Below are 57,096 nucleotides of genomic sequence, written 5' to 3' on the forward strand. Positions count from 1 at the left end.
AAGGACGGGATTGGGACATGGGTTGCCGTCTTTTCGTGATGGAATGTGGGCCAGCGGGCTTCGCGGGCGCGTGCGCCCCTTGCCGGGGCCTGCGCATTTCCATATTGATCGCTGGGCCGCCCGATGCAATGGCGGCTTTCTGTTTCTTGGGTTCGCGGGCCCGTCCCCGCAGGAGAAGACCATGCGCAAGTTTAGCCGCCAGTCCCGCCGCGGGCGTTTCCTGCTGGCTCTGGGCCTCGGCGCGATCGTGATCAGCGCATCGGGCTGTACCCGCATCCGCACGCATCAGGGCTATCAGGTCGACAAGCTGCTGGTGGACTCCGTCCAGCCCGGCATCGACAACCGTGCCTCGGTCGAAGGCACGCTGGGCCGTCCCAGCTTCGTCGCCCAGTTCGGCGAACAGGACTGGTATTATGTGTCGCGCGACATGCGCTCGCTCGCCTTCTCCAATCCCAAGCCGGTGTCGCAGACCGTCCTGCATGTCCGGTTCGACCCGGCCGGCAATGTCGTCGCGGTCGATCGCATGGGCCTGGAGCAGGTCGCGCACATCTCGCCGACCGGCGACAAGACCCCGACGCTGGGCCGCCATCGCAGCCTGTTCGACGAGATTTTCGGCAATATCGGTGCCGTGGGGGCCATGGGCGCCGGCTCCGCCGGTGGCGCCGGTCCAGGCGGCGGCCCGAACGGCAGCTGAGGCTGGCTGCATCGCAAAGATATAGGCGCCGTCCTGTCCATCATGGACCGGGCGGCGTTTTTTTGGACGGCATGACCTGACCATCGGATCGACAGCGGTTCGACCTGCGACAGGCACAAAAAAACCGCCGTTTCCGGCGGTTTTTGCTTCCTTCCTCACCGAAGGAAAATGGTGCCCAGAAGAGGAGAGCGCCGGGCATCGAAGTTCGAGTCCTCGATCGGGACCATATTTTCTCCATCGAGATCAACGGTATCGGTGTTTGGCGATGTGAGTCCCAGAAGAGGAACCGCACCCCCGTCATGATCGTCGGGCCGATCTGGTGCGGACGAAGGGGCGTCATCGGAGCGTGATGTCATGCTCGATCTCCATGGTGACGATGTTGATGAAGTGAGGGTGGTTCGACAGCGTCAGCGGCGATCGTGGTCGCCGATGGTTAAGCGGCGATCGGTTCGGCCATCGAGACCTTGATCCGGTGGACCGTAGCAACGCCGACCCGATGCTTCCGCGCCGTTTCGTTGATGCTGACACCTCTGATCAGGGCGCGCTTGATCTTGTCGACCTTGACCGGGTCAACCGGCGGACGGCCGCCCTTCTTTCCCGATCGAGCAATGCCTGCCCGGACCCGTTCGCTGATCATCGCCCGCTCGAACTCGGCGAAGACTCCCAACATCCCGAACATGGCCCGCCCTGACGGCGTGCTGGTATCGAGGGCCTGCACATGGAGATAGAGATCGACGCCGCGTGCGGTCATGTCACCGAGCATTCCGACGAGATGCTGGAGGGATCGGCCGAGACGGCAGACCGACCACGCCGCCACCATATCGTATTCACGGCGAGCAATGCCTTTCAGGAGGGCGTCGAGACCGGGACGCTTCTCCCGTCCTTTCGCACCAGATATGCCTTCATCACTATGGTGGGCGACGATGGTCCAGCCCATACGTTCGGCCGCCATGTTGAGTTCGCGCAGCTGGTTCTCGACGGTCTGGCCATCGTTGGTTGAGACTCTGGTATAGATCGCCACACGCTTCATGGTCTGGAGATTCTCATGAAGTCAGCAATCAATCAACTACTTCAAAAACTTCGATATTTCTCCTGATCGATGATAATTCCATGTCGTTGGTGGGAGGGCGTATGGAGCATGATCTGCACGATCTGAGGGTGGGCGATCTGGTGATCCGCGAGATGGATAATCGCGGCCAGATTGACCGGCATATCGGCGAGGTTCTGTCGATCCGGGCACGTATCCAATATCTCGATGTCGGCTACGACTGGCGAGAATGGTGGGACGTCACCACGGCATCGCTCCATCCGTTTCGGCCGCTGTCGAAACCGGGGTATAGGCTGCGGAAGGCCGAGGTTGATCAGATCGACCGGCTGCGGCTGCGGTGACCGGGCAAAGTTTTGATCGGGTTTTGATCGGAACGGGGAGAACGGGGCCGCCGCGCCGGAGAAAGCCCTCGAAAGCAACGTGGTCTACCCCTCTTCGGTTTTGATCGGGTTTTGACCCTCAGCGCTTTTGTCAGGTTACCTGACGCCTTTCCGAGCCATTCCATTGAGACTGAATATGGAGCGCAAAAATCGGCGTCGATGAAGTGGCGGAAATGGCTGACTTCGGAGGGGCTCCGACAGTCGGGTTTATGGAATGGCAGATCGGGACTGGGAAGTTATCGATCATCCCCGCGACATCATCCGCCCAGAGAACCCCTCGGCCACAGGCGCGGCCGATGTGATGGCCCGGCATGTTCGTGCTGGAGTTGGGATCAGATCGACAGTCCGAAGTGTCACATGACCACCGGGGGGGCCCGCCGGGGGCGCTGCGCTTTGCGGGGGCATTAGTGCCCCGATCTCTATATATTATAAGCAAAGGGCACTATTTTGCCCGTTCGCGATCAGCGAGACGGTGACACTTCGGACAGTGCTGCCGCATCGGGATGACCGTGATCCACGTCGATGACCACAAAAGCGGATCGGAAAAATCTGATACAAAAATGCATCTGATCTTGATGTTGCGATCCCCATAGTTGGGGCGTTGGTATCGTGATGATCATGGCATCGCGACCGATCGGCACAGCCATAGAGCACGGGAATCCAAGGTATCCCAGCCATCATGACGGCAGGCAGCGTGATGGCAGGATCATCGTCAACGCCGATCATAATGCCGAACCAGCCTTGTTGTTAAAGTTGCGGGCTGGGAATCGAGATCAATCAGCGGAAATGGCGGAAATCTGCGAGTTGGAGGGGCTGCTCGATGATGGTCGCACGTGAATATTGCGGCGGGAAGGTCGAGGTCAGTAGCCTTGGATGATCGGCAATATCCGCCGACGGAGTATAAATGATCGTGCACAATTATAATCAATCGCGAAACACGGAAGGCGCATACAACGGCAAGAACACCGAGCCCATGTTTGGCGATAATCTTGACAACGAAGAGAAGGAGCACATCGATCTGGACGAGGCGAGGTCGATAATGTTTGGCAGAGGTAATTCCTACGATCGCCTGCGAACACTTATTGATATTTCGTCGCAGATGAAACCGGAGGAATGGTTTTCAGTTTTGGGCGAGATTTGGGAAGTCTGCGACAACATCTCCTATCACGTCCCTCACCTCTGCTCGCTGACCCCATTCCTGCAATTGGTGCGGACCCCACTGGCATGGCGAGACCACATGATGACGACCAACGAGCGTGCCGCCTTGGCGGATTTACCTGATCGCGTGACAATCTATCGTGGATGCTACAAGCACAACATGGACGGCATGTCTTGGTCGCTTGATCAGCAAGTTGCTGCGGGATTTCTCTGCATGAACCGCTATCGCTCGAAAGGGCAGCCGCTGTTGATCAAGGCTACGATCGCGCGCGACCGGATTCTGGCGTTCAAAAACGGGCGGCAAGAGGCGGAGATCATTGCTTGGCTGCCAACTGTCGAGGCAGTCAACCGTTTGCGAAAGCGGTGATAATTCGGTCGAACGGCGTAGGGCTACGGCCCTACGTCCTCGGTGGGTGACGGCTACGTTCGCATGGCTGTCAAAGCAACCAACGTTGTCGCTGTTGCGCTCGCCTTCTTGGGTTCATTGGTCAGGCGCACCCACGTTGCGCCGTCGACTCGATGGTATTCCAGCGCGGTGGCTGGACGCAGTTGCTCATTGATCCACCTGCGCAACGGCTCGAACAGATGGCTAACCCAAAGCGCCTCGATAGAAAGAAAAAGGCGACGATCATTTGGCTCACAAAGGGAGCAAAACCATGCCGCTCCATCGTTTACCGGCACCACATCCTCGTCGAACAAAAAGTCCCAACATTCTTCACCGAGCATGGCGGCAATGCTGATCCCGGAAGGGTGCGCGTATCCCTGCATTGCGCGCCCGCCGATCAAGAATGAGATGTCCACGGTATCCCGGTCGGCACAGGGCTCAAATGCCACGAGGTCGTCAAGACCAGCGGTGGCGAACCATGAAGTGAAGGCCTCAGTGAACGGCCGCATTCCTTCGATTGCGAGCATCAAAGCCCCCAATCACCATGGAAGCGCCCCAACCGCCGCAGTGCTTCGACAGCCTTGTCACTGCGATCGGGACGGCGATCCGGGACACCAAACCGGGCGGCAAACGCATAAGCCGCGCGCGAAACGCTCACATCCACAGAAAGATTACGGTAGCCATAAACGCCGTCCACGATCCACATACCATCGGTCTTGTCAAAGCTAATGAGCACCTCCTCTCCTTCGTAGCGGAATTCCCCAAAGGCGTGTCCTCCGGCCATTGCCGAAGAAAAATAGCCCCTTGAGCAATTGCGATACTTTCGAGCAATTTCGGCAAGCTCGACTCCGGAGCGGATAGGCCGATATCCATTGGCCGCAGGAATTGGTCCCGGCGGGAACGCCATCTGCATCGACCATCGCTTGATCGCATCATTGATACTATCAGCCCGGCGCAATGCCTCTACAAGCGTCGGACGATCGACGCCACGGCGACTCAACAGATCAACGGAAAGGGCCACGTCAGTGGCATGCTTGTGATCCTTCATCTTATCGAGGATGCGGGCGTCACAAAGATCAACAGGGCAGCCAGTGATGATGGCAAGCCGGTCAGGATTGAGAATGGCGGACCGCCAAGTTGCCTCGACGAGATGGCGGGTCCCTTTCGACAGCAGGTCAAACAGTTGACGATAATAGGCAGGCTCGTGCGGCTGCGAGCCGCTCCGCCCCAAAGCCGCCCGAAGACCCCGAGGCGCAATGCCGAAAGCGCGACGAAGGATAGACCGATGATCGGCGTCCATCAGGAACTCAGCCGCCTCATTCAATGCGGCTACGCCCAACTCCACCACAGCGAAAAATGCGGCAGTGACCTGTCGCCGCTCATCGCTCGCGCGAAGATAATGGCCTGCGAATCCCGGCTTTGCCTGATCCAGCAGCGCAATGCGATCCAGCATCCATCCCGAAACCGGTGCGATGGACTTCATAACAATATCTCCCTTCAAATCGGGTTCATATTGTCATGCGGCTTCTCCTCGATCGGATTGGGACGAGGGCATAAATACTCGATGAAAAAGGAAAATTCATCAGGAAACTTCAGCACTTGGTCCTTTGGATATGGCGGATGCGACGATCTCCCATACTTCGATGATGAAGGCGCGATCTTGATATGGAAGGTGCTGACCGCTCCTGTGCATCCGGAAAGCGATCCCCGGCATCTGTCGGCAGATATGCGCGATCGCCTTGTGTGTCATCGCATAGCGCAAATAGAGCAGGAGGCAGAACGCCGCATCGCAACGCTGCACTCCCTTGGATGATATCTATCTGAAAGTGAATGGTTCAGCGTAATCTCCAGCGGTCTGCCACAGTTGCTTGGCGATATCGTGCATCTGCTTCATTGCGGGCTTGCGAAGATCATTGGCATGGTAGGGGATCACAACATGCGCTTTTGCGCGTGATATCGCGACATTGATCAGCCGGTCGCCTTCCGCGCCGTGGAAAAAGGTGCTCGATGCGTCGACCGGGTCAAATATCACCAATGTCCGCTCGCTGCCTTGGGCACGATGAACGGTGCTGACGCTAATCTGACTATGATTGCGACGGAGCATTGACCGCAGCAGTGCAACTTGCGCCCGATAGGGCGCGAGGACCACGATGTCCTTTGGGTCGACATAGGAACCTGCAAGTTCATCCAGCGCGGTGAGGACGAGGTTGGCGGACTCGAACCTGATGAAGCCGCCATATCTTTGGGAAAATGTCGCTTCTTCACCCACCGGATCGAAGCACACCCTCGGCACCTCTCGCCCATTGACAAAGAAGGGCGAGCGGTTCGTCCGCCAGCCCTCATCACTGTTGGCCTTTTTACAGACCAGCAGATCGCCGCCGTAGAATGTTGTGCCGACGATGTGGCAGATGGCTTGCGTCATGCGCGATTGTTCATTCAGCCGCGCGGTTTTTACATGCGCGAAGACGTCGAAGGCGGTGCGGGTGAGGGCTCCGCGAACAGCAGCGTTATCCGATCGGGCGATTGGCGAAAGCTGCTGAGGATCACCCGCGAAAATAGTCTGCGCGCCTAGCGCGGCCATCATCATCGCTACGGGGCCAAGCACCTGAGAGGCCTCGTCGCACAGCACAAAAGGGAAGCGTGGATTTTGTAGGCAGTGATGCCAGCGCACCGCCGTCGCAACTGTAACACCAACGACACGGGCCGAGGCGGCAGTCGTTTCAATATCCGCGCTCAGATTCCGGCGGGCGGCATCCATCCGGCCCTTCCATTGCACATAATCGACTATTCTTGCCTTGGGCGGTTCGGAGGCTTCGAGCACGAGATACTCGTTGACCTTCTCGGCAATCCCGGATGCCAGCAAATGTGGTCGATCGACATATTTGCGTGGGTCGAAGTGCGCGCCGATCCGCTTCACTTGCGCCGCAAGATCATGACTGCCGATCCGCTGTAGCCAATCGTCGATCGAGAGGATCGCCGTATCAACGGCGACATTGGTCGGCCCGACGACAAGGATGCGGGCCTTGGGAAATCGGCGCAACAGATAGGCGGCGATGGCCCCGATTGTGTAGCTCTTGCCGGTGCCGGGAGGGCCGATCACGATGGAGGATCGATAGGCGGTGTTCTGCACCGCTTCGCTCTGCCGTTTTCGGAGGTCCGCGAATTCAGGCGGAAGGAGCCTGATCTCCTGAATGGGATCGACATCCACCTTCGACAGCTTGAGGGCTTTGGCGGCTCGATCCGCCATCGGCCCTTGCCACATCTCGATGAGCGGGCCGAGGAAGTCGTTGAGGAAGACCCATGCCGTCTCACCCTCCTTTGGTGCCGCTCCTTCGAGCGGCTGCACCACCACCCGGTCATTATCGACATCGACGAACTTGATGATCCCGCCGAACTCAAGCTCACGGCCCCAGCGGATGCGCCCGCCTTCAAGCCCTTCGTCCAGCGGCACCTTCTTCCGCGCCGCCCCCGGCTTCATCGACAGAACGATGAACTCGTCCGCCCATTCGGCTCCCAATACCATGAACGGCGCACCCTGAAGGGTCAGCGCCCGCTCGCTGCTCAACGCCTCAATGATCCTGTCGCGCGTCAGCCCCACGCAATCCCCCAATCTTGCGGCAAAACAGACTGGCGAAAGATCGTGAAATTGCAATTAAGATGCGCTTCGCTGGCGGCGTTATGGTGTCGCCACCATGAAAGGGCAATGTTTACCTATTGATCGGATTGAGGTTATTCTCATCGCGAGCAATTGGGGGAACGATTTGCCAACCGATGTCCATAGCAAGCTCTACGCGCATGAGCTTCGTCGTCGTCACGCATCAGGCGATGCAGAAAAATTGGCCGGGACGCTGCTTGACGCGCAGGTCGATCTTAATCCCCATCAGGTCGCAGCGGCGCTTTTCGCATTTAATTCTCCTCTTTCAAAGGGGGCGATCCTTGCTGATGAGGTCGGCTTGGGAAAGACGATCGAGGCAGGCCTGCTCCTCTCTCAACGATGGAGCGAAGGCGCTCGGCGTATCTTGGTCATTACGCCAGCGAATTTGCGTAAGCAGTGGGCGCAGGAAATGGCCGAAAAATTCTTCCTGCCGACCGCGATCTTGGAAGCTTCCAGCTATAAACGGTTAGCGGCGGATGGTCTGCGCCCGTTCGAGCAGAATGCCATCATCGTATGTTCCTATCCCTTTGCCGCCCGATATGAAGAGGAGATCATGACAACGCGGTGGGACTTGGCGGTCATCGATGAAGCGCATCGACTCAGGAATGTTTATAAAAATTCTAACAAGACGGGAAAAGCCCTCAAGGGCGCGCTGGCAAATGTGCCGAAGGTGCTGCTGACTGCGACGCCGCTCCAAAATTCCCTTATGGAGCTTTATGGCCTCGTCAGCATCATTGATGATTTCGCGTTCGGGGACGCCAAAAGCTTCCGGGCGCAATATGCGCAGCGTAGCGACGCCAACTTTGACAATCTTAAGGAACGACTTGCGCCGCTTTGCCACCGCACGCTCCGACGGCAGGTGACAGAATATGTCTCTTACACCAATCGGGTGCCGTTGACCGAGGAGTTCACACCCTCCGATGCGGAGCGTCAGCTTTATGCGGACGTCTCGGAATATCTCCAGCGTGGTGAATTGCAGGCGCTGCCGTCAGCCCAGCGCACGCTCATGACGCTCGTCATGCGCAAGCTGCTGGCATCGTCGACATTCGCGATTGCAGGTATGCTCGATAGTCTGGCGGCAAAGCTTGAACGCCAACTGAAGACAGACCGATTGATCCGCAAATCTGTGTTTGCCGCCGATGTGGATCAGGAGATCGATGGCTTTCGGGAAACCCGCGAAGAATGGGGGGAGGAGCCCATCGATGATGATGCCGATTTCGAACCGGACCTTCTGACAGAGGAGCAGCGAGACGCGATCGTCTCGGAGATCGAGGAACTTCGATCCTTCGCTGATGAAGCTACCGCAATTACCCAGAATGCGAAGGGTGAGGCTCTGCTGAAGGCGCTTCGCGCAGGCTTTGCGAAGGCGCAAGGGCTGGGCTCGGCGCGCAAAGCGATCATTTTCACCGAAAGCCGCAGGACGCAGGACTATCTTGTCCGCTTGCTGGCGGCCAATGGCTATGGCGACAAGCTTCTCCTCTTCAATGGATCGAATGCTGATGCCCAGTCCGGTGCCATCTACAACGCATGGGTGGAGAAGTATCGCGGCACCGACAAGGTCACCGGCTCCCGTTCGGCAGATATGCGGGCTGCCTTGGTGGAACATTTCCGCGACTCAGCGGAGATTATGATCGCGACCGAAGCGGCGGCGGAAGGCATCAACCTCCAGTTCTGCGCCATGGTGGTAAATTATGATCTGCCATGGAATCCCCAGCGTATAGAGCAAAGAATCGGCCGCTGCCATCGCTATGGACAGAAACATGATGTCGTCGTGGTCAACTTCCTCAATCGTGAAAATGCCGCAGATCAGCGCGTTTATGAGCTTCTAAAAGAAAAATTCCAGCTTTTCGAGGGCGTTTTCGGTGCATCTGATGAAGTGCTGGGCGCGATCGGTTCGGGCGTCGATTTTGAAAAGCGCATTGCAGATATCTACCAGAACTGCCGGACAGCCGAGGACATCGAGGAAAGCTTCAAGGCCTTGAGGGCAGAAATGGAGCAGGAAATCGATGCTACCATGCAGGATACGCGCCGCACCTTGCTGGAGCATTTTGACGCCGAGGTGCATGACCGGCTGAAGGTCAATCTCGATCGCAGCAAGGAATATATGGGGCGATATGAGCGCAAGCTCTGGGCGCTGACCAAATATGAACTTGGCCGTGACGCCGCATTCGATGACGATCACCTGACCTTTACGCTCAAAATGCCGGTGGGGCCATCGCAGCCCGGCGGCTTCTTTCTCGGCAAGGCGGGTTTGGACGGGCATCGCTATCGTCTCGGCCATCCGCTCGCCCAGCACCTGCTTGATGAGGCCGCAAACCGAAACCTCCCCAACAGGCATCTGATATTCGATTATGGCAGATGGGAAGCCAGTGCGGCCGCGCTCAAACCCTTCGTAGGTTCGAGTGGCACGCTATCGGCCCGCTTGCTCTCGGTCACAGGGGCTGATGCTCAGGATCACATTGTTCTGGCTGCCGTCGCCGATAGCGGTCAATCGATTGACCCTGCGGCAGCGATGCGGCTTTTCGAGCTACCCGTGAACATCGGCAAGAGCGAGCGCGACCCAGACGACCTCGGCGACGCATTGGACACACAGTTTACGGCCATTCTCGACAGGCTCGATGCGCAGCGGGCGGACTGGTTGCAGGCCGAGATGGACAAGCTTGACGATTGGGCCGAGGACAAGCGCACCGGGTTGAAAGCTGACCTGAGAAAATATGATGACGAACTGACCGATCTGAAAAAAAGGGTCCGATTGTCAGGCTCCTTACAGGACAAACTCACGCTTCAGCGCGCCAAGCAGCAATGCGAGAAGAAGCGGGACGAGGCTTGGCGGGCCTATGACAGCGAGGCCAAGGAAATTGAAGATCGCAAGGAACATCTCCTTGACCGGGTGGCCGAGCAACTCACACAAGATACCTATACCAGTGACCTTTTCACGATAACCTTTGAGATCGTATGACCGACGCCGCCAACGAACAGCCCAACCCCTTTGATCTCAACTCTGATGATGTTGCCGCCCGCAAGCGGGACGAATTGATGCAGCTTTTCCCGGAAGCGTTCAGCGATGGAAAGATCGACTTCGGCCAGCTTCGGCGCGTTTTAGGCGAATGGGTCGATGAGGGGACTGAACGCTTCGGGCTTTCTTGGCCGGGAAAGGCCGCATGCATGAAGGTGATCCAAGCACCCGCGACAGGTGCGTTGCGGCCTGACTTAGAGGAGAGCGTTAACTTTGACGAAAGCGATAACATCTTCGTCGAAGGGGACAATCTAGAGGTTTTGAAACTTTTACAGAAGGCTTATTTTGGAAAAGTAAAAGTTATATACATCGACCCCCCTTACAATACGGGCAAAGAATTTGTTTATCCTGACAAGTATTCAGAGACGCTTGAAACTTACCTTTCATACACTGGGCAGAAGGATGATGAAGGTCGCCGCTTCTCAACCAACTCTGAATCCTCTGGAAGATTTCATAGCCGCTGGCTAAACATGATTTTTCCTAGGCTTTATATTGCCCGAAATCTCCTGAGTGACGATGGGATAATTTTTATCAGCATCGACGACAATGAGCATGCGCACCTCAAAACCCTCTGCGATCAGATATTTGGTTCTGAAAATTTTCTAGGCAGTGTTTGTCGTGCCACTGGCCAGACCACGGGTCAGGATAGTGGCGGGTTGGGAAGTTCATTTGATTATCTTCTCGTTTATGGCCGAAACCCTGAAGTCGATCTGAGCGGTCTACCTCTCACGAACAAGGACTTACTCCGCTTCGAAAACGAAGATGAGAGAGGAAAATACGCATTCGACCAGATGCGGAAAACAGGGTCCAATGACAGAAGGGAGGATCGCCCTAATTTGTTTTACCCGGTTATAAATCCGGACGGCGAAGAGACATGGCCGATAGCGTCAGCAGGGTATGAGAGCAGATGGCGCTTTGGATACGAGACTTACTCCCGACTTCGTGATGACAATTTCATAGTTTGGAAGAAGGCATTGCGCGGAGATTCCGAAATCTGGTGGCCTTATGTAAAATACTATGCGGATGGCAGAACGAAACGACCTTCTCCGCTCTGGAACGATCTGGATGGAAACAAGAAAGCTGCGCGCGATGTTCGCGCTTTATTTGGCGGGAAAAAGGTATTTGATTTCCCCAAGCCAGTTCCGATGATTCAGCGATGCATTCAAATTGCTCCAAACGCGTCGTCGTCCGACATTATACTAGATTTTTTCGCAGGATCGGCGAGCACTGCCGAGGCGGTTATGGATTTGAATGCCCGAGATGGCGGTTCGCGACGATTCATCTTGGTCCAGTTGCCCGAACCTACGGATGAGGGCAGCGAGGCTCGCGCGATCGGGATTTCCAATTTAGCCTCTTTGGCACGCCAACGCATTCGACTGGCGGCGGAAAAGATCGTTCGCGGTATCCCCGCAAATGATGGCGCTGATCTTGGGCTCAGTAAAAAGACAGATTTTGGTTTTAGGGCGTTTAACCTAGGCCAATCAGCTTTTCCTAAATGGGAAGTCGAATCGGAAGTCGAGCAGAATGATCTGCTAGACTCCATAGCCGATCACGCGTCTTATGGCGTTGACGCATCGGACGACGCTATTCTCTTTGAATTACTTTTGAAAGACGGATTTCAACTTACAGAAAGGGTCAATAAAGTCTCCATCGCTAACAGCAAGGTTTATAGTATCGCAGACGGCGCTTTGCTCATCTGTCTTGAGCGCAACCTCTCGAAAGAGATAATCGACGCTCTCGCCGACCTTGCCGAGGAAAAGGAGGCCGCGCGCGTAGTCTGCCTCGATGTAGGTTTCCAAGGAAACGACCAACTCAAAACGAATGCGGTCCAGACCTTCAAGTCCCGCCTCGGCCACGGCGAGGACGGCAGCATGTTCCGCACGGTTTGAGGGGGAGTTGGCTGATGAAGCTCAAGTTCGATCCCTCGCTGGATTATCAGCACACCGCCGTGTCTGCGGTCGCTGACCTTTTTGAGGGGCAGGCGACCGGCACCGTCGAGACGGAAACGGGTGCGGCGATCACCGATGGCCTGATCCAGACCGAGCACGGGCTGGGGAACGCTATCACCCTGTCGAACGATCAGGTTTTTGCGAACCTGCGGGCCGTGCAGGACGAGAATGAGGTCTCTTCCAAGCGGAACATCGATGCACTTGATTTTGCGGTCGAGATGGAGACGGGCACGGGCAAGACCTATGTCTACCTCCGCAGCGCCTTCGAACTCGCCTCGCGCTATGGCTTCCGCAAGTTCATCATCGTCGTGCCCTCGGTAGCGATCCGTGAGGGCGTGCTCAAGAGCCTCGAAGTCATGGGTGACCACTTCCGTGGGCTCTACAACGCGATGCCGTTCAACTACGCCGTCTATGATTCCAAGCACCCTTCGCGTGTGCGGCAGTTCGCGGGCGGGCAGCATTTGCAGTTCTTGGTGATGAACATCCAAGCCTTCATCAACGATGCGGGCGATGGTGAGACGAGCGGCAACATCATCTACCGCGACAGCGACAAGATGGGTGGACGCCCCATAGACTTCCTCTCGCAGACGAGCCCGATCGTCATCATCGACGAGCCGCAGCGCATGGACACGGACAACGCAGCAGCGGCGATCCAGCGTCTCAATCCCGCAGCGATCTTCCGCTATTCGGCCACGCACAAGGACACGCGCAACCTGCTCTTCCGGCTCGGCCCGGTCGAGGCCTTCGAGCGCCAGTTGGTGAAACGGATCGAGGTGGACAGCGTGTCCGCCGATGACCGGTCATCCGACGCCTATATCAAGTTCCTCAAGGCCGATCATACGAAGTCTCCAATCTCTGCCCAGATCGAGATTTTCAAGATGCAGGCCGGTGGGCCGAAGCGCGCAAAGGTGACGGTGAAAAAGGGAGACACCCTCTTCCAGAAGTCCAAGGAGCATCAGAGCTACACCGACCTGATGATCTCGGACATCGATGCCACCCCGGGCGCGGAGGCGCTGCACTTGCAGAACGGGCTCAAGCTTTCGCTCAACGAGGAGATGGGCGGCGCGGCAGAAGATGTCACCAAGCTGATGATCGAGCGTGCAGTCGAGCACCACCTGCGCAAAGAGCGGGAGATGAAGGGGCGCGGGATCAAGGTTCTGACCCTGTTCTTCCTCGATCGCGTGGCTGACTATCGCATCTACGGCGACAATGGCACCAGCCTCGGCCCAGTCGGCAAGTGGTTTGAGGAAGCCTACACCGAACTCGCCGAGAAGCATTACAAGGACATCGCGACCTACCCCGCCGATGCAGTGCATGACGGCTATTTCTCGAAGGACGGAAAGGGGAAGCCGAAGGACACCACCGGCAAGACGAAGGCTGATGAGGACACCTATCACCTCATCATGACTGACAAGGAACGGCTGCTCGATCCCAAGACGCCGCTGCGGTTCATCTTCAGCCACTCGGCGCTCGCGGAGGGCTGGGACAACCCGAATGTCTTCCAGATTTGCGTGCTGCAAGCGGTAGGCAGCACCATGCGTCGCCGTCAGCAGATCGGTCGCGGCCTGCGCCTTCCCGTCAACACCGATGGCGAGCGGGTGAAGGATCAGTCGATCAACCGTTTGGTGGTAATCTCGAACGAGGATTACCAGTCCTTCGCCAAGACTCTTCAATCGGAATATGAGGGGGAGAGCGGCGTGAAGTTCGGCGAAGTCGCGCGCGACGCCTTCGCCAAGATGGTCCGTGACGTCGGCGACGAGGAAGACGCCCTCGGCGTCGATGGCTCCAACGCCGTTTGGGAGGTTCTGCGCAAACAGGGCTATCTCGACAGCAAGGGCGTGGTGGACACCGACGCTTTCCGGCCTGACGACCTCACTTTCGTGTTCGAGCTTCCCGGCTATGACGACATCGCCAAGCCGGTGAAGGACGAACTGAGCCGCTATCTGATCTCTCGCCATGTCCGACCGACGCGCGACAAGCGGACGCTAAGCTTCCGCAAGCAGGTTCACATGGGGCCGGAGTTTAAGGCGCTCTGGGATCGGATCAGCCAGAAGACGCGCTACCGGGTCGAGTTCTCGACCGACGACCTCATCGCCAAGGCGGTCGAGCGGATCAAAGGTATGGAGCGCATCAGCCCGCTGGTCATCTCGTCGGAGAAGGTAGCGATGTCGATCGAGCATTCCGGCGTGGCGGCAAGCGCCGTGCTGGACCGTAAGGTGAGCACATCACGCCGCACCGGGAAGCTGCCCGACATCCTCGGCCAGCTACAGCGCGAGACCGAGCTTACCCGCAGCACGCTGGCCGAAATCTTGAAGCGGTGCGGCAAATTGGACGAGTTCATCGGGAACCCGCAGACCTTCATCCTGCATTCTGCCCGCGAGATACAGGGGGCGCTGCACGACATCATGATCGACGGGATCAAATATGAGAAGATCGACGGGGCGCATTACGAGATGGCCCGGTTCGAACAGGAGGCCGAGAAGGGCATCACCCGTTATCTCAACCGCCTGTATGAGGTGAAAAACAAGGACCGGACGCTCTACGATTTCGTGGAGTATGACAGCGAGGTCGAGCGCGATTTCGCTGCCGCGCTGGATGTGAACGAGCATGTGAAGTTCTTCTGCAAACTCCCCTCGTGGTTCATCGTGGACACGCCCGTTGGTCCCTATAATCCCGACTGGGCATTCGTCACCCAGCGCCATGAGCGGCTGTTCTTCGTCCGGGAGACCAAGAGCACGCTGGAAAGAGGGAAGCGCCGCCAGCAGGAAAATCAGAAAACCGACTGCGGGAAGAAACACTTCGAGACGCTGGGCGAGGATTACGCCGTGGTCACCGCGCTGGCCGAAGTCGATTTTTGACGAGCAGCCTTATAAATCGCGGCGTCGCCCAGCATTAAAATGTGATACAATCTTGACATTGAATTTGATCCAAGACCTTGCCGCTGCAAGACGCGAAAAAGGCTTGAGCCAGACGCAGCTTGCCGGTCTTGTCGATGCAGACCGGCAAGCCATCGCGCGCTTGGAAGGCGGGGTGGGGCCAGTCCATCTATTGCTTCGCGTGATGACGGCGCTGCATTATCATGTCTCCGGTCTTGCGAGAGGCTCGACGTTGCCGGATCAAATGAGGAACCGACGGAATGTTATGAGCCTTTCCGTCGATGAACTTGCACGGCGGGCTGGCATTTCACCAACAACGCTCATTACGCTTGAAAATGGCAGAGGCACTATCGCCCCTCTCACCAAAGTCATGGCCGTCATCCAGACATCGCGAACCGAGCGCCGAAAACCGAACCTCACGCCCTATCTCCCAGCGGTCGTTGGCGAGCGCGATTCCCGTTTCACTCCAGCAGAATTTGTGAGCATTCTCGAAATGGTCTGGGGCCGCATTGACCTCGATCCCTGTGGCCATGTCGATAGTCCGGTCCGAGCGGTGCGCAAAATCCTTCTATCTGACGGTGGTGATGGTCTCCGGGACGAATGGTCAGGTCGCTTCGTTTATGTGAATCCCCCTTTTTCCAGCATGACCAGTTGGCTCCGACGCGCCGATATGATGTGGTCATCTGGTAGCATAGAAAAGGTCGTAGCCCTTGTGCCCGCACGAACAGACAGCGCCTACTTCCATGATCGAATCGCTAAAGTCTGCGACATTGGATTTCTGCGGGGACGTATGCAATTTGCCCGCGCGTCTGGCCGAAGTGATAAGGCCAGTCGAGTGCCGTTTCCTCTGATGGTATGCGTATGGGGCGCTACACCAGAGGAAATTCAGGCCTTCGACCGTCTGTCACCTTGTCAGTGGCTCGCTAAAGCGGACGGTCGGCGGTCGCTTCAGCGCCTGACCACCGTAGTCTGTGATGATGATCATGCCGTTCCCGCGCTAATCGGGTGACTAAGTCATGCCGCTTTGCGCTGCTCCTGCGCCTTCCGTTTCTGGTTTCGGGTCAAATTGACCTCGAATCTATAGCGTAGGCCTGACATCGCGGCCGGGTTCGACATTAGCGATCGATATAGTGTGGGGTTGATCAGCAGATGGTGTTCGGTGCCGGGCTGCCGACGGAATCCCCGATTACGTCCAGCGGTTTGGTTGATCTGGTCAACATGGGTCATAACGACCAAATCCTCCCGGCCAACCCAAGCATTGAGTGCCTGAACGGTGCGGTAATGGTCCTGATCGAGCATGGTTACCACCTGCACGATCGACTGGGAGGCCAGATCATTGCGACCGCGTGCCGCTGCATGCGTCATGCCATTTTTAATGTCCCCTTTCAGCTTATTGGCGATGATCGTCCAGCCATCCAGATCATGATAGTCGCGCGTCACGTCATCGATATGTTTTGACCGGATTCCTTTCCAGCTACTCACCGACAGCGGGTCCTTGCCGAGACGTAAACGGGTTGGGCTGGTGCAAAGAATGTCGCCATCGAAAGCCTTTTCCGCAACACAGGTCGGCACAGCTTCGGTCGTTAGAAATAGCATCCTGCCCGCCAGTTTGCGATCCGGCCCTTCCATCCACCAATTCCTGCGGCCGACGAACATTCGCTCACCGTCGCAGGCATAGCGATCGCCGCGCGGAAATGGCGGATATTCGGCGGTTCTACGTAAACTAACCTCGTCGAAGGACAGGGTCATCATCTCTCGAGCAGCATGGAAATCAAAGCCCATGGTGCCACGGGCCTCGACATGTTGATCAAACGCTCGTCGTTGCTGTGCTATCCTTGGCTCAGCCCAAATGTCGCCGGACGCTTGCCCGAGGTCGTTGATCCAAGCCATCTGATCGTCGGTCAGGATGCGAACGAGATTACTGACGGAAACCTCATCGTGTATCAGGCAGGAGAGCGCCGAGCGATTTCGGGCGTCATCATCTTCAATTTCCCGGTCGAAGTAGTTCGGATCAAACAACTGCCGGGTGCGACCGAATTGACCCCATCGATGCGCCACATCATGAACGGTCATGATGACGGGCTGGCGATTGCCGACCTGTTGCCACAGATCACGATGTTGCTGCTCAAGTTCACGGCGGATATCGGGCTGCACGCGCTCAATGAGACGCCAGAGGGAGAGACCTTGCGCCATCGCCACCGCGTCTGTCAGCACTTCGCGGCCGAGTTCGCAGCAAATGTCGCTATACCACCTTGACCATGATCGCCAGACGATGGCGAAATGCTTCGATCCCGCCCAGCGTTGGTTGAAATATTCTGCCTTTTCAAGGGCATTGGTATAGTCGGCAAAAGCAAACATCGTCGGCCTTTCATCGCCGTTGATGGCCGTATCGATCCGATGAAAATCATTGATCACGGTCGTTGTTTTGCTGATTCCTTCGGGCGCGGTCAGGATGATCGGCAGGTCAGCCATGATCATGTAGCGGGGAAGGTTCGCCGCCATCAGGTCGCGCGCCGCTGCGATCTGGCCTTCAGTCAGCCCATCGGTCTGATCAAGCTCCGCGCACCAGATACGGATCATCTGACTCAAGGGCGCGGGTAGAGGCGGGCAACCACGAGCTGTTGCGAGATCGGCGTCGGTTCCTAAGAATTTGGGGGTAACAAAGCCATCACTGATATAGGTCGCGGGATTGCGATCTCGTGCGCTATTGCGAAATAGGGCGCGATGACCGTCCGCGACATGCACGAGACGAACAAAGTCGAGCCCAGTGCCATCGTAAAATTTCGCGAGGCGACGCTCGCAGTGGCGATGCTGATCGCCCGGCAGCGCCATGCCCGTGCTATAGTTGCGGGGCTCGCGAATCTGCTCCCCGACGGAAAACAGGCCGGGTGACAAAAGGAGCTTGAGGGCGCTTTGCCTCTTGGTCTCTTCCTCGAACAGAACCACCTGTCGAACGCTGCTACCCGCTGGAAAGTCAAGGATGTTGGGCTTGTCCAGTTTACGGAGGGCGTTCGGCGTGCGCCGGAATGACGTGGCGTATGACAGATGCCCATCGGGCTGAGCCTCTAAAGATGGCCGCAATACATCGAGCACTATCGGCCGCAATACTTCCCAATGCGCTTTATGCCCTCCTTGGATCGTAGAGGGGCATGGGCTGACGTGGGTGTTGAGGAATAGCTGCGTGTCGAAAGTGAGGTGGATATGCAGGCTTTTATTTCCCGACCACACGGCGGTTATCAGCCGATAGTCAGCATATTCCCGCAGTCGGTCATGCAAGATCGACAGGGCTGACGATTTGAAAGGCGGCTTCGGCAGACACCAGTCCAATTGCTCCGCGAGAAAGGCCTTTGAGTCCACATCGAACTCGAACGTGAAAATCTGCTGTGCCCCGAGGCGCAGGCGGCCCTTGGCTTCTGGCCACTTTCCGTTCGTGTTGGGCTCGGTCACGGCCAAGCTGTTGGAGAACAGAGGGAAGTGATGAACTTTCACTCGCCCGGTAGCCACATTCTCGGCATGATGGTGGTTCATCCCCGCCAGTTTTTTATATGGGGCGAGGCAGTGATACTCTCCATCACCGAACGCGCATCGCTCCAGACGCTGTTCAAGGAGAGATGTGCCACTGGCCAATCCTCGTTCGAATAGAGGCACAAAGCGGCTATCCAGCGCCTTCACCGCTGCGACCAGTTCTCGTTCGGAAACGATGTCCCGCTTGCTCACCGCTTTCCACCCATGTTCTGGCGAGGTTTCCCACATCGTTTTTTCGTCGGGATCGGATGTGCCAAAGGCACAGCAGTGGTCGGCCGCATGCCGCGATCAAGCCGACGCGAAATCCGCCGTTCGATCTCAGTATCGGAAAGTTCAGTGTTGGTTTTCTGGAGGTCTGCGCGCATAGCCTTTATCAATTGCTCGATGTTCACATCGGCGTTCTCAATCTCGTTGAGCCGTTTGAAATTACGCAGGATGTTGCGGATGGCGCTTCTGGGCGCATGGGGTGAAATGTTTCTCATAGCCCAAGGCTACTGACCTCGACCTTCCCGCCGCAATATTCACGTGCGACCATCATCGAGCAGCCCCTCCAACTCGCAGATTTCCGCCATTTCCGCTGATTGATCTCGATTCCCAGCCCGCAACTTTAACAACAAGGCTGGTTCGGCATTATGATCGGCGTTGACGATGATCCTGCCATCACGCTGCCTGCCGTCATGATGGCTGGGATACCTTGGATTCCCGTGCTCTATGGCTGTGCCGATCGGTCGCGATGCCATGATCATCACGATACCAACGCCCCAACTATGGGGATCGCAACATCAAGATCAGATGCATTTTTGTATCAGATTTTTCCGATCCGCTTTTGTGGTCATCGACGTGGATCACGGTCATCCCGATGCGGCAGCACTGTCCGAAGTGTCACCGTCTCGCTGATCGCGAACGGGCAAAATAGTGCCCTTTGCTTATAATATATAGAGATCGGGGCACTAATGCCCCCGCAAAGCGCAGCGCCCCCGGCGGGCCCCCCCGGTGGTCATGTGACACTTCGGACTGTCGATCTGATCCCAACTCCAGCACGAACATGCCGGGCCATCACATCGGCCGCGCCTGTGGCCGAGGGGTTCTCTGGGCGGATGATGTCGCGGGGATGATCGATAACTTCCCAGTCCCGATCTGCCATTCCATAAACCCGACTGTCGGAGCCCCTCCGAAGTCAGCCATTTCCGCCACTTCATCGACGCCGATTTTTGCGCTCCATATTCAGTCTCAATGGAATGGCTCGGAAAGGCGTCAGGTAACCTGACAAAAGCGCTGAGGGTCAAAACCCGATCAAAACCGAAGAGGGGTAGACCACGTTGCTTTCGAGGGCTTTCTCCGGCGCGGCGGCCCCGTTCTCCCCGTTCCGATCAAAACCCGATCAAAACTTTGCCCGGTCACCGCAGCCGCAGCCGGTCGATCTGATCAACCTCGGCCTTCCGCAGCCTATACCCCGGTTTCGACAGCGGCCGAAACGGATGGAGCGATGCCGTGGTGACGTCCCACCATTCTCGCCAGTCGTAGCCGACATCGAGATATTGGATACGTGCCCGGATCGACAGAACCTCGCCGATATGCCGGTCAATCTGGCCGCGATTATCCATCTCGCGGATCACCAGATCGCCCACCCTCAGATCGTGCAGATCATGCTCCATACGCCCTCCCACCAACGACATGGAATTATCATCGATCAGGAGAAATATCGAAGTTTTTGAAGTAGTTGATTGATTGCTGACTTCATGAGAATCTCCAGACCATGAAGCGTGTGGCGATCTATACCAGAGTCTCAACCAACGATGGCCAGACCGTCGAGAACCAGCTGCGCGAACTCAACATGGCGGCCGAACGTATGGGCTGGACCATCGTCGCCCACCATAGTGATGAAGGCATATCTGGTGCGAAAGGACGGGAGAAGCGTCCCGGTCTCGACGCCCTCCTGAAAGGCATTGCTCGCCGTGAATACGATATGGTGGCGGCGTGGTCGGTCTGCCGTCTCGGCCGATCCCTCCAGCATCTCGTCGGAATGCTCGGTGACATGACCGCACGCGGCGTCGATCTCTATCTCCATGTGCAGGCCCTCGATACCAGCACGCCGTCAGGGCGGGCCATGTTCGGGATGTTGGGAGTCTTCGCCGAGTTCGAGCGGGCGATGATCAGCGAACGGGTCCGGGCAGGCATTGCTCGATCGGGAAAGAAGGGCGGCCGTCCGCCGGTTGACCCGGTCAAGGTCGACAAGATCAAGCGCGCCCTGATCAGAGGTGTCAGCATCAACGAAACGGCGCGGAAGCATCGGGTCGGCGTTGCTACGGTCCACCGGATCAAGGTCTCGATGGCCGAACCGATCGCCGCTTAACCATCGGCGACCACGATCGCCGCTGACGCTGTCGAACCACCCTCACTTCATCAACATCGTCACCATGGAGATCGAGCATGACATCACGCTCCGATGACGCCCCTTCGTCCGCACCAGATCGGCCCGACGATCATGACGGGGGTGCGGTTCCTCTTCTGGGCACCACTGTCGCCTCTGGATTCGTCCAGAGGCGTCCAGTAAGCGGCTGGTTTCACAGCATTTTCCGATAGAGAATCGCCAGACACCGTCCGGCGAAATCCGGCTAAGGGCAACAGCAGCGACCACAAAATGTGGTTCTTTTTGTTGCCCTCGGATCGACCCGGCCTTGCTGGGAAAACGACCATGCTGACGTACATCCAGATCAATGCCGCGAAGCCCAGAGAGAAGGCTTGGAACCTCTCCGATTCCCAAGGCCTTTATCTCGTCATCCAGCCGAACGGTTCGAAGCTATGGCGCTTCAACTATCGTTTTCTGGACAAACAGAAGAAGCTTCATCTCGGCGGCTGGCCAACAACCAGCCTCGCAGATGCGCGTGTCCGACGCGACGAAGCCAAGAAGAAGATTGCTGAAGGGATCGATCCGGCGCTTGAGAAAAAGCGCGCGAGGATCGCCGCCAAGTATGCCGCGGCAAACACTTTCGAGGCGGTGGCGGAGGAATGGCTCGTCAAATGCGAGCGAGACGGCCTCGCCCCGGTGACCGTAGACAAAATCCGCTGGCTGCTCGCCAAGGCCTACCCGGTCATCGGCAGCATTCCGATTGCCCAGATCACTCCGCACGAGGCGCTTGCGGTCCTGCGCAAGGTAGAGGCGACCGGCGCCTTTGAAAGCGCACGGCGCATGCGAAGTGTCCTTAGCCGCGTCTTCCGCTATGGCGTCGCGACGGTGCGATGCGACAAGGATGTTGCCGCCGACCTGCGTGGTGCAATCGCCTCGCCAAAGGTCAAGCATTTCGCCGCCATCACCAAGCCGTCGGAGGTCGGTGCGCTGCTACGGGCCATCGACGGATACAGCGGTCACAAGGTGACGGTGATGGCGCTGCGTTTGTCCCCACACGTGCTCCTACGTCCTGGCGAGCTAAGGCAGGCGGAGTGGGCCGATATCGACTTCGAGGAGGCCATCTGGTTTATTCCGGCGGAACGCATGAAAATGCGAAGGCCGCACCGGGTGCCGCTGTCACGGCAGGTGATCGACATGCTCCAGGAACTTCACGAGCACACGCACTGGTGGAAATATCTGTTCCCGTGCCTCGGTAAACCGCGGAAGCCGATGTCGGAAAACGCCGTCAATCAGGGCTTGCGCAATCTCGGCTACACGAGCGATCAGATGACGGCGCACGGATTCCGGGCGATGGCCGCCACTCTTCTCAACGAGAGGGGCGAATGGAACCCCGATGCGATCGAGCGGCAACTCGCGCATGTCGACACCAACCAGGTGCGACGGGCTTACGCCCGAGGCGAGTATTGGGACGAACGCGTACAGATGATGCAGAGTTGGTCGGATTATCTCGACGAACTGCGGGACGGCGGCAAGATTCTCCGCCCCACCTTCCCAACGGCCCGGCGCGCGGTCTGAATTTCGCCCGACGCGCTGGTGGTCTGAGGATCGCTAGCGTGTTCCGCAATACGAGTGCATCTTGGGAAAGAAATCATCTATTTAACGGCGTAAACGCTTGTCATTTGCCGCTACTTTCTGACGATAATGTTTGAGGGCGCCTCGCGTATTGCTCAAAGGCGTTGTTCCAAGAGCGCCGGTCATCATTTTGGTCTGTAGCTCGATCATGGCGCGAACTTTTTCCGACATCATCAATTCGGCTTCGACGCTTGCGTCAGCACCGCCCACCGCGAGCTTTGCGAGCCTCATTGTTATCACCGTTCCCGCCTCCGCACCTAGCATCCAGAAATCAAATCCGGTTCTCATCCATGCGTTGTAGCTCGTGGTCATCTACTGGCTCCTGCCTGGCGGTTGAGATTGGCATTGGCTTCAATTTGCGGTGGCCCCCCTCCCGCCATGTGCTTCTTCGGTCCTGGCATCGCCTTTTGCTCTGCTCCAACCTGCCGGTTCGACGCGGGCTGCGGCCATTTCGCAGGCTGTCGGCAAACGCAAGAGATCCAGAGCGTTCCCCTGCCAGCGCACCAGTCCGAGCCGTTCGAAGTCTGCAAGCCAGCCTTCCATAGGCCACTGATCCCAGCGCGCCTGGAACACCTGTGCATTGTGCACAATGTCAGCGACATGCTGCACGGGTGGCTCATAGCTGTCATGATATTGATGACAGGCAATCGCCTGTCCGACGAATAGCAGCTTCAACCCGGCAGCAGCAGCCCGGAAACCAAAATCAGTATCTTCGGCGCCGTAGCCGGTGAACCCCTCATCAAACCCGCCCAGCGCTGTAAATGTCGATCGACGCAGCGCGAAGGCAAGCGACCAGAAAAGCCCGGCATTCGTTTCCTCACGTACGCCTTGGGTGGGAAACGTCCGCGCGGGATGCGCCATGCCATGCTTCAGCAATTCGGCTTCCTCCCAGCATCCGCGCGCATCATAGGGACCAAGATAGCGAATATCCGCGCAAAGCAGGCTATCGTGCTCGGTGAGGGTCTCGGCCAAGAGGCCGACGCAATCACTTAGTGGAATGCAATCGACATCGAGGAACACCAGCATATCATGATTGGCCAAGGCCGCCGCGCGGTTGCGGGCGGCGGCCAATGGAAGACCGTCCGTCTCGAATCGCTCGATGCGGACGGGGAAGCTTGTCGGTCCCACCGTAACCGGATCGTCACTCATGTCGACGACTATCAACTCATCGGGTCGGCGATCGCTCCGTCGCAGGCCCTCGACGAGCTGCGCCAGATGCGCGCTCCGGTTACGGACAATGGTGAGAACGGAGACGCCCATCAGCGGCGCTTCCACAAATCGAGACGATATTTGTCTCGGCGTTCGGTGAGCTCAACGTCAAAGTCCGCAGCAAGTTCGGTCCATAAGGCTTCGACCGCCTCATCGCCGCTTTGCGGATAGTCGGTTTCTCCTGTGTAATGGACAAGGATAATCCGGCCGCCGGGAGAGACGTGATCTCGAAGCCATTCGCTTGCACGGTCGAGATCCGCCAGACCCCAATAATAGGCCACTTCGGACAACACCACGAGGTCGAAATCTTCGGCGTCAGGGGTGTCCTGCGGAAACGCCATTTGGGCGAGTGACACGCCAGGACGATCGCCGACCTGTTCCCGCGCTTTTGCCAATGCCTTTGAGCTGATGTCGACAGCAAGCAGGCTATCGCACATGGGAGCAAGGTGCCCTGTCAGAACGCCATGCGCGCAGCCTATCTCCATTGCGCGGGCATATCGTCGGTCGGCTAGAACATCATGTGTGTGGAGAAATTTGGCCGCTTCATACTTGCTCGACGCAAGATTCCATGGGTCATCGTCCGATCCGAAGATGTCATCGAAATATTGTGCGGTCAGGCTGGCACCGGTCATCGGCAATCCCTTCTCAACGTCAGAACATCTTGCGCGGGCATGCGCAGCATCTTCCGGGGAAGCCGGAAACCCTGTCCAATCACCGGCGAGAGCTGGCTACGATGGGCCAGAAGGGCATGACGCCGCTGCCCGGTGGGCATGGCGGGCGTTGCAATACGTCGCGCCCGGCGCGGTGCCTCGCTCCAGACATGATAGGCGAACAAAGCCACGGGCCGCCTCGCTTTTCGCAAGGCCGCTTCGGCCAGTCTGTATGTCGCAAGATGGTCGCAATGGGCCTCGCTCTTGTCGGAGACGGCAATGGCGTCGATCCGGTGCCAGCGCAGCAGGGCCGCAAGCCGACCGGCATCCCGCGTAAATACTCTGCTGTCGATGGGATAGGGATGAGCATCGCGCCATCCCATGCAGATCGTCGGGATTGCTTTTGCGCCTAGCCTGCCGAGCGCATTGCGGGCTTCCTTGCGCCGGGTCGCGGCGACGCGGGGCGTACCTTGAGGGTGGGAGCCCGTCCCGTCCGTCAGAAAGACGATGGCTCCGAGCCGGCCTTTGGCGGCGCTGTGCGTGATCAAGGCACCCGCGCCGAGCGTCTCGTCGTCGGGATGGGGGGCAAGCACAAGCCAGCGCGCCTGCGCCCAGCGGCTGTGGGCCAATGGCTCTTCTCTCACCACAAGCGGTCGCTCTCATCCCAAATGTCGTGATCGAGAAGCATCCGGGCGGCCTCGTCACGCGCATGATCAGGTCCAGCCTGGCGCAGATAAAGGGAAAGGTCGCGGATGATCTTGTCCGCTCGTTCACCGTCAAAGGCGCTACGCGTGCCAAGGATGCGCGCAGCGGCCTCCATCACGATGAACCCGGCATTTTCGACAACCCCGCGCGTCAGCCGCGCGACGGCAACCGCATCCGCATCACCCGACGCGAAGCGCTGCGCTGCTTCATCCACCCAGAAGCCTGCGGTTCGCACCGCTACGACGGCATCGGCAAACCGTGCCCGCTGCAGCGGATCGTCGCGGACGCTATCGCGCATGGCCGACCGGATTTCCGATGCAAGCGCCTCGATGCCGCCAAGCTGCGCCGCGCAGAAGCGCCAGGCGCCTGCTGTAAAGCGGGGATCCCGGTCATAGTCGCCCGGCTTACCCAGCAGCATGAGCGGCTCGACAGCCATGTCGTCGAGGACATATCGGCCGCTCACGCTCGCACGCATTCCGCGAACACGCCAGCCCGACAGGTCCGTCCGCGCCTTTTCATTGGCGGGAACAATGACCAGGCGCCGGGCGGTGTCCTCGCAGGCCGCCGTGACGAGGGCATAATCGAGACCGCCGGCCCCGCTTGCGAACATCTTCTCGCCGATCAGCGACAGGGCCGCTTCGCCAGCGAGCCGGACACCGGGCGCCGGCTCGGTCGCCCACACACCGAACCATGCACCGCGATCCAGCACCTGCGTCAGCCACTCAAGCTGATGGGGTGTTGCGTACCAGGCGAAAAGCAACATAGCGTTGACATGGCCTTCATACAAGCGACCGATACTGAGATCGCCGCGCCCGACCTGGCGCAGGGCCTTTGCCATCGTGCGTGCGCGGGCCGCGTCGTTGTCAAAAGCACTCCCTCCACATAATTGCGGTGCGAACCGGCGATGATGACCGCTCTGGATCAGAGCTGTCAGGCTATCACTGGGAAAATTAGGTGCGGCGTCATAGCGCGCGCCAAGCATTGCAAGGCGATCGACGATGTCCGTCGAGTCAATGACTTGGTCCTGAAGATCGGGGATCACGCGATATGGCTCCTGTTTGAGACTGCCCGGGCACAGAGGTCATCGAGCCAACGCGCGACTCGTTCCGGCCCGCTTTCACTTTCAAGGCAAGCGGGCCATTGCTGGTTTTGCGCGATAGCCCGACCGATCAGGCTAGGCCATTCCTGAGGCTTGGGCCACTCATGCCGCACGATGGCTCCGCCCACTGCCGCCAGCCTGTTGGCCTTCGATGCCTGCTCATCAAACGGGCGGGGTTCGGGCAGGCAAATGAATGGGCGCCGCGCCGACAGAACTGCGCTGACGACGCCATCGCCTGCAGCGCCAATGACGACCCTGGCTGCAGCAATCTGCGCGTCCGCATCATCGACCCACCCGGGCAATTCAAGATTGGGTGGCAAATCTGCGGGTACGGTGCAGGGACCGATGACGCGCCATTGCCATGCGGGCGCTGCTCGGGCTGCGGCTGCCCAGTGCTCTCCATTGGATATCGCGCCCCCGCGCCCGAGGACGACCAGCACAACGTCATCATTCGCGCTGATATTTTGGCTGGCAGATCGGACGATGCCAGGGGCGTAGAAGGTCTTCTCGCGCACCCAGCGTGGGGTTTCGTCATCGTCGAGCGCATCTTGGAAAGGAGCGAGCAGAGCGGTAGCTGCGCGAAAGGCGTCCAGATGGGCAGCATCGAGCCGGCGCCCGCTCAACCGGACATAAACGGTGGGCACCGATGCAAGCCGCGCCAGCATCGCCACCTCGGCTGAGACATCCACCACCATGAGGCGCGGACGCGCCTCGGCGATCCAGCCTGTCATCAGCGCAGTGCGCTGGCGGAGGCCTTCATGATCCAGCGGCGCATAGTGCAGGGAAGAAGGACGGTCGACATGATCGATGCCGGCGAAGCTGTCGTCGAGACGGTCGTCAGGCAAGTCGAGGAAGGGGAGGTTTCCGGTTCTGTAGGCAAGCCCGCTCCCCATAAGCATGACATTGTCCAGCGATTGACCGATTGCAATCGCGCGCTGGCGATGGCCATCGCCGTGATGATGGACATAATATCCGATCGGGCGGCTCATTGGACGGCTGATATTTCGGCTTCCGCCATGTCGGGAAGCGGCATGTCGCACGGCATAGGGGGTAGGGCACGCTCTGCTTCCAGACAGGCCGTTACGCCCATTTTAGCTCTGGTTAAAAGCCGCCAGCCTGCGCGCTTTTCCCAATGGGAGAAAGCAGGGACCATAGGAATTTCAGCACTTGCGGCGCAGTCGATCCAGCGCTGCATGTCGGCCGCCATACCACCATTGGCACGCCCTGCAGTCCGGGAGGAGGCCCGGGTCAACACCGCATTCGGGTGGACGAGCTTGCCCCCCGCCTTGATCGCCGCCTCGACCAGGGCACGATCCTCGCCGGTTGGCAGCAGCGGAACGCCGCCCGCACGGCGATAAAGGCCGACGGACAGCGCAAGGCTGGCCCCCGTATGATCACCGTGTCGGGGCGGCATGTCCCATGCGACGGGATCGATCTTGTCCTCGATCGCGCGCACGGCCTCCCAATAGGCATCGAACCGGCGGCGCAGCCTGAAGATGGCCGGGGCCATGTCCGCTTCCAGTTCGTCCAGTTCGATGCGACCGCCAATGATCCGCTCCGGCGAAAAATGTGCCAGGTTGGCCTCGATCCAATCGGCGGGAGGTCGGCAATCCGCATCCGTTGAAAGTAATAGGCCGCCGGGCGTCAGAAGATCAGCGCCCATGTCCATCGCCGCGCGGCGGGCAGATCCGGCGTGGGCAAGTTCCGGCTCGAACACGCGCTGAACGATGTGAAGCGCAAACCCGGCATTGGAGCGAAGCGTAGCTTCGACGGCTTTCGCATGTGTGGCATCGCTACTGTTGTTGACGCATATCGCGACAGCGAAGGTCTGAACGGTTTGCTGTGCCAGAGCTTCGATCAGGCGACCGATACGCTCCACCTCATTACGAGCGGGTATGCAGACGCAGATTGGAGGCCTCATGCGACGCTGGCAATAAGAGGTGCAGTCTGCGGCTCGTGGGCGACAACCGAAGCAAGCGCGATCTGACGGTACACGGCTTCATACTCATCGACCATGCGCTGCGCGTCGCAATATCGCTCCGCATGAGCTCTGCAGGCGCTGCGGCTCAGCACGGAAGCGGCCAGCGCCGCCGATGCCAGCGAAGCGACATCGTCCGGCTGCGCAAGAACGCCGCAATCTTCATTCAAGAGCGCAGGCACACCGCCGCGCTGGAACGCGGCGACGGGGGTGCCGCAAGCCAGCGCCTCAGCCACGACCAGGCCATAGGGTTCTTCCCATCGCGGAGTGCAAAGCGCGGCGATAGCCCCTCCCACCAGGCGGGCGAGTTCGCGGTGGGACAGATGCCCGACATATTCGACCTTGGCGCCCAGACGCGGCGCAATCTTTTCATCGAAATAGCTCTGGTTCGAGATGGGGCCGGCGATACGCAGCGGCAATCCTGCAAGCCGCGCCGCATCGATTGCGTAGTCCAGTCCCTTTTCCGGGACGATCCGGCCATACCAGACCAGATACTGCGTTTCGGTTGCTACAGGCTGGTACGGGAAGTGTGTCAGATCGATGCCGTTGGGAATGACATGATCGGTCCTGGCCACGTGGCTCCACATGTCGGCCGTCGCCTGCGATACGGCGACATAGGTCATCGGTCCGCGGTTGAGCCGGACACCGCTTTCCAGCCAGCAAAAGGGCGGGGTGTGGAGCGTGGTAAGGACAGGGGTATCAAGCGTCTCGACCATGCTGACGGGGAGATAGTGCAGCGAATTGTTGTGGATCACGTCAAACGATCGCGACCGCAATTCGGTCATCAGCCCGAGATACGCATGGTGTTCGCGGAAGAAGGCAACATCATTGGCTTCGGCTATGCCCGTTTCGAGAAGCGAGGTCTCATCGCAGATCGCTTCCACCCCCAGTGCGGGATCGGAGCGCGTCGAAGCAAAGAGCGTGACGTCGTGCCCGCGTTCGCGCAGTGACCGCGCCAGCATATGGGTGTGCATCTCCAGCCCGCCTGCAAACGGCTCACTTATGGGGAACTTCAAATGGGCTATGATGGCAATGCGCATTCAACGGGCTCCCTGCGACGATGCACATGTTTCGCAATCGCCAAGCCGTTAACGCTTATATGAAGGTTTATTTCCCGGATGTAGCAGGGTTTCTCTGCAACGAGTGCAGCTTAACTTCGGTCAATATAGTGGTCGCAGACTTTCGCGGCCAATCGGAAAAAATCAGATCGCAACATGGGGTCATTTTACATACAGATGATAATAGCTTAAAAAGATTGTTGACTATATGATCATTATAGTCCGCTAGTGGACGTGATTAAACATCCTGTCATTTCCAAAGTATAATTTGTAACTCACCAGCTTGCCGGTGGTCCATCACGGACAATCTCTTCCGACTCTGATTTTGAGGTGCGGACTTTTTTCGCCCTGATGCGTTGCGAGTGAACCAGATCACGATCAGCGCGAAAAGGACCGACATGGCCAGTAAGAGCGCAATCGAAAACACCACGGGAAGTGGCGGGGAAACCCATCAACAAGCGAGCGACGATAATGTCCTGACCACCAATCAGGGCATACGGATTTCCGACAACCAGAACCAGCTCAAGGCAGGCGCGCGCGGCCCGGTCCTGCTGGAGGATTTTGTTCTGCGCGAAAAGATTTTCCATTTCGACCATGAACGCATTCCTGAACGCATCGTCCATGCCCGTGGCTCTGCGGCTCATGGCTATTTCGAGGCGACCGACGACATCTCCGACATCTGCAAGGCAGCGGTCTTTACCAAAGGCACCAAGACTCCGGTCTTTACGCGCTTCTCGACAGTCGCGGGCGGCGCAGGTTCGGTCGATACCCCGCGCGACGTGCGGGGCTTTGCGGTCAAGTTCTATACGACGGAAGGCAATTGGGATCTGGTCGGCAACAACATCCCGGTGTTCTTCATCCAGGACGCGATCAAGTTTCCCGATTTGATCCATGCCGCCAAGATGGAAGCCCAGACCGGCTATCCCCAGGCGGCGACGGCCCACGACACCTTCTGGGACTTCATCAGCCTGATGCCCGAATCCACCCACATGATCATGTGGGCGATGAGCGATCGCACCTTGCCGGCCTCGTTCGCCACGATGGAAGGCTTCGGCATCCACACGTTCCAGATGGAAAACGAAGCAGGGGACGTGACCTTCGTGAAATTCCACTGGAAGCCCAAGGCCGGTCTCCAGTCGACGATCTGGGACGAGACGGTGAAGATCGCTGGAGCCGATCCTGATCATCAGCGCCGTGATCTGTTCGAGCGGATCGACCGGGGCGACTTCCCGGAATGGGAACTGGGCATCCAGGCTTTCGACAAAGCCTTTGCCGACAGCCTCGATTTCGACGTGCTCGATTCCACCAAGATCATCCCGGAAGAAATGCTGCCGGTGCGTGTGATCGGCCGCATGGTTCTCGATCGCTATCCTGACAACTTCTTCGCCGAGACCGAGCAGGTTGCCTATTGCCCGGGCAACATCGTGCCTGGCATCGGCTTCTCCAATGACCCGTTGCTGCAAGGCCGGCTCTTCTCTTACCTCGACACCCAGAAGTCGCGGCTTGGCACGGCTAATTTCCACCAGCTTCCGGTGAACGCGCCCAAATGCCCGGTGATGAATTTCTAGCGCGACGGCCAATTTCAGATGGCGGTGCCAAAGGGGCGCACGAACTACGAGCCCAATGGCCTGTCTGAAGGCGCCGAGACGCGGCCCGGAGATGAGCCTGGCCCGCGCGAATGCCCCGTCACCGGCTATCGCAGCATCGCCGCTGCGACCGGGCCGGACGAGGAAGGCGGCAAGCTTCGTGTTCGCGCCGAGAGCTTTGCCGACCATTATAGCCAGGCGAGGCTGTTTTTCCGTTCCCTCGCCGAACCGGAGCAGGCGCATCTGGCCTCAGCCCTGGTCTTCGAACTCAGCAAGGTCGGCTTGGCGCATGTGCGCACGCGAATGATGGGCAATCTTGTAAATGTCGATCCAAAGCTCGCCAAGCGCGTTGCGGACGGGCTCAATATGGAAGTTCCGGAGGCCTCACCATCGGCTGCGCCGGTCAAGGACATGGAGCCTTCGCCGGCCCTGCGCATCATCGAAGGTCCGCGGGCGCCAAAGTCGATTGAGGGGCGCACCATCGCGATCCTCATTGCCGATGGCTCTGATGCTGGCGTTGTCGACGAGCTGACCAGTCAGATCGGTGATGCCGGGGGCCGCCCGGTAATCGTCGCACCCAAAATCGGCGGCGCGAAGATGTCCGATGGGTCAGTGCTGGAAGCCGATTTCCAGCTCGCTGGCGGTCCCTCTGTGCTGTTCGATGCTATTGCCGTCATCCTGTCGGAAGACGGCTGCACGCAGCTTCTTAAAGAAGCGGCTGCCGTTCAGTTCGTGATGGATGCTTTCGGGCATCTCAAGGCGATCGGCCATACGGCAGAGGCACAGCCATTGCTCGACAAGGCTGGCGTTGAACCCGACGAAGGCGTCACCGACCTTGGTGCGACCTTCATCAAGACTGCTGCGACCCGCATCTGGGCGCGCGAACCGAAGGTCCGCATGCTGGCTTAGGCATCGATTGGGAACACCTCACCTCAGCACGTGTTTTACAGCCATTCCATTTGAAGGAGAGCATCATGAGCATTGAAGGCAAAGCCAAGGAAGCTGCCGGTTTCGTCAAGGAAGAGATGAACGAACACGGCGACACCGCCGAAGCGAAGAAGAAGGCCCAGGAAGGCCGCGATCTGCGCAACGAAGGTCGCGTCGAAGACGGCAAGGCACCCAAGACGACCGAACCGGGCACCGGCGCCAAGGAATAAGTCTCTATCGAGCTTCAGGACGCCGCCCCTTACGGGGCGGCGTCTTTGTATCTGACAAAGTGGATCAGATCATCAAGATATCATCCAGCCCATCCGCATTCCCTGCCATTCCCGGAACTTCTTCCAATTGACGCAGCGCGGTGAACGCGCCGCGATCTTCACGGTAGCGCACGATCTCAAAACCATGGCCCTTGAGCTGGCCAGCTTCGCTATGCCGGGAAGGTAGGCACCGGCTTCACCGGCGACGAGATCTAGCGGCTATTGGAAATCATAGCCCCGCTCGCGCGAAAGGTGCCAACTGTCGAGGCCCCGCGTGCCACCGTGCGCGGGGCACGCTGGATCGAGCCGAAGCTTGTCGCGGAAATCGCGTATTTAGAATTCACGGACGAAGGCGTCTTGCGTCACCCCAGTTATCTGGGGCTGCGCGAGGATAAGAAGCCGGAAGCGGTGGTGATCGAGAAGGAAGCAGCGGTGGACGTCGTCACTGCTGCGCCAGCCAGCACGGTCAAGATTAGCAACCGCGACAGGGTGATTTTTCCCGAAGGCAAGCTCACCAAGGGGCAGCTGGCGGATTATTACGAAACCGTCGCGCCGATCATGCTCCCATGGGCGGGAAGCCGACCAATCAGCCTGGTCCGATGCCCGCAGGGCCGAGCGAAGAAGTGCTTTTTCCAGAAGCATGACGCCGGCAGCTTTGGCGATGCAGTAAAACAAGTGGGTATCCGGGAGAAAGATGGGCATCAGGAAGCCTATCTCTTCGTTGATACGCCCGCTGGCCTGCTGGCGTGCGTGCAGATGGGCACCATCGAATTCCACGGCTGGGGCGCGCGAATCGAGGACGTCGAGAAAGCGGACAGGCTAGTGTTCGACCTCGATCCTGACGAGAGCCTTGGGTTCAAGGTTGTCGTGTCGGCCGCCTTGCATGTGCGTGATCTTTTGGCCGAAATGGGCCTTACGACATTTCCGATGATGACCGGCGGGAAAGGCGTTCATGTCATCGCGCCCCTCACGCCGTCGGCGGAGTGGCGAGTGGTGAAGGACTTTGCCAACCGCTTTGCCATGGCGCTGGAGCAGTCGGAGCCAGCCCGTTTCACCGCCGCCCTTTCAAAGGCCAAACGGACGGGACGGATCTTCATCGACTATCTGCGAAACCAGCGCGGCGCGACCGCCGTCATGCCCTATAGCGCGCGCAACCGCGAACACGCCCCGATTGCGGTCCCGGTAACCTGGGAAGAACTGCGCGATCTTGAAAAGCCCTCTTTTTGGCATATCGGCGATGCGACCCAAATGCTAAAGCGTGCATCCCTGAAAAATCTCGCGCTTTGGGGGAGGGAGGACCAATTGCTCCCCGATATCTAAAATGCGGCTCGACCAGCACCGGCTTGGCGAAATGGGCATCAAGCGCTGCGGCATTAACTATCGGACTTCTACCTTCGTATGGTCGTGCGCAAATATTATTATGATTCAATAAGTAGCGGGCGGATCGCTCGCCGGAAAACTTTCATCGCTTGCTTCATCTTCCTTATCCCATGAACGCGGCGGGTTCGTCATATTTTCCGGTCCCGCATCACGCACATCAGGACAATCCGCTGAAGAAACAACATCGCATCGCTCTTTTGTGACATACTTGTATAAGGCAAAGCCAGCCGCGCCAACCAAAAGCGCTCGGAAGAGACCCATAATACATCTCCTTTCAGGTCGCCAAACGCTGCCAATCGGAAATAAGTTGCAGAGCGAGTTTGCAAAGCACAACAAAACGGGGGCCGTGTTCTCATCATGGAGGCACGCAGCGGCTGCATTGGCGGCAGTCGATGATCGCGGCTCTTCCGCCAAAATAGATCCTTAGCGAAAATTAACACCGCTCAATTTCCGAGTCCTCCTCGAACCTGAGTTAGAGCTTTCAAGCTTTTATACTGAACCAAGGTGGCTCTCCCGACCTTCACCGTGTCGAGGTCACCGGATTGAATGAGCTCGTATATGCGCGAACGACTGAGGCCAGTGATGCGGACAGCGGTCGAAATACGCACCGTCAGCGGCTCGATCTTCTGCTCCCAAGCCCGCTCGATCATGGTCGCCCCTTCCGCGCGCCCTCGCGCGCACGTGCGAAGTTGCGGTCGCTTTCGAGAAACGACGTCAGCATCGCCGGAATCAATTCGGTCACCGGCTCCTCACGCCCGTAGGCCTGGGCGTAAATGGCGGCATAGTCGTTGAGAGCGCTCTGCAGATCCGGGGTGATGGTAATGGCCAGCTTGACCGGCGTGCGATCGGGCAACCTTGCGAGTTTGATATCGACCATGTGTCAGTTCCCTGCATTTCTGCGCCATGGCGCCAGTATGAGATCGCGGGTCACCAGCACGCGGACGGGCGCGCCGGGCCGGATCGTGATCGTCGGCTGGATGTCGAGGTTGCGCTGTGTAATCTGGTCGCCGGCCCTCGCGGTGTTCGACTGGGCAGACTCTCGGATCGCCTCCACGAGATCGCTCTCCCCAGAGATCGACTGCTCCGATCCGACTCCCAGCATCGTGGCGATGGCGACGCCCTTGAGCAGGGTCCAAGTGTGAAAATCCACCTTGTCGACGAGCCCGGCATAACCCGCCGCGTCAGTCGCCGGCATATTGTCGAGCCGCACCGAACTGCCATCCGGCAAGATCAGGCGCTGCCAGATGACTAGCGCCCGGCGCTGTCCAAAGGCGACGACAGAGTCATATTTGCCTATCAAACGCGCACCCTGCGGCACGAGCAGGATATTGCCCGTGACCGTATCGAATACGTTCTGCGTTACTTGCGCGGTGACCATGCCAGGCAAGTCGGAGTGGAGCCCGGTGATGAGGCTTGCTGCGATTACGCTGCCGGCAAGCAGGCTGTTGGGGGACATCGGCGCCACCAACACTCCTGAATTGACATCACCACCGGCGTCCCGGGTCGACGCGAACTGTTCCTTGCGGGTTCCGGTGGCGGTCGGATTGGCCGGCTGGGTATCGAGCGTCGTGGCGCTTGCGCCTGCCGGGCCCGCCGCGCCGCGGCCGCTGGTGGTCTGCGCCATGAGCCCCGACTCTCTTGCAGCCTTGAGATCGGCTAGCCGCTGCTGGCGTGCCGCCGCAGCGGTATCGACCGGCGTGGACGCGGTCGCGGCTTCCGCCCGTTCCTGCGCACGAAGGATCGGTCGACCCAGGTCGCCAGGCAATGGCGGACCGAGTTTGGGCGTATCGCCATAACTGGTCGGCAATCCGGACAGCGCGTCCGAGGCCGACTTTGCCATCGGCTGCGAGAGTTCGCTGTCCTGGACGACGTGCTGGAAAACCTGCGGCTTCAAAGCCATCCAGGCGACGCCTATGAGGCTGGCCGAGCCGAGCGCGGCTGCGCCGATGATCGCGCCCCGGCGAAAGCGGATCGCCCGCGCCGGTCGCGAGCGAATGCTCAGCGTCTCGGGATCGAGCTTCGCCGCCGAGGTGGTCGGCTGCTCCGTGGCGAGCGTGTCGGTCATGCGCCCCTCCGCTTGGTCGGACGCGATACGCGGTCGATGCGCACGACCTGGCTCTTCTTGAGGCCGAGGCGAAGCTCGGCGGCGTCGAAGATCCGGTCGACGACGTAGAAGCGGTCGCGCTGCCGATAGTTGACCAGTTCAGCCTTTCCGTCGGCACCAAGGACGAACAGGGGTGGCGCCTCGCCGACGCCAAGCGACGTGGGGAACTCGATATAGGTCTTCGCCCCGTCGTCGAACGCGCGGAGCGGACGCCATGCAGGACGGTCGCCGCTGACCGCATAGTGGAAGTGCAACTGATCGATGGCGACGCCGGCGGCCACCGGCGCCGCGACCTGGGCGGCCTCCGCCTTGCGTTGGACCGCCAGCAACTCGTCCTGGGGATAGGTCCACCGCATTGACGACAGGGCGGTCGCCGAGGTGCTTACCAGGCGGACATGGTACGCGCGGCGATCGGTGGTGATGACAAGGTTCGTCAGCAGGCCCGCCGAGAACGGTTTCACCAGGACATGCGTCTGCTTGCCGTCCCCCGAGCCGCTGGTCGTGTCTCCGATCACCCAGCGGGCGGTATCGCCGCTGGCGACCGCAACGAGGTTTTCGCCGGGCTGCAGGATGATGTCAGTCACCAGCCCTGGCGCGGCATAACCCGCGAAGATCGTGCCCTCGCTGAAAGGATAGACCTGTGCCCCGGCGATGAAGCCGAGGGCGACCGGTTCCACGGTGGCGCTGCGCGTCGCCGACCGGACCGTCTTGAGTGGTGATGCGGAGCGCTCCTGCGCGAGCGCGGGGCATGCGAGGACAGTTCCGGCAATCGCCGGCAGAAGGACTAACTTCATGGATTCTTCTCCTGGGGATAGGGGGAAACCGGCATCATGGTCTGGGCCCGGAGGTCGTGATCGAGCGGCGATCCCATCGGCAAGGTCGCGGCAGGTTGCGGTGCGGGTCGCGCCGTGGGCGAGGAAGTGGGCGTCGTGTCGAGTTCGCGGCTCCAGTCGATCGCATCGATGTAGATGCCCAGAGGGTTCTTGCGCAGGACGTCGGCCGATGCTGGCGGGCGCGTGACGGTGGTGAGGATGGCTGTCCAGCGGCTGCTGCCCGCTTGCGACCCGCGCTCGAACGCCGTCTCCGTCCACTTCACCTGGAAAGATTTGTCCGACGCGCGCACCACGCTGGTCACCTGCACCGACACTGTGCGTGTCCCCACATTGGCGAATGGCGACGCCGAGCGGGCATATTCACCGAGGAACTGCGCGCCCCGCTTGGTCGCGAAATCATAGGCCTCGAGCCAGTCACGGCGCATCAGTACCGGGTCGAGCGACACCGACCGGACGTTGGTGATGAAGTGCGAGAGGTGCCAAGCGACCTGTGCGTCAGTCGGCCGATACGCAACATCGGCCGCCAGTACGGCGTGCGCCTCGCCCAGCCGATCCACCTCGACGACATAGGGCGTCACCCGGCTCTGCAAGGATTGCCAGACGAGACCCGCCGAGGTGCCGGCGGTCAGCGCGAGGCAACCAAATGCCATCAACCGCCAGTTTCGCGCCTGCACCCGTGCCGAGCCAATCCGCTCGTCCCAGAGTTGGCCGGCGCGTTGGTACGGCGTCTCGGGAGGTGTCGTGCGCCCGTAGCGCTGCGCGCTTCGCTTGAAGAACATAGCTCAGTCGTTCCTTTCCTTGATGTCCGGGGTGGCGGATCCACCGCCGCGATCGCCCTGCTGAAGCGTGTGGATCGCTTGGCTCTGGCGATGGCGGCTCGTTTGCTGGTTGCGCATTGCGCGCGCCCAGGCGGGCGTCCCGCCCGCCTCCCCGCCGCCGCCCGTTCCAATCGGATTGGATGGCGGTGAGCTTTGGTTGAGCGCGTCCCAAGCGGCCTGACGACCGCCGGCCGCGGCTTCGCCGAGACCAAGGGCGCCGCCCACGCGCGACCGCGCGGCATTCCCCGCGGCGCGGCCCACGCCGCCGAGGCCCGCGCCGACCGAGGGGGTGGCGGCGGTCTCGCGGCCAAGCTGGTAGGCGGTCGATGCGGCCGACCCCATTGCCGTGCCCGAGCGGACGGCGCCGAGGGCAGCGCCACCCAAGGCGCGTGCTCCGCCCACGGCGGCGCCGCCAGCCAGCATCGTCACGCCGGCAGCGCCGACGGCGGTGCCGAGGGCTGCACCGGCACCAAGCTGGGGTGCGCCCGACACCAGGCCCGAGGCGATCGCCGGACCGAATATGCCCAGGCCGAACAGGGAAAGGCTCGCGAGCACGAGGCTCATGGCCTGGCCGATGTCCGGTTCCTGGCCTCGCAGCGCGTCAGTGAACTCGGTGAAGAAGTTGGAACCGATGCCCACGATAACCGCGAGCACCATCACCTTGATGCCGGAGGAGACGACGTTGCCCAGCACGCGTTCGGCAAGGAAACTCGTTCGGTTCCAGAGCGCGAAAGGCACAAGGATGAAGCCGGCCAGCGTGGTCAGCTTGAACTCGAGGATGCAGACGAACATCTGCACCGCAAGGATGAAGAAGGCGACGATCACCAGCGCCCAGGCGAACAGCAGGACCATGATCACCAGGAAATTGTCGAAGAAGGTCGTGAACCCGACCATTTCGCTCGCCTGTTCGATCAGTGGCCATGCCGCCGAGAAGCCGGTCCCCGCAAGCCGCCCGGGCTTGAGCAGGTCATCGGGCGAGAGCGTCCCGCCACCGGCCGTAAGGCCAGCCTGCGTGAACGAGCGGAAGATGATGTCGGCTAGTCGAGAGAAGCTGTTCAGGATGAAGGCGAACGCGCCGACGTACAGGATCTTGCGCAGGAACCGGCCGATGACATTGTCCTCGCCGCCCATCGCCCAGAACAGTCCGGCAAGCGTGATGTCGATGCCGATCAGCGTCGCGGTCAGGAACCCGACATCAGGCCCAAGCAGTCCGAACCCACTGTCGATGTAGGTGATGAACGCCTGAAGGAAGCGATCGATGACATTTAGGTCGTTCAATTGACTGCCTTCCTGATGGAGCGAAGAGGTGTCGCGGGACGCGGCTGGGGAGCTGGACCGCGCCCCGCGACGGCGATCGGCGGCACGAGAGGGAGCGCCGCCGACCGCGGACCGGATCAGCCTAGAGCCCGAGGGGGCTATTCAGGCGTGTAGGCCGATCCGGAACCGAGAAACTTCTTCGTCGCCGCGCGGGCTTCCGTCGCCTGCGTTGTCCGGCGCGCCTGCTCGATGGCCTCGCTGCGGAACTGCGCGGCCATCATGTGCTGGAGCTGGAACTGCTGCTTTGCCGTGAGCGCGAGAAGCTGGTTCGTCGCTTGGCTGACCTGGAGCGATCCCTCGGCACCCTGGCTGCGCGCGACGATGTCAGCCAGCACCTCGGTGTCCGACTGGATGTTCTCGACCACCTGGGCCTGCACGGTCATCGTCTGGCGGAACGCGCCCATGCTGGCGTCAAGGCGTCCCCGCGCGTCGCGTACGCGGGTATCGGCGCGCAAGGCAGAGCTGAAGTCCTGGGGGAACAGCGACTGGAACTTGTCGTCGAGCTGGTCGACGCGGAAATCGATGGCCTGCGCGCGGCCCATCAGCCGGTCGATTTCGGTAAGCTTGCGCTTGAGGGCGTCGAGCTGCGGGAAGTCGATGCGCGTTAGGTTCTTGCCCATGTTGACCAGCATCTGCGCTTCGTTCTGGAGTTGCTGGATCTGCTGGTTGACGGTCTGCAGCGTGCGTGCAGCGGTCAGGATATTCTGCGCGTAGTTGCTCGGATCGAACACGACGCCGCCGAACTGGGCGTGTGCCGGGCTCGCCGTCATCGTCATCGCGCCCATGCCAAGCGCGCCGCACGCGCCGAGGCCGAGCAAGGCAGCAATCATGTGCTTTCGATGGGGACTATGCATTACGTCTCTCCTTCGTGGGGGGCTTGAATGTCGGAAGCGGGGAAATCGGCAGCGAGGTCGGCCGCCCAGTCGAGGCCGGCATCGCGCAGGAAGGCTTCGGCGAAACGGCCGTGCCCATGCTCGGCGAGGACCGCATCGATCCGGGCTTGCGCTGCGGGATCAGACGAGCCGCACAAGGCCAGCGCGATCGGACCCAGCCCCAGTTCGAACAGCCGGTTGCCGCGTGCGGACTGGAGGTAATAGTGCCGCTTGGGCGTGGCCCGCGCGATCAGCTCGACCTGCCGGTCATTGAGGCCGAAGCGCGCGTAGATGTCATGACCCTGCGGCTCGATCGCCCGATCGTTGGGCAGCAGGATCCGCTGCGGGCAGCTTTCGATGATGGCCGGCGCGATCGCGGAGCCCGCAATGTCTGCAAGGCTTTGCGTCGCGAACAGCACAGCTACATTCTTCTTGCGCAGCACCTTCAGCCACTCCCGGATGCGGGCTGCGAAAAGCGGATGGTCGAGGAAGATCCAGGCCTCGTCGAGGATCAGCAAGGTCGGGCGGCCATTGAACCGCTCTTCCAGCCTGTGAAACAGATAGCTCAGCACAGGCGCGACCGCGCCAGCCTGGCCCATCAGCGCCTCGGTCTCGAAGCACTGCAAGTCGGCCAGGCTAAGCTGCTGCTCGGCGGCATCGAGCAGCCGGCCATGCGGGCCTTCGAGCGTATAGGGCTGTAGCGCGATGCGCAGCGCGTTCGACTGGAGCAGCAGTGCTAGCCCGGTCAAGGTTCGCTCCTCGCGCGGCGCGGAAGCAAGGCTGCCGAGAGCGGTCCAGATCGCGTCCTTCACTTCCGGCGTTACGATCAAGCCCTCGTGCGCGAGCAGCGCCGCGATCCAATCCGCTGCCCAGCTCCGCTCGCCAGCATTGTCGATGTTCGCAAGCGGCTGGAATGCCAGCGTCTCGCCGTCGACCTCGGCCGATCCGAGCGCGTGGTGCGCGCCGCCCATCGCCAGCACGGCCGCCCGCGCGCTATTCCCCTTGTCGAAGATATAGACTTGGGCGCCGGGGTAGCGCCGGAATTGCAGCGCGATGAGGCTCAGCAGCACCGACTTGCCCGCGCCCGTTGGTCCCACGATCATCATGTGCCCGACATCACCGACGTGGGTGGAAAGCCGGAACGGCGTCGAGCCGGCGGTCTTCGCGAGTAGCAGTGGCGGTCCGTCGAGGTGGCCATTGCGCACCGGCCCGGCCCACACTGACGAAAGCGGCATCAGGTGCGCGAGGTTGAGCGTATGCACCAGCGGCTGACGGACATTGGCGTAGGTCTGGCCTGGCAGCGAGGAGAGCCAGGCTTCGACCGCATTCACCGTTTCGCGAACGCAGGTGAAGCCAAGCCCGTTGACGATCCTTTCGACCGCGCGGACCTTGTCCTCGACCGCCATCCGACTCCGGTCCGTGACCGTGATCGTCGTGGTCAGGTAGCCGAACGCGACATGGTCACCGCCAAGCACCTGGAGGGCCTGATCGGCATCGGCCACCTTGTTGTCGGCATCGCTGTCGAGCAATTGCGCGGGTGAATTATAAAGGACCTCGCGCAACAGCGCGGTGATCGACTTGCGCTTGTTGAACCATTGGCGCCGGAGCGAGGTGAGCGTCTTGGTCGCTTGGCTCTTGTCGAGCGCGATGAAGCGCGTGACCCAGCGATAGCCGAAGTCCTGGTGGTTGAGCGCATCGAGGATGCCGGGACGGCTGAGGCTCGGGAAGCCGAGAATGGTCAGCGTGCGCACATGCAGGTCGCCAAGGCGCGGTTCAAGCCCGCCGACCAGCGGCGTATCTGCAAGCAGCCCATCGAGATACATCGGCGTTTCTGGCGCGGCGACCCTATGATGACGGTCGGAGATCGCGCCATGCAGGAATGTCAGCGTCTCGCTATCGTCGAGCGGGCGCACCTGCGGCATAAAGCCGCAGAGCAGGTCGAGCACGCGGTCGGTCTCGGCAACGAATTTTTCCAGTGCGCCGCGCCAGTCGCGTGTATTTTCGCTATCGGGCCGCTCCACAAGGCTCCGCCCCGCACGGTCGGTAGCATCTGCAGACGGAAGCCACGTCAGGGACAGGTGATAGCGGCTTTCGAAATGCGTCCCCGCCGCCTCGAAGGCCGCTCGGCGCTCGCCATCGACGAGCCAGCTCGCCGCATCGGCAAAGCTACTGTCGGGATAGGCCTGCGCCTCGCGCCGCTCCGCGTCGAAGAATAGCGCCCAGCCGCTGCCGAGTCGCTTGAGCACATTGTTCGCCCGCGCGCAGGCGGCGACCAGCTCGGCCTCGGTCGCGGACTCGAGGTCGGGACCACGGAAGACAAGCACCCGCAAAAAGCTGCCGTCCTTGTTGAGCACCACGCCGGGCGCCACCAGCGCGGCCCAGGGCAGGTGATCGGCAAGGCGCTCGGCGGACGCGCGATATTCGCCCAGGAACATCATTTCAGGTGCCTCAGCATGCGAAATATCCCTTCTGGCGGATGTGGCGCAGGAGGACCGGCGCGAAATCGGGATCACGGCGGGTGGCCATCACGGCGATGCTATGGCCGACGGCCCAGAGCAGCACCCCGGCCAGCCACTGCTGGAGGCCGAGGCCGACCGCTGCCGCCAGCGTGCCGTTGACGATCGCGAGGCCCCGCGGTGCGCCGCCCAGCAGAAGCGGCGAACCCAGCGCGCTGTGGATCGGCACCTCGTAGCCATCGATATGCTCTGATCCGGAGGACATGGCGCCGGTCACGAGATCAATGCTCCGCCGCCGAAGCTGAAGAAGGACAGGAAGAAGCTCGAGGCGGCAAAGGCGATGGAGAGACCAAAGACGATCTGGATCAGTCGCCGGAACCCGCCCGCGCTCTCGCCGAAAGCGAGCGTCAGGCCGGTCACGATAATGATGATCACGGCGACGATCTTGGCTACCGGGCCCTGCACGGATTCCAGCACCTGCTGCAGTGGTTCTTCCCACGGCATGCCGGAGCCGGCCGCCTGGACTTGGGCGGCGAGCGCCAACGCGAGGCCGATCGCGGCGCCGACAAGCGAAGAGCGGTTGGCGATGCGGCGGGGATTGTGGGCAAAGGTCATGGGTCAGGTCTCCTTCGGGCTGGACTTGGGGGAATTGAGCTTGGGAAGATCGGCGAGCGCGTAAGCGCCGGTGTCGGGATCGAGCCCGGCGACACGCGCGATCGTGGCGACGCGGCGGTCGACGCCGCGCCCGGCGATGAAGACGATGATGTCGATCGCCTCGGCGACCAGTTGGCGCGGCACGGTGACGACCACCTCCTGTACCAACTGTTCGATGCGGTAGAGTGCGGCCCGGGCGCTGTTGGCGTGGACCGTCGCGATCCCGCCGGGGTGACCGGTATTCCAGGCCTTGAGCATGTCGAGCGCTTCGGGGCCGCGGACCTCGCCGACCACGATGCGATCGGGGCGCAGGCGCATGGTCGAGCGCACCAGCTCGGTCATCGACACATGCGGTGGACGGGTACGTAGCGCCACCGTGTCGGGCAGCGGGCATTGCAGTTCGCGCGTGTCCTCGATGAGGATGACGCGGCTATCGAGCCTCGAATGTTCTGGGGCCATCTCGGCGAGCAGCGCATTGGCGAGGGTCGTCTTGCCCGAGCTGGTGCCTCCGGCGACGAGGATGTTGCAGCGCTGGGCGACAGCGGCGCGCAGGGCGTCTGCCTGGACCTCCGACATCAGCCCATCGGCGATATAGTCGTCGAGCGTGTGCAGCCTCGTGGCAGGCTTGCGGATGGAGAAACAGGGTGCGGACGACACCGGAGGCAGCACGCCTTCGAAACGCTCGCCGGCGCAGCCCTCGATATGCGGCGGCAGCTCGGCCGATAGGATCGGGTGCTCGGCATGGACCTCGGCCCGGACATGGCTCGCCACCAGCCGGATGATCCGCTCGACCTGGTCCGGTTCGATGCGGGCCCCGGTATCGATACGGCCTTCGCCAAGACGGTCAAGCCGTAGCGCGCCGTCCGGATTCACCATGATCTCGGTGACTTGGCTGTCGCGCATCGCGGCGGCAATGTCGCGGCCTAGCGCCGTGATCAGCATCCGGCGACGGCGCTCAGCCGAGGTTGCCGGCCCTGCGGTGTCTGGGCGGCCGCTCATTCGCCATTCTCCGAAGAACCGGCCAGGGTGCGCCGCCCGGTCGAGACTTGCCGTCCGACCTGGGTCACGAAGGCTTCGAACCTCTTGGCTCCGAGCGCGCGGCCCGCCTGGTCGTTTTCGGCGAGCGGCGTCTGGATCGCGAGTTCGAACCGGATGAAGAGGGCGAGCGTCTCGAGGATCACATAGGAGTCGCGATCGACCCGGCCGATCGCCTGCGTAAGCCGGTCGAGGCGGATCGCGAACCGATCCTCCAGCTCCGATGCGCCCCGGCGATTGAGCCAGGCAGTAACCGCATCGACGAGGATGGCCGACTTGCTGGCGCCGGGCCTGGCGGCGAGCGCTTCCAGCCGATCGGACACGGGCTTGGGCAGGAACAGCTGATGGCGGATCTTATCCATGATCAAAATCCCAATTGGAGGTCGTCGGGGCGATCCGAGGCGGCATCGAGGCCGTAGACGGTACGCACGGTGCCGAGCTGCTGGACCCGGTCCATGGCGCGGCGCTCGGCAGCCTGATCACCATCGTCTTCGCCAAGGCCCAGGGGGTCGGCGACCTCTGGCTCGATGACGACTGCCGGTTCGATGTCGTGCGCGGGGTGCCGCGCCTGCTCGAGGCCGCCGGCGTCGGCTCCTTCATCGGCATCACCATGGGCGGAGAGGCGAATGTCAGCGCCGCGAACCTGTCCAGCCCAGTCATCCGGGCGAGCTGCCGGAAGGTCACGATAGCCGGCACCATCCAGTATCGGTGCGGGCGAGAGCCGCTCTGTGAATCGGCGATCCTCGTAATAGCGCAGCTTCTTCACGCGTATCGGGGGGTGTCCAGAGATCAGGACCAGCCCATCCGTGGGCGCAAGCTGCATCACCTCGCCGGGCGTCAGCAGAGCCCGCGCAGTCTCCTGGCGGCTGACCATGACGTGCGCGAGCCAAGGCGCGAGTCGGTGCCCCGCATAGTTGCGCATCGCGCGCTGTTCGGTCGCCGTACCAAGCGCGTCCGAAATCCGCTTGGCGGTTCGCTCGTCGTTGGTCGCAAAGGCAACGCGGACATGGCAGTTGTCGAGAATGGCGTTGTGCTCGCCATAAGCCTTCTCGATCTGGTTCAGGCTCTGCGCGATCAGGAAGGCGCGCACCCCGTAGCCCGCCAGGAACGCGAGGCTCGTCTCGAAGAAGTCGAGCCTTCCCAGCGCCGGGAACTCGTCGAGCATCATCAGCAACCGATGTCGGCCCTGTGCGGCCTCGCCGTCCTTGCCGACGCCGTGCAATTCCTCGGTCAACCGGCGGCCGATCTGGTTGAGGATAAGGCGAACCAGCGGCTTGGTGCGGCTGATGTCGGACGGCGGCACGACAAGGTAGAGCGAGATCGGATGTGCCGCTCCGACGAGATCGGCGATGCGCCAGTCGGATGCGGCAGTTACTGCAGCGACGGTCGGGTCTCGATAAAGGCCAAGAAACGACATGGCGGTCGACAGCACGCCGGAGCGTTCGTTCTCGCTCTTGTTGAGCAGTTCACGGGCCGCAGAGGCGACCACGGGATGGACCAGCGGCGCATCCGGCGTACCGAGATGGTTGGTGGCCATCATCCTTCGCAGGGTCGCGGCGAAGCTGCGTTGCGGGTCCGACAGAAGGCAAGCGACGCGGGCGAGTGTCTTCTCTTCCTCGGCATAGAGGACATGGAGGATGGCGCCGACCAGCAGCGAATGGCTGGTCTTCTCCCAGTGGTTGCGACGCTCCAGCGCACCCTCGGGATCCACCAGGATGTCGGCGATATTCTGGACGTCGCGGACTTCGTTCACCCCGCGCCGGACCTCGAGCAGCGGATTGTAGCGCGCCGAGCGAGCGTCGGTCGGATTGAACAGCAGGCAGTGCGAGAAGCGGGCGCGCCAGCCGGCGGTCAGTTGCCAGTTCTCGCCCTTGATGTCGTGTACGAGGCAAGAGCCGGTCCAGGAAAGCAGGGTTGGAATGACAAGGCCGACTCCCTTGCCCGATCGGGTGGGCGCGAATGCCATGACATGTTCGGGGCCATCGTGGCGCAAGTCATCGCGGTCGATGCGCCCCAGCACGACGCCGTGCTGGTCGAGGAGCCCGGCACCCTTGATGTCCCGGTGCGTCGCCCAGCGGGCCGAGCCATAGGTGGTCAGGTTTTTGGACTGGCGCGCGCGCCATATCGAACCGAAGATCGCCGCGCCGCAGCCGACGAAGCCGCCAGCGGCTGCGATGCCACCCGCCTTGTCGAAGACGATGGGCGCATAGGCATCGAACGAAAACCACCAGGGAAAGATCGACCAGGGATGATAGATCGGCTGGCCCAGCAAGACGAACCAGGGGGCGCCAAGCTCCGGCTGATAGGCGAGCTGCGCCGCGGCCCATTGCGTGGCGGTCCAGATGCCCGCGAGGATGATCGCCAGCACTATGAGCATTTGTCCAATGAGTAGCTTTGTCGGGGTCATGCGAGCCTCCGCCCAGGTCCGAGAACTGACTGCGGGCTAGGGCATAGAGTCTCAGAAGAAAGGCTCGGACGTCAGGGCGTCGCTGGTATCGCGACGCATCTCCTCGCGGTCCCCGGCGACCGGTTTCGAACCGGCGCCATGTCGGGGTGACGAATCGCACACGCAGATCGCTCCCTCCTGGCGATCGATGGCAGCATCCCGGCCCGCTGACGGCCAATGCCCGTGCCGCCTTCGATGCGCAGGAAAGGGGCACGCCATCGGGCAAGCTTGGAATTTCACGCGGCGGCAGTCGCCGATCCCGCCTGGTCCATGCCGATCACCTCCATCGCGGAGAAGATCGATCGCGTCGACGTCACCGGCACGGGTCGGCAGAACGGCCTCGTCGCGATGGCCTGGACGCCAATCGGCCGGTCGCGGTGGATCGGGGACGGATCTTCAATCGCTTTTGCAGCGGCCGCCTCCAACCTTGTGCTTCGACGCTTTCCCGTTCTATATTTGTGCCGCTTGCTTGCCTGGCCTGCATAGCAACCGGTTCCGCCCACGCATTTGGAGTTTGCACGCTTTGCGCATCGCCGTCCCCTTCCTTGGCAGAGCGCGTCAGGCCTGAGCCATGCGGAGCGATCTTGATCATCTCCCGCTACACAAGCAGCGCGAGTTAGACCTTGTCGTGGAAATGCTGTTCCAGGGGCTTCGCGACGCCACCGTCGCGGCGACGGGGCGGCGCAAGTCCGGCCGGATCCTCAAGATCATATTGTTCGGGTCCTATGCACGCGGCGACTGGGTGGATGCCCCGCTCGATGCCAACCGGTACAAGTCCGACTATGCCCTGCTGGTGATCGTCAACCAGAAGGACCTGACGGATCGTGCGGCCTATTGGGACGAGACCGACCAGCGGATCGTCACCGCCTATAATTTCGAGAAGACGCTCGGTACGCCCGCCAATTTCATCGTCCACTCGCTGCAGGAGGTGAACGACGGGCTGGCGCATGGCCGACTGTTTTTCATGAATATCCTCAACGACGGCATCCTTCTCTACGAATCCGACGATCGGCCGCTGAAGACGCCGATTCCCAAGACGCCGGACATGGCCCTGGTGGCGGCCGAAGAATATTTTTCCAAGTATATCGGCGACGCAACCCGGTTCTTCGATCTCGCCAAGGTCGCGATTGAACGAGACTATTCTAATGAGGCGGCGTTTCTCCTTCATCAAGCGGTTGAGAATCTCTATCAGGGGCTATTGCTGACCTTCACCTTCTACACCCCCTATGATCACAACATTCTGTTCCTGCGGGAGCTTGCCGAGGACATCGATCGCAGCCTCTTCGACGTCTGGCCGCGCGGTACGCGGCGGGAGCGCGCCCTCTACCAAAAATTGAAGGACGCCTATCGCAAGGGTCGTTATTCGCGCCATTACAGGATTAGCCGCGAGGACCTGGAATGGCTCGCCGGCCATGCCGAGGTCCTTGGGCAGCGCGTCCATGCCTTGTGCCAGTCGCGCATCGCCGAATTGCGCAGGGCCATTACCGATCAGGCTTGAGCCGACGTCTTGCGCCCTTCGCACCTTTGGCTATCATGGGCCGCGGAGGCGTTGATCGCCGGCACCCGCCTCCCTCCTGTTGTGCCAGGCATCACTACATCCGTCCCTGCGGTCGGGTGGCAGGGGTTTTTCTAAAGACCTCGCGCGTCGCTAGCTCTCGCCAACCCCGGACCGCCCTGGGGCGCGACGACTGCCGGCCCGACGAGGTCGTGCGTTTCCATGCCAATGCGACATGCCCGGGCGCTTGCTGGCGAGCGCCGCATCGCTGCGCAACCCGCCGACCCGGACCCCGGTGAAGACGCGCATGAGATTGGCGGCAAGGCCAGCAGGATCGAGGGGCTTTATCGGGCGGAGGCGCCGCGCCTCACCCGCTACTTTCGTCGACGCATCGGCGAGACGGACGAGGCGCCCGATCTCGTGCAGGAAGCCTTCGCGCGGCTCGCCGCCTTCATGGCGCGCGAGGGCCTGGCCAACCCGGCGCCCTATCTCCAGCGGATCGCACGCAATCTCCTGTTCGAGCGGAGCCGGCGCCGTTTGCGTCGCATGTCTGCCGCCCATGTCGCCATCGACGAGGAAGCCGACATTGCAGTGCCGCCTGCCCAGGAGGAAGCCCTCGCGCATGCCGAACTCATGGCGCGCTACGAAGATGCCGTGCAGGGCCTTCCCGACCGGACCCGCGAGGCATTCCTGCTTCACCGCCTCGACGAACTGACCTATCGCGAGATCGCCGAGCGGCTCGGCATCTCCATTCCCACCGTCCAATATCATGTCGGGCGGGCACTGGCACACATCTCCACGGCTCTCGAAACCGAATGACACAGATGGATGGATCGCGAACGCCCGAGCTGCGCGAGGACGCTGCCATGTGGTTCGCCCTCATGCGCGGTCCCGAAGGCGAGACGCAGCGCGCGGAATTCGAGACCTGGCTTGCCGCAGATCCGGCGCATCGCCAGGCCTATAGCCATATCAGCGAGGTGTTCAGCCTCGGGAAAGGGCTGAAGTTGGCCGTCGAGGTGTCGGATACACGTCGTCCTGCGCGACAGCCCATGCTGCTCGCCCGGATGATGGGGAGCCCGCTCCTCATGCTGCTGCTCCTTCTCGTGTCCGTTCCCATGCTGGTAGGGCTAACCGCGGCTGCGATGCGCGCGATCGGCCCCGGCCATCCGCTCATCCAGGCGGACGGAACGGGCAGGGCACCGGTCGCCGAGGCGAGCCTCGCCACGTCGCCCGGGGAAGTGCGGGCATTCCGGCTGGCCGACGGATCCCGCCTGATCCTCGATGCCGACAGCCGCGTGCGCGTCACGCTCTCGGCCGCGCGGCGCGACCTGGCGCTGCTGCGTGGGCGCGCGCGCTTTGTCGTCGCGCATGAGCGGCGGCCCTTCGTCGTCGCGGCCGGCGGGGGCTCTGTCCTCGCGCGCGGCACCATCTTCGATGTGACGCTTCGTGGCCAGGATGCCACCGTCGCGCTTATCGAAGGCCAGGTTGATGTCCGCCAGCCTGCCATGGGCACGGCCGCAGGATCGTCCCGGGACAGCGGCGAGGTGACGCGCCTCACCGCCGGCCATGGCATCGCGATCGGTGGGGGGAAGGGGGTGGCGCTTCAGGCAATCCCGGTGGTCCAGGCCGACTGGCCGAGTGACCTGCGCGATTTCAGGAACGTGCCGCTGCGCGATCTGCTGGCGGAGGCGAACCGCTATGCCGACAGGCCCTTGCTCCTGGCCGAGCCCGGGCTCGGCGACCTGCGCGTCTCGGGCATCTTCCGCGTCCGCGAACCCACGCGCCTTGCCGAAAACCTTGCAGAACTGCTCGATCTCTCCCTCGTCCAGAGCCCGTCAGGCATCGCGCTGGGCCGACGCTGCGCTGCGCACGAAAAAAATTCGTGCCCGCCCTCATAAATTTCGCCTGACCGGCATGGATACCCCTGAACAGCCTGCAACGGGACAAGGGGGTAACCATGAGCAACAAGAGATCGAGTGCATTTTTCCTGGCGGCGAGCCTGTGGGCGCTGGCCGTTCCGGCAGGGGCGCAGGAACCACGGCAGGAGTTGCACCTGCCTGCCCAGGGGCTCGGCGATGCGCTGCGAGCGCTCGGCAGCGCCGCCCGGCGCGAGATCATTTTCACCCCCGAGGCCGTCGCCGGCAAGTCCGCCGCTGCGCTCGACGGCGCCTATACGTTCAAGGAGGCACTCGACACGCTGCTGGCTGGCAGCGGCCTGTCTACGGTCGAGCGCGACGGGACGGTCCTCGTCGTGGGGCGATCGCAGGCGCCGCTAGCCCCGGCGGCAGCCCATAGCGAGGATGCCGCGATCCTTGTGACAGGGTCGCGCATTCGCGGGGCACCGCCGGCCTCGCCGGTCACCGTCCTGAGCAGCCGCGAGATCGCCCAGGCCGGGCAGACCGACCTCGGCGAGGCGGTGCGCACGCTGCCGCAGAGCTTCGGTGGTGGCCAGAACCCGGGCGTGGCGCCAGGTGCGCCGGGCAGCAACAACAACCAGAATTCGGGCTCGAGCATCAATCTGCGCGGCCTCGGACCAGATGCGACACTGACCCTGCTCAACGGCCATCGCCTCGCCTATGGCTCCTTCACCCAGGCCATCGACGTCAATGCCATCCCGCTTGCCGCGGTCGAGCGCATCGAGATCGTCGCCGACGGTGCTTCGGCGCTCTACGGCTCGGATGCGGTCGGCGGCGTCGCCAATATCATCCTGCGCAAGGACTATGAAGGCGCCTCCGCCACTGCGCGGCTCGGTTCCGCGACTGACGGCGGCAACACGCAGCAGCAATACAGCCTCGTCGCGGGAACGACCTGGAACGGTGGCGGCGTCATGGCGACCTATGATTTCGAGCGCGACACCGCGATCACTGCGCGGCAGCGCAGCTATACCCAATATATGCCGGGCAATACGACCTTGCTGCCTGCGGTGAAGCGGCACAGCGCGGTGCTGAGCCTGCACCATGCGTTCTCTCCCGACCTGACCTTCAGCATCGATGGCCTCTATAATTGGCGGCGTGCTCCCACTGTCCTGCAGGTGCCTGGCGGGTCGCGCTACACGACCGAGCCGACCAACCAGTCCTTCGCGATCGCGCCGTCGCTGTCGTTCCAGGCAACGCCCTCGCTCAGCTTTGCCATCAGTGGCGTCTATGGCGAGGACCGGACCGACACCAGGCAGTTCACCACCACTGCGGCCGGCGCGGTCAGCGCCTATCCCTATTGCTACTGCAATATGGTCAAGTCCCTCGAAGCGACATCGCAGGGTGACCTCTTCGACCTGCCTGCCGGCACGGTCAGGTTCGCCGGCGGCGCCGGCTATCGCGACAATGGCTATCTCAACCGCTCCACCAGCCTGCCCGAGCCGATCGACGTCCATCAGGACAGCTATTATGGCTTCGGCGAAATCTACGTCCCGCTGGTCTCGCCGGGACAGGTGGTCGCCGCCATCCATCGCCTGTCGCTCACCGGCGCGCTGCGCTACGAGAAATATCCCGGTATCGACGACGTGCTGACGCCCAAGCTGGGGCTGATCTATGCGCCGAGCCCGGACCTGGATCTCAAGGCATCCTGGGGAAAATCTTTCAAGGCGGCAACGCTGTACCAGCAATACCAGCCCCAATATGCCTTTCTGTACGACGCGACGACCCTGGGCGGTTCGGGCTACCCGTCGGGCGCGACCGCGCTGTTCACCAATGGCGGCAACCGGGCGCTCAAGCCCGAGCGCGCGACCTCCTGGTCGGCGACCCTGGCCGCCCATCCCCGCGCTGTTTCCGGGCTGCGGCTGGAGGCCAGCTATTTCGAGATCGCCTATCGCGACCGGGTGGCGCAGCCGTTCCAGGGCACCGACTTCTACAACGCGCTCGGCCGGCTGACCCTCGACGATTTTGTCGATCCCTATCCGGATGCCGACCAGCAAGCGGCGCTGATCGCCGCATCGCCCGTCCCGCTCTTCAACTATTCGGGGCAGGCCTACGACCCGGATGCAGTCGTCGCGGCCGTCTACAATAGCTTCTTCAATGTCGCGCGGCAGAAGATCCGCGGCGTCGACCTTATGGCCCGTTATGATGCTGAGCTCGATAGTGGCGACAGGCTGTCGCTGACAGGCTCGGCGTCCTGGCTGCAGTCACGCCAGAGGCTCGACCCGTCGCTGCCTTATACCGACCTTGCCGGGACGATCTTCAACCCGCCGCACTGGCGGGGCCGGGGCGGAGCGACATGGACGCGCGGCCCCCTGAGCGCATCCGCCTTTGCCAACTATATCGGCGGGGTGGACGACACCCGCAATAGCCCCGCTGTGCGAGTGGGATCGCAGACGACCTTCGATCTCGCGCTTGTCTACCGCCCATCGCAGGAAGGACTGGTCCCGGGCGTCGGCTTCGCGCTGGCCGTCCGCAACCTTCTCAATGACAAGCCTGCCTATGCGCGCGCGGTGGCGAACTATTATGTCAGCTACGATTCCACCAACCAGTCCGCAATCGGCCGCTTCATCAGCGTCTCGCTGACCAAGGAGTGGTGAACGATGACCGGTCCTGATCTTCCCGCAGCTGGATTCAGGCGAATGGCAGCGCGATGGCGGGTCCATCGCCTCGCGTGCCGTGTGTGCGGCAGGGAGCGGCCTACCGCCCTTGGCAGCCTCGCCCTTGCCCTTGGCATGGCGCTGGTGCCCGTCGCATCCCGGGCAAGCCAGCCGCCCTGCGACCTGCTGCCGCCCGCCGCGGCGCCGGCCGAAGCCCGGCGCGAGATCAACGCGCTCGACCTTATTCGCCTGCGCGATTTCGGGGGCATGCAGTTCGATAGCTATCCGGGGCCCCCGGCGGCGCTGTCGCCTGACGGCCGGCATGTAGCATTGCAGCTTCGTCGCGGTGACCCTTCGTCCAACCGCTACTGCACCGGCATCCTGGTGAAGGAGACCGGGAGCGCCGCGCCGCCCCGGATCGTCGCCGATGGCGGCGAGGTCATCCGGCTCTCCTTCGACAAATATGGCTTCTCCGGCCTTGTGGCAGGCGCGCCGGTGCCGTCGGTCCTGCGCTGGGCGCCCGATGGCAAGCTTCTGGCGTTCACCAAGGCGGTGGGCGGCATCATGCAGCTGTATCTCGTTCGCCCCGATGGGACGGATGAGACGCAACTGACGCATTCGAACGTGTCGATCGACGATTTCCAGTGGCTGCCAGGCGGCGAGGCGATCGTCTATTCCAGTCGCGCCGGCCTGATCGACGCGGAGCGGAGGATCGACAGCGAGGCGCCAGGCGGATGGCGCTACGACCTGCGTTTCTGGCCCCTGGCCGGTGGCCGGCCACACCCGCCATCCCCGATCCCGAGCCGGGCCGACGTCATCACGCTGGCGGATCGAACCGTGCGCCCGGCAAGCGATGCGCAGCGCCTCGTCCTGGAGCCGGCGAGCACGCCGGGCTGGCCGACTGGGGCGATCCAGGCCCTGCCGCTGGGCAGCGGCGCAGATCGTGCCTGGCTGGCACCGGCCAATCCCGATGCCTTGTTCAAGCCCAATATTCTCCGTGTTTCGGTGAACGGCCGCGAACTGCCTTGCCCGCAGCAGGCCTGCAGCGACGTGATCGGCCTGTGGAAGCGTGATGATCGCACGATCCTGTTCCTCAAGCGACAAGGCGTGGCGCGCAGCGAACTGGCCCTGATGCGCTGGGACCTCGGCGCAGGCGCACCTCGGCGGCTGCTTGGTACCAACGATCCCTGGCTGGGCTGCCAGCTCGGGCCTCAGGAGCTGGTCTGTACGGCGGAGGGCGGCACTGCGCCTCGCCATGTGATCGGCGTCGATGTGGACACGGCCAAGGTCCGCACGATCTACGATCCCAATCCGGAATTTGCCGCAATCCGGCTTCGCCACCCCGAGCGCCTGGTCTGGCGCAATGCATTCGGCATCGAGACCTTTGCCGACCTCGTCCTTCCTTCCGGTTATCGGCCCGGACATCCCGTTCCGCTCATTGTCGTCCAATATGAATCGCGCGGCTTCCTGCGCGGCGGTACCGCTGACGAATTCCCGATCCAGCTGTTCGCGGCTAATGGCTTTGCCGTCCTGAGCTTCAATCGGCCGCCCTGGTACGCCCTCCAGGGAAAGCCGCTCGATCTTTTCGCCTTCCTCCAGGCCAACCAGAAGGACTGGCTGGATCGGCGCAGCGTCCAGTCCTCCCTCGAAATCGTCGTCGAGCGCCTGATCGCGCGGGGCATCGCCGATCCCGCCCGCATCGGCATCACCGGGCAAAGCGACGGCGCCTCCACAGCGACCTTCGCACTGATTCATTCGCGGCTGTTCAAGGCCGTCGCGCTCAGCACCTGCTGCGAGGATCCGGCGATGATGGCCAGTCTTGGCCCTGGGTTCGAGAACTGGTATGCGAAATCGGGCTATCCAAGGTTCAACGAGGATCGTCCCGACTTCTGGAAGCAGGGGTCGCTGGCGCCCAATCTTGGGGCGCTGCCGCCGGTTCCCTTGCTGATCCAGGCAGGCGAGGAGGAGTTCCGCTTCGCATTGCCGACCTACGCGGCAGTCAAGAATGCCGGCTGGCCGACCGAGATGTACGTCTTTTCGGGCGAGGGCCATGTCAAGCTGCAGCCAGCCCATCGGCTCGCCGTCTATGAGCGCAACCTCGCCTGGTTCCAGCGCTGGTTCAAGCCGGGCGAGGGTGCAGCGCCATGAGGCTGAGCAGGGTCAGCCGCGACGGGCAGCGAGCCAGGCTTCGACATCCACGAACCGCATGATCCGCACATAGAGATGATCTCCCGCGTCCGGCACCGTCGCAAGACTGGCCTCCAGTGCCCGCCGGTCGAGGATTCCGCGCGCGCATAGTTCGCCTTCCAGCAGCATCGCGCGGATAGTGGCGAGATTGCCGAGATAAAGGCTTCGCACGAGGCTGGTGAAACCGCCCTTCGAGGCACGCTGGACGATCCTGGCCGGGAGCTTGGGGGCATAGGCGCGGCGCGCGATCGCCCGGTTCATGCCATCCTCGTACCAGAGCCATGTCGGCTGCCGCAGGCAGGCCTCCATCACCGGTTGCGACAGGAGCGGATAGATAACCGGCAGGCCGTCCGCGCCATCGAGATAGTCGATGAGGGCAAGGCCGCGCATGATCGCCGCGACATGCTCGCGCTTTCCGACGGGAAGGTCTGCGAACTCGTTGATCCAGGGATGCGGCGGATGCGCTGTTCGTGCGTCGAGCAGCGCGGGAGCGAGCAGGCGCTCGTCCCGAGGCCACGTCCAGCCCCGACGGCGGCCCAGATGCTTCTGCAGCGATCGCCGCGCGATCAGGAAGGGCGAGCATTCGGTTACCGCGGCGACCTCCATCACCGTGCGCCAATATCCCGCCCCCATCCCCTGAGCTGCCATCCTGTCGCTTGCCGGCGTCGCCGAGCGCAGGAAGCAGAAGACATTGTCGCCGCCGCTGCCATACGCGATCGCCCTTGCGCCGACCTCTTGGGCGACAGCGCTGCCATGCTTGACGAGGCTTTGCGTGAAGGCGCGCGTGGAGGGCCGGGGGCGCTGCGCCGCGCTCGACGCGGACAGGGCGACGTCGGCTGGGGAAAGGTCCAGTTGATGCGACTGCAGGTCGAGATGCCGGCATACCTCGCTGGCAAATGCGCGTTCATCGCCGCTCCCTGTGCCGCTTACCAGGGTAATCGCATGGCGCAGGCCGGGGAGCGCCGCGGCGAGCACCGAGGAATCAAGCCCACCGCTCAATGTCAGCGCCACCGGACCGATCTGCCGCGACCAGTGGTGGCAGGCGCTGTCCACCGCCCGCGCGACCTCGTCCTGGGCCTGTGCGGAAGACGGGAGGGCTGCGGCGTCGATGAACTTGGCCGGGCTCCATAGTGCATGATGATAGACGCCCTCGAGCCCGATATGCAGGATCTCGCCTGGCAGGATTTCCTTGATGCCGACAAGGGCGCTCTCCCGTCCCACCAGGTCTGGATAGAGCAGTTCGTCTTCGACGACAGCCCAGTCGATCGCATTGGCGCGACCGGTGAGTGCCTCGATGAACGGCAAGTGGGACGCGACCACCAGTTCGCTTCCCCAGCGCCTATAGTAGCAGGGGCAGCGCGCGGACGGATCACGATAGATGCACACCGCATCCGCTCCCTCGATGCCGGTCCAGGCCACGAAAGCGCCCCACCGCGCTTCGATCGCTTCGAGAAAGGCAGCGGGTGCGGCGTTGGAATCGACGACCCCTATGAACGGGGATCCGCCCGGTACGCGCGAAAAGGCCGGCCCCACTATGTGAATGTCTGCAGGAACGCCGCCGATGCTCTGGGTCGGACCTGCCGCGAACAGGGCATGAGCGCTCGAGACGGCACAGGGCGCCAGGCCTAGCCGCTCTGCAACCGCATCGGCCGCGGTTCGGGCCGGGGCCGGCCGGTCGCGCTCCAGCGTTACCACGCCGAGGTAGGCGCCAAGCATCATAGCTGCAGGATCGGCGTGAAGCAGGCGACCCGCTCATGCGTGTCACCTAGGATCATGTCATGGTCCTGGACCCAGCAATGCGCCTCGAACGGGTCGAGGCGCACGCCGAGCACGAGGCGGCAGGCCATGTTTCGCGACCGCAGGAAATGCAGTAGCGCCATCGAATCGGGGAGGCAGGTGTCGCGCGCCGGGACGAGCTGCCGCGCCCGCACGAATAGCGCGGTTCTGGCTGCTGCCTGGCCTGGCGTCATGGGCACCGACGGGCGGGACTGGAGGCGGCGGGCCCACCGGATGAGGAGGCGCAGGGGAATGAGGCGCACCGCAAGACGCATAGTGATGATCCGCACGATCGCCGCCCCTGTCGCCCCTGTCATAAGGGGTCGGCGCTGTACGTCGGCTGTGGCGGGCGGCGGCGCATCCTGAGCAGGTACCGCGATATGGCTCGGCTCCGCAGGGCGACCTAAATCCGCGTCGCAAAGGCCGATCTGGGCGAGCGCCTCGAACCGATTGGCGGGACCATCGGCATGGGCGCCGCTATGTCGCAGGGCGTGGAACGCCTCGACCAGATGCGGAGGCAATTGGAGGTAGATGTCGCGCGCAACGTCGATGACGACGATCCGCCCTCCGACATCGCACCAATTTATGTCCGCGCGGGCCATGGTGCATTCTGGCTCCCTGCATGCGAGCGTCGCAGGCAAAGCCTGCCTCGCGGTTTGCGGGTTACGGAGCCTGGCGCATCCCCGGCCGGGAATGCGCCAGGGTAGATCAGTCGTCGAGGATACCGGCAAGGCCCTGGCCGGCAGGCGCATCGACCGTTCCACCGGAGATGCCCTTGGTTTCGACGCTCACCGCGCCGAGTTCGACGACGTCGTCACGGCGGTCTTCGCTGTTGCGTTCCATTTCGTCTACTCCTTGTAGCCGCTGGATTGCGGCACAAGAAGAATAGGATCCGGAGTTTCCGCGTGCGAACTTATATTATGCCGGAATGAGAGTGCTTGGGATTGGGCGGGCCGGACTATAATCATTAATATTGAGAATGCTTCATCATACTGGATGACTGTATTCACTGGCGGCTATTCATGGCTGCATTATCGTGTGGATCGCGAAACTCGACCGTGCGC

The 57,096-nt window shown here is 61.4% G+C and carries 53 protein-coding genes and 2 pseudogenes (2 of these 55 cut by a window edge); 19 read left to right on the top strand and 36 right to left on the bottom strand.

What is annotated here, in order from left to right:
* Positions 1 to 19, bottom strand: the 5' portion of a protein-coding gene (locus tag VHN57_RS20410; protein ID WP_423285093.1) for a ubiquinol-cytochrome C chaperone family protein. It extends 509 nt beyond the left edge of the window; the window shows 19 of its 528 coding nt (coding positions 1-19); it begins with the start codon at positions 17 to 19; its stop codon lies off the left edge, out of view.
* Between the two features lie 162 nt (positions 20 to 181).
* On the opposite strand from VHN57_RS20410, the gene VHN57_RS20415 reads away from it, so the two are divergent.
* The gene (locus tag VHN57_RS20415) at positions 182 to 694 is read left to right on the top strand and encodes an outer membrane protein assembly factor BamE (RefSeq protein WP_004209273.1); all 513 of its coding nucleotides are present in this window, start codon (positions 182 to 184) and stop codon (positions 692 to 694) included.
* Between the two features lie 433 nt (positions 695 to 1,127).
* On the opposite strand, the gene VHN57_RS20420 is transcribed toward VHN57_RS20415, so the two are convergent.
* Entirely contained in the window at positions 1,128 to 1,724 is a 597-nt protein-coding gene (locus tag VHN57_RS20420; protein ID WP_423285095.1) for a recombinase family protein, read from the bottom strand.
* Between the two features lie 80 nt (positions 1,725 to 1,804).
* Between VHN57_RS20420 and VHN57_RS20425 the strand changes: the two genes are divergently transcribed.
* The 3 genes from VHN57_RS20425 (at position 1,805) to VHN57_RS20435 (ending at position 3,647) form a co-directional block, all read left to right on the top strand.
* A complete protein-coding gene (locus VHN57_RS20425; RefSeq protein WP_423285097.1) occupies positions 1,805 to 2,083 on the top strand; it encodes a hypothetical protein in 279 nt (92 codons plus the stop codon).
* A gap of 648 nt (positions 2,084 to 2,731) precedes the next feature.
* Positions 2,732 to 2,959 carry a hypothetical protein gene (locus tag VHN57_RS20430; RefSeq protein WP_423285099.1) on the top strand — a complete coding sequence of 76 codons (228 nt, stop codon included), beginning with the start codon at positions 2,732 to 2,734 and terminating at the stop codon, positions 2,957 to 2,959.
* A gap of 67 nt (positions 2,960 to 3,026) precedes the next feature.
* Positions 3,027 to 3,647 (top strand): hypothetical protein, encoded by a 621-nt coding sequence (locus tag VHN57_RS20435; RefSeq protein ID WP_423285101.1) that lies wholly within the window; start codon positions 3,027 to 3,029, stop codon positions 3,645 to 3,647.
* A gap of 53 nt (positions 3,648 to 3,700) precedes the next feature.
* Here VHN57_RS20435 and VHN57_RS20440 read toward each other — a convergent pair whose 3' ends face one another.
* Positions 3,701 to 4,192, bottom strand: a complete 492-nt coding sequence (locus VHN57_RS20440; RefSeq protein ID WP_423285103.1) for a hypothetical protein — start codon at positions 4,190 to 4,192, stop codon at positions 3,701 to 3,703.
* The gene (locus tag VHN57_RS20445) at positions 4,192 to 5,148 is read right to left on the bottom strand and encodes a hypothetical protein (protein WP_423285105.1); all 957 of its coding nucleotides are present in this window, start codon (positions 5,146 to 5,148) and stop codon (positions 4,192 to 4,194) included. Before VHN57_RS20445 ends, VHN57_RS20440 begins: the two co-directional genes overlap by 1 nt.
* Positions 5,149 to 5,229: 81 nt before the next feature.
* Here VHN57_RS20445 and VHN57_RS20450 point away from each other — a divergent pair, with 81 nt between their 5' ends.
* Positions 5,230 to 5,478, top strand: coding sequence for a hypothetical protein (locus tag VHN57_RS20450; RefSeq protein WP_423285107.1), 249 nt, complete (start codon positions 5,230 to 5,232; stop codon positions 5,476 to 5,478).
* A 3-nt stretch (positions 5,479 to 5,481) separates the two neighbouring features.
* On the opposite strand, the gene VHN57_RS20455 is transcribed toward VHN57_RS20450, so the two are convergent.
* Positions 5,482 to 7,263: a DEAD/DEAH box helicase gene (locus VHN57_RS20455; RefSeq protein WP_423285109.1), complete on the bottom strand. Its 1,782-nt coding sequence runs from the start codon at positions 7,261 to 7,263 to the stop codon at positions 5,482 to 5,484.
* Between the two features lie 94 nt (positions 7,264 to 7,357).
* On the opposite strand from VHN57_RS20455, the gene VHN57_RS20460 reads away from it, so the two are divergent.
* From VHN57_RS20460 to VHN57_RS20475, 4 genes are read left to right on the top strand one after another with little or no spacing between them, the layout of a single operon-like run.
* Positions 7,358 to 10,279, top strand: coding sequence for an SNF2-related protein (locus VHN57_RS20460; protein WP_423285111.1), 2,922 nt, complete (start codon positions 7,358 to 7,360; stop codon positions 10,277 to 10,279).
* Positions 10,276 to 12,225, top strand: coding sequence for a site-specific DNA-methyltransferase (locus VHN57_RS20465; protein WP_423285113.1), 1,950 nt, complete (start codon positions 10,276 to 10,278; stop codon positions 12,223 to 12,225). The genes VHN57_RS20460 and VHN57_RS20465 overlap by 4 nt, the downstream gene beginning before the upstream one ends.
* Before the next feature lie 14 nt (positions 12,226 to 12,239).
* The gene (locus VHN57_RS20470) at positions 12,240 to 15,143 is read left to right on the top strand and encodes a restriction endonuclease (protein WP_423285115.1); all 2,904 of its coding nucleotides are present in this window, start codon (positions 12,240 to 12,242) and stop codon (positions 15,141 to 15,143) included.
* Between the two features lie 52 nt (positions 15,144 to 15,195).
* Positions 15,196 to 16,170 (top strand): DNA N-6-adenine-methyltransferase, encoded by a 975-nt coding sequence (locus tag VHN57_RS20475; RefSeq protein WP_423285117.1) that lies wholly within the window; start codon positions 15,196 to 15,198, stop codon positions 16,168 to 16,170.
* 5 nt (positions 16,171 to 16,175) lie between these two features.
* On the opposite strand, the gene VHN57_RS20480 is transcribed toward VHN57_RS20475, so the two are convergent.
* From VHN57_RS20480 to VHN57_RS20495, 4 genes are all read right to left on the bottom strand, one after another.
* Positions 16,176 to 18,878: a hypothetical protein gene (locus tag VHN57_RS20480; protein ID WP_423285119.1), complete on the bottom strand. Its 2,703-nt coding sequence runs from the start codon at positions 18,876 to 18,878 to the stop codon at positions 16,176 to 16,178.
* On the bottom strand, positions 18,875 to 19,168 hold the full coding sequence (locus tag VHN57_RS20485; RefSeq protein ID WP_423285121.1) for a hypothetical protein: 294 nt from the start codon (positions 19,166 to 19,168) through the stop codon (positions 18,875 to 18,877). Before VHN57_RS20485 ends, VHN57_RS20480 begins: the two co-directional genes overlap by 4 nt.
* 39 nt (positions 19,169 to 19,207) lie before the next feature.
* Positions 19,208 to 19,435 (bottom strand): hypothetical protein, encoded by a 228-nt coding sequence (locus tag VHN57_RS20490; protein WP_423285099.1) that lies wholly within the window; start codon positions 19,433 to 19,435, stop codon positions 19,208 to 19,210.
* Between the two features lie 648 nt (positions 19,436 to 20,083).
* Positions 20,084 to 20,362, bottom strand: coding sequence for a hypothetical protein (locus tag VHN57_RS20495; RefSeq protein WP_423285097.1), 279 nt, complete (start codon positions 20,360 to 20,362; stop codon positions 20,084 to 20,086).
* Positions 20,363 to 20,442: 80 nt separating this feature from the next.
* On the opposite strand from VHN57_RS20495, the gene VHN57_RS20500 reads away from it, so the two are divergent.
* Complete coding sequence (locus VHN57_RS20500) at positions 20,443 to 21,039, top strand: recombinase family protein (protein WP_423285095.1); 597 nt, start codon at positions 20,443 to 20,445, stop codon at positions 21,037 to 21,039.
* A gap of 342 nt (positions 21,040 to 21,381) precedes the next feature.
* Positions 21,382 to 22,611: a tyrosine-type recombinase/integrase gene (locus tag VHN57_RS20505; protein WP_185706549.1), complete on the top strand. Its 1,230-nt coding sequence runs from the start codon at positions 21,382 to 21,384 to the stop codon at positions 22,609 to 22,611.
* Between the two features lie 81 nt (positions 22,612 to 22,692).
* Here VHN57_RS20505 and VHN57_RS20510 read toward each other — a convergent pair whose 3' ends face one another.
* From VHN57_RS20510 to VHN57_RS20545, 8 genes are all read right to left on the bottom strand, one after another.
* A complete protein-coding gene (locus VHN57_RS20510) occupies positions 22,693 to 22,980 on the bottom strand; it encodes a hypothetical protein (protein ID WP_185706551.1) in 288 nt (95 codons plus the stop codon).
* A 39-nt stretch (positions 22,981 to 23,019) separates the two neighbouring features.
* Positions 23,020 to 23,928 (bottom strand): glycosyltransferase family 2 protein, encoded by a 909-nt coding sequence (locus VHN57_RS20515; RefSeq protein ID WP_423285124.1) that lies wholly within the window; start codon positions 23,926 to 23,928, stop codon positions 23,020 to 23,022.
* On the bottom strand, positions 23,928 to 24,509 hold the full coding sequence (locus VHN57_RS20520) for a class I SAM-dependent DNA methyltransferase (RefSeq protein ID WP_185706555.1): 582 nt from the start codon (positions 24,507 to 24,509) through the stop codon (positions 23,928 to 23,930). Before VHN57_RS20520 ends, VHN57_RS20515 begins: the two co-directional genes overlap by 1 nt.
* Entirely contained in the window at positions 24,506 to 25,156 is a 651-nt protein-coding gene (locus VHN57_RS20525) for a PIG-L deacetylase family protein (protein ID WP_279606701.1), read from the bottom strand. The genes VHN57_RS20520 and VHN57_RS20525 overlap by 4 nt, the downstream gene beginning before the upstream one ends.
* Before the next feature lie 11 nt (positions 25,157 to 25,167).
* Positions 25,168 to 25,995 carry an acyl-CoA dehydrogenase family protein gene (locus VHN57_RS20530; protein WP_221775530.1) on the bottom strand — a complete coding sequence of 276 codons (828 nt, stop codon included), beginning with the start codon at positions 25,993 to 25,995 and terminating at the stop codon, positions 25,168 to 25,170.
* A gap of 275 nt (positions 25,996 to 26,270) precedes the next feature.
* Positions 26,271 to 27,320, bottom strand: coding sequence for a glycosyltransferase (locus VHN57_RS20535; protein WP_423285127.1), 1,050 nt, complete (start codon positions 27,318 to 27,320; stop codon positions 26,271 to 26,273).
* On the bottom strand, positions 27,317 to 28,252 hold the full coding sequence (locus VHN57_RS20540) for a glycosyltransferase family 2 protein (RefSeq protein ID WP_423285129.1): 936 nt from the start codon (positions 28,250 to 28,252) through the stop codon (positions 27,317 to 27,319). Before VHN57_RS20540 ends, VHN57_RS20535 begins: the two co-directional genes overlap by 4 nt.
* The gene (locus VHN57_RS20545; protein ID WP_185706562.1) at positions 28,249 to 29,349 is read right to left on the bottom strand and encodes a glycosyltransferase family 4 protein; all 1,101 of its coding nucleotides are present in this window, start codon (positions 29,347 to 29,349) and stop codon (positions 28,249 to 28,251) included. Before VHN57_RS20545 ends, VHN57_RS20540 begins: the two co-directional genes overlap by 4 nt.
* A gap of 416 nt (positions 29,350 to 29,765) precedes the next feature.
* Here VHN57_RS20545 and VHN57_RS20550 point away from each other — a divergent pair.
* The 3 genes and pseudogenes from VHN57_RS20550 to ligD all read left to right on the top strand — a co-directional run.
* A pseudogene (locus VHN57_RS20550) lies at positions 29,766 to 31,862 on the top strand (catalase).
* A 65-nt stretch (positions 31,863 to 31,927) separates the two neighbouring features.
* Positions 31,928 to 32,110, top strand: a complete 183-nt coding sequence (locus VHN57_RS20555) for a hypothetical protein (protein WP_185706564.1) — start codon at positions 31,928 to 31,930, stop codon at positions 32,108 to 32,110.
* 198 nt (positions 32,111 to 32,308) lie between these two features.
* Positions 32,309 to 33,469 (top strand): annotated as a pseudogene (ligD, locus tag VHN57_RS20560) (DNA ligase D); the annotation flags it as partial.
* 105 nt (positions 33,470 to 33,574) lie between these two features.
* Here the strand turns inward: ligD and VHN57_RS20565 are convergent.
* The 15 genes from VHN57_RS20565 to VHN57_RS20635 all read right to left on the bottom strand — a co-directional run bounded on the left by VHN57_RS20565 (position 33,575) and on the right by VHN57_RS20635 (position 46,489).
* Positions 33,575 to 33,790, bottom strand: coding sequence for a hypothetical protein (locus tag VHN57_RS20565; protein ID WP_185706566.1), 216 nt, complete (start codon positions 33,788 to 33,790; stop codon positions 33,575 to 33,577).
* 182 nt (positions 33,791 to 33,972) lie between these two features.
* On the bottom strand, positions 33,973 to 34,179 hold the full coding sequence (locus VHN57_RS20570) for a MerR family transcriptional regulator (protein ID WP_185706568.1): 207 nt from the start codon (positions 34,177 to 34,179) through the stop codon (positions 33,973 to 33,975).
* Positions 34,176 to 34,406, bottom strand: coding sequence for a DUF2274 domain-containing protein (locus VHN57_RS20575; protein ID WP_421122099.1), 231 nt, complete (start codon positions 34,404 to 34,406; stop codon positions 34,176 to 34,178). The genes VHN57_RS20570 and VHN57_RS20575 overlap by 4 nt, the downstream gene beginning before the upstream one ends.
* Before the next feature lie 3 nt (positions 34,407 to 34,409).
* Positions 34,410 to 35,594, bottom strand: coding sequence for a TraB/TrbI/VirB10 family type IV secretion system protein (locus tag VHN57_RS20580; RefSeq protein ID WP_421122098.1), 1,185 nt, complete (start codon positions 35,592 to 35,594; stop codon positions 34,410 to 34,412).
* On the bottom strand, positions 35,591 to 36,427 hold the full coding sequence (trbG, locus tag VHN57_RS20585; protein WP_423285133.1) for a P-type conjugative transfer protein TrbG: 837 nt from the start codon (positions 36,425 to 36,427) through the stop codon (positions 35,591 to 35,593). The genes VHN57_RS20580 and trbG overlap by 4 nt, the downstream gene beginning before the upstream one ends.
* Positions 36,424 to 37,245 (bottom strand): conjugal transfer protein TrbF, encoded by an 822-nt coding sequence (gene trbF / locus VHN57_RS20590; RefSeq protein ID WP_423285135.1) that lies wholly within the window; start codon positions 37,243 to 37,245, stop codon positions 36,424 to 36,426. The genes trbG and trbF overlap by 4 nt, the downstream gene beginning before the upstream one ends.
* Before the next feature lie 3 nt (positions 37,246 to 37,248).
* A complete protein-coding gene (trbL, locus tag VHN57_RS20595; protein ID WP_423285137.1) occupies positions 37,249 to 38,562 on the bottom strand; it encodes a P-type conjugative transfer protein TrbL in 1,314 nt (437 codons plus the stop codon).
* A 137-nt stretch (positions 38,563 to 38,699) separates the two neighbouring features.
* Positions 38,700 to 39,455 (bottom strand): P-type conjugative transfer protein TrbJ, encoded by a 756-nt coding sequence (trbJ, locus tag VHN57_RS20600; RefSeq protein WP_421122096.1) that lies wholly within the window; start codon positions 39,453 to 39,455, stop codon positions 38,700 to 38,702.
* Positions 39,455 to 41,911 carry a conjugal transfer protein TrbE gene (gene trbE, locus VHN57_RS20605; protein ID WP_423285139.1) on the bottom strand — a complete coding sequence of 819 codons (2,457 nt, stop codon included), beginning with the start codon at positions 41,909 to 41,911 and terminating at the stop codon, positions 39,455 to 39,457. Before trbE ends, trbJ begins: the two co-directional genes overlap by 1 nt.
* Before the next feature lie 10 nt (positions 41,912 to 41,921).
* Positions 41,922 to 42,194 (bottom strand): VirB3 family type IV secretion system protein, encoded by a 273-nt coding sequence (locus tag VHN57_RS20610; RefSeq protein ID WP_423286073.1) that lies wholly within the window; start codon positions 42,192 to 42,194, stop codon positions 41,922 to 41,924.
* Positions 42,195 to 42,202: 8 nt separating this feature from the next.
* Entirely contained in the window at positions 42,203 to 42,544 is a 342-nt protein-coding gene (locus tag VHN57_RS20615) for a TrbC/VirB2 family type IV secretion system protein (RefSeq protein WP_099232111.1), read from the bottom strand.
* A 3-nt stretch (positions 42,545 to 42,547) separates the two neighbouring features.
* Positions 42,548 to 43,582 carry a P-type conjugative transfer ATPase TrbB gene (gene trbB, locus VHN57_RS20620; RefSeq protein WP_423285142.1) on the bottom strand — a complete coding sequence of 345 codons (1,035 nt, stop codon included), beginning with the start codon at positions 43,580 to 43,582 and terminating at the stop codon, positions 42,548 to 42,550.
* On the bottom strand, positions 43,579 to 43,980 hold the full coding sequence (locus VHN57_RS20625) for a CopG family transcriptional regulator (protein WP_421122092.1): 402 nt from the start codon (positions 43,978 to 43,980) through the stop codon (positions 43,579 to 43,581). Before VHN57_RS20625 ends, trbB begins: the two co-directional genes overlap by 4 nt.
* Positions 43,981 to 43,982: 2 nt before the next feature.
* On the bottom strand, positions 43,983 to 46,025 hold the full coding sequence (locus tag VHN57_RS20630; RefSeq protein WP_421122091.1) for a conjugal transfer protein TraG: 2,043 nt from the start codon (positions 46,023 to 46,025) through the stop codon (positions 43,983 to 43,985).
* 275 nt (positions 46,026 to 46,300) lie between these two features.
* Positions 46,301 to 46,489, bottom strand: a complete 189-nt coding sequence (locus tag VHN57_RS20635; protein ID WP_423285144.1) for a hypothetical protein — start codon at positions 46,487 to 46,489, stop codon at positions 46,301 to 46,303.
* A 146-nt stretch (positions 46,490 to 46,635) separates the two neighbouring features.
* Between VHN57_RS20635 and VHN57_RS20640 the strand changes: the two genes are divergently transcribed.
* The 5 genes from VHN57_RS20640 to VHN57_RS20660 all read left to right on the top strand — a co-directional run bounded on the left by VHN57_RS20640 (position 46,636) and on the right by VHN57_RS20660 (position 54,217).
* The gene (locus VHN57_RS20640; RefSeq protein WP_423285146.1) at positions 46,636 to 47,562 is read left to right on the top strand and encodes a nucleotidyltransferase and HEPN domain-containing protein; all 927 of its coding nucleotides are present in this window, start codon (positions 46,636 to 46,638) and stop codon (positions 47,560 to 47,562) included.
* 219 nt (positions 47,563 to 47,781) lie between these two features.
* Complete coding sequence (locus VHN57_RS20645; RefSeq protein ID WP_423285148.1) at positions 47,782 to 48,378, top strand: RNA polymerase sigma factor; 597 nt, start codon at positions 47,782 to 47,784, stop codon at positions 48,376 to 48,378.
* 47 nt (positions 48,379 to 48,425) lie between these two features.
* Positions 48,426 to 49,457, top strand: coding sequence for a FecR family protein (locus tag VHN57_RS20650; protein WP_423285150.1), 1,032 nt, complete (start codon positions 48,426 to 48,428; stop codon positions 49,455 to 49,457).
* A gap of 59 nt (positions 49,458 to 49,516) precedes the next feature.
* Entirely contained in the window at positions 49,517 to 52,069 is a 2,553-nt protein-coding gene (locus tag VHN57_RS20655; protein ID WP_423285152.1) for a TonB-dependent receptor domain-containing protein, read from the top strand.
* 135 nt (positions 52,070 to 52,204) lie between these two features.
* Positions 52,205 to 54,217, top strand: coding sequence for an Atxe2 family lasso peptide isopeptidase (locus VHN57_RS20660; RefSeq protein ID WP_423286075.1), 2,013 nt, complete (start codon positions 52,205 to 52,207; stop codon positions 54,215 to 54,217).
* A gap of 12 nt (positions 54,218 to 54,229) precedes the next feature.
* Here VHN57_RS20660 and VHN57_RS20665 read toward each other — a convergent pair whose 3' ends face one another.
* The 4 genes from VHN57_RS20665 to VHN57_RS20680 all read right to left on the bottom strand — a co-directional run.
* Positions 54,230 to 55,975 carry an asparagine synthase-related protein gene (locus VHN57_RS20665; protein WP_423285154.1) on the bottom strand — a complete coding sequence of 582 codons (1,746 nt, stop codon included), beginning with the start codon at positions 55,973 to 55,975 and terminating at the stop codon, positions 54,230 to 54,232.
* Positions 55,972 to 56,634, bottom strand: a complete 663-nt coding sequence (locus VHN57_RS20670; protein WP_423285156.1) for a lasso peptide biosynthesis B2 protein — start codon at positions 56,632 to 56,634, stop codon at positions 55,972 to 55,974. Before VHN57_RS20670 ends, VHN57_RS20665 begins: the two co-directional genes overlap by 4 nt.
* Positions 56,635 to 56,740: 106 nt before the next feature.
* On the bottom strand, positions 56,741 to 56,875 hold the full coding sequence (locus VHN57_RS20675) for a benenodin family lasso peptide (protein ID WP_017502572.1): 135 nt from the start codon (positions 56,873 to 56,875) through the stop codon (positions 56,741 to 56,743).
* Positions 56,876 to 57,052: 177 nt separating this feature from the next.
* Positions 57,053 to 57,096: the 3' end of a GntR family transcriptional regulator gene (locus VHN57_RS20680; protein ID WP_423285159.1), read on the bottom strand. Its footprint extends 574 nt past the window's final position; the window shows 44 of its 618 coding nt (coding positions 575-618); its start codon lies beyond the right edge, outside the window — the gene reads right to left on this strand; its stop codon occupies positions 57,053 to 57,055.

The organism is Sphingobium salicis subsp. salicis (genome assembly GCF_049472635.1).
Classification (GTDB): domain Bacteria; phylum Pseudomonadota; class Alphaproteobacteria; order Sphingomonadales; family Sphingomonadaceae; genus Sphingobium; species Sphingobium yanoikuyae_A.

Excerpts from the sequence above, each read along its gene's own strand:
- VHN57_RS20675 (WP_017502572.1), bottom strand. The coding sequence starts at position 56,875 with ATGGAACGCAACAGCGAAGACCGCCGTGACGACGTCGTCGAACTCGGC.
- VHN57_RS20465 (WP_423285113.1), top strand. The coding sequence starts at position 10,276 with ATGACCGACGCCGCCAACGAACAGCCCAACCCCTTTGATCTCAACTCT.
- VHN57_RS20485 (WP_423285121.1), bottom strand. The coding sequence starts at position 19,168 with ATGAGAAACATTTCACCCCATGCGCCCAGAAGCGCCATCCGCAACATC.
- VHN57_RS20660 (WP_423286075.1), top strand. The coding sequence starts at position 52,205 with ATGGCGCTGGTGCCCGTCGCATCCCGGGCAAGCCAGCCGCCCTGCGAC.
- VHN57_RS20520 (WP_185706555.1), bottom strand. The coding sequence starts at position 24,509 with ATGACCGGTGCCAGCCTGACCGCACAATATTTCGATGACATCTTCGGA.
- trbE (WP_423285139.1), bottom strand. The coding sequence starts at position 41,911 with ATGATGTTCCTGGGCGAATATCGCGCGTCCGCCGAGCGCCTTGCCGAT.
- trbJ (WP_421122096.1), bottom strand. The coding sequence starts at position 39,455 with ATGCATAGTCCCCATCGAAAGCACATGATTGCTGCCTTGCTCGGCCTC.
- VHN57_RS20655 (WP_423285152.1), top strand. The coding sequence starts at position 49,517 with ATGAGCAACAAGAGATCGAGTGCATTTTTCCTGGCGGCGAGCCTGTGG.
- VHN57_RS20445 (WP_423285105.1), bottom strand. The coding sequence starts at position 5,148 with ATGAAGTCCATCGCACCGGTTTCGGGATGGATGCTGGATCGCATTGCG.
- VHN57_RS20575 (WP_421122099.1), bottom strand. The coding sequence starts at position 34,406 with ATGGTCGATATCAAACTCGCAAGGTTGCCCGATCGCACGCCGGTCAAG.
- VHN57_RS20615 (WP_099232111.1), bottom strand. The coding sequence starts at position 42,544 with ATGACCTTTGCCCACAATCCCCGCCGCATCGCCAACCGCTCTTCGCTT.
- VHN57_RS20555 (WP_185706564.1), top strand. The coding sequence starts at position 31,928 with ATGAGCATTGAAGGCAAAGCCAAGGAAGCTGCCGGTTTCGTCAAGGAA.
- VHN57_RS20630 (WP_421122091.1), bottom strand. The coding sequence starts at position 46,025 with ATGACCCCGACAAAGCTACTCATTGGACAAATGCTCATAGTGCTGGCG.
- VHN57_RS20450 (WP_423285107.1), top strand. The coding sequence starts at position 5,230 with ATGAAAAAGGAAAATTCATCAGGAAACTTCAGCACTTGGTCCTTTGGA.
- VHN57_RS20415 (WP_004209273.1), top strand. The coding sequence starts at position 182 with ATGCGCAAGTTTAGCCGCCAGTCCCGCCGCGGGCGTTTCCTGCTGGCT.
- VHN57_RS20470 (WP_423285115.1), top strand. The coding sequence starts at position 12,240 with ATGAAGCTCAAGTTCGATCCCTCGCTGGATTATCAGCACACCGCCGTG.
- VHN57_RS20530 (WP_221775530.1), bottom strand. The coding sequence starts at position 25,995 with ATGTTGCTTTTCGCCTGGTACGCAACACCCCATCAGCTTGAGTGGCTG.
- VHN57_RS20610 (WP_423286073.1), bottom strand. The coding sequence starts at position 42,194 with ATGTCCTCCGGATCAGAGCATATCGATGGCTACGAGGTGCCGATCCAC.
- VHN57_RS20535 (WP_423285127.1), bottom strand. The coding sequence starts at position 27,320 with ATGAGCCGCCCGATCGGATATTATGTCCATCATCACGGCGATGGCCAT.
- VHN57_RS20545 (WP_185706562.1), bottom strand. The coding sequence starts at position 29,349 with ATGCGCATTGCCATCATAGCCCATTTGAAGTTCCCCATAAGTGAGCCG.
- VHN57_RS20440 (WP_423285103.1), bottom strand. The coding sequence starts at position 4,192 with ATGCTCGCAATCGAAGGAATGCGGCCGTTCACTGAGGCCTTCACTTCA.
- VHN57_RS20540 (WP_423285129.1), bottom strand. The coding sequence starts at position 28,252 with ATGAGGCCTCCAATCTGCGTCTGCATACCCGCTCGTAATGAGGTGGAG.
- VHN57_RS20495 (WP_423285097.1), bottom strand. The coding sequence starts at position 20,362 with ATGTCGTTGGTGGGAGGGCGTATGGAGCATGATCTGCACGATCTGAGG.
- VHN57_RS20435 (WP_423285101.1), top strand. The coding sequence starts at position 3,027 with ATGATCGTGCACAATTATAATCAATCGCGAAACACGGAAGGCGCATAC.
- VHN57_RS20500 (WP_423285095.1), top strand. The coding sequence starts at position 20,443 with ATGAAGCGTGTGGCGATCTATACCAGAGTCTCAACCAACGATGGCCAG.
- VHN57_RS20425 (WP_423285097.1), top strand. The coding sequence starts at position 1,805 with ATGTCGTTGGTGGGAGGGCGTATGGAGCATGATCTGCACGATCTGAGG.
- VHN57_RS20625 (WP_421122092.1), bottom strand. The coding sequence starts at position 43,980 with ATGGATAAGATCCGCCATCAGCTGTTCCTGCCCAAGCCCGTGTCCGAT.
- VHN57_RS20510 (WP_185706551.1), bottom strand. The coding sequence starts at position 22,980 with ATGACCACGAGCTACAACGCATGGATGAGAACCGGATTTGATTTCTGG.
- VHN57_RS20640 (WP_423285146.1), top strand. The coding sequence starts at position 46,636 with ATGCGGAGCGATCTTGATCATCTCCCGCTACACAAGCAGCGCGAGTTA.
- VHN57_RS20505 (WP_185706549.1), top strand. The coding sequence starts at position 21,382 with ATGCTGACGTACATCCAGATCAATGCCGCGAAGCCCAGAGAGAAGGCT.
- VHN57_RS20420 (WP_423285095.1), bottom strand. The coding sequence starts at position 1,724 with ATGAAGCGTGTGGCGATCTATACCAGAGTCTCAACCAACGATGGCCAG.
- trbF (WP_423285135.1), bottom strand. The coding sequence starts at position 37,245 with ATGTTCTTCAAGCGAAGCGCGCAGCGCTACGGGCGCACGACACCTCCC.
- VHN57_RS20670 (WP_423285156.1), bottom strand. The coding sequence starts at position 56,634 with ATGGCCCGCGCGGACATAAATTGGTGCGATGTCGGAGGGCGGATCGTC.
- VHN57_RS20515 (WP_423285124.1), bottom strand. The coding sequence starts at position 23,928 with ATGGGCGTCTCCGTTCTCACCATTGTCCGTAACCGGAGCGCGCATCTG.
- trbG (WP_423285133.1), bottom strand. The coding sequence starts at position 36,427 with ATGAAGTTAGTCCTTCTGCCGGCGATTGCCGGAACTGTCCTCGCATGC.
- VHN57_RS20565 (WP_185706566.1), bottom strand. The coding sequence starts at position 33,790 with ATGGGTCTCTTCCGAGCGCTTTTGGTTGGCGCGGCTGGCTTTGCCTTA.
- VHN57_RS20580 (WP_421122098.1), bottom strand. The coding sequence starts at position 35,594 with ATGACCGACACGCTCGCCACGGAGCAGCCGACCACCTCGGCGGCGAAG.
- VHN57_RS20650 (WP_423285150.1), top strand. The coding sequence starts at position 48,426 with ATGTGGTTCGCCCTCATGCGCGGTCCCGAAGGCGAGACGCAGCGCGCG.
- trbB (WP_423285142.1), bottom strand. The coding sequence starts at position 43,582 with ATGAGCGGCCGCCCAGACACCGCAGGGCCGGCAACCTCGGCTGAGCGC.
- VHN57_RS20645 (WP_423285148.1), top strand. The coding sequence starts at position 47,782 with ATGCCAATGCGACATGCCCGGGCGCTTGCTGGCGAGCGCCGCATCGCT.
- VHN57_RS20570 (WP_185706568.1), bottom strand. The coding sequence starts at position 34,179 with ATGATCGAGCGGGCTTGGGAGCAGAAGATCGAGCCGCTGACGGTGCGT.
- VHN57_RS20460 (WP_423285111.1), top strand. The coding sequence starts at position 7,358 with ATGAAAGGGCAATGTTTACCTATTGATCGGATTGAGGTTATTCTCATC.
- VHN57_RS20665 (WP_423285154.1), bottom strand. The coding sequence starts at position 55,975 with ATGATGCTTGGCGCCTACCTCGGCGTGGTAACGCTGGAGCGCGACCGG.